46 protein-coding genes and 1 riboswitch are annotated in these 57,371 nt (G+C 63.8%); of the genes, 24 read left to right on the top strand and 22 right to left on the bottom strand.

The genetic code is table 11. From position 1 onward, the window contains the following. Positions 1-153: 153 nt before the first annotated feature. The gene (locus ABWP89_RS13980) at positions 154-774 is read right to left on the bottom strand and encodes a glutathione S-transferase family protein (protein ID WP_353230028.1); all 621 of its coding nucleotides are present in this window, start codon (positions 772-774) and stop codon (positions 154-156) included. 217 nt (positions 775-991) lie between these two features. Here ABWP89_RS13980 and ABWP89_RS13975 point away from each other — a divergent pair, with 217 nt between their 5' ends. After that, complete coding sequence (locus ABWP89_RS13975; RefSeq protein WP_353230027.1) at positions 992-2,716, top strand: flavin-containing monooxygenase; 1,725 nt, start codon at positions 992-994, stop codon at positions 2,714-2,716. Between the two features lie 293 nt (positions 2,717-3,009). Here the strand turns inward: ABWP89_RS13975 and ABWP89_RS13970 are convergent, their stop codons facing one another. After that, entirely contained in the window at positions 3,010-3,909 is a 900-nt protein-coding gene (locus ABWP89_RS13970) for an enoyl-CoA hydratase/isomerase family protein (RefSeq protein WP_353230025.1), read from the bottom strand. A gap of 261 nt (positions 3,910-4,170) precedes the next feature. On the opposite strand from ABWP89_RS13970, the gene ABWP89_RS13965 reads away from it, so the two are divergent. Together ABWP89_RS13965 and ABWP89_RS13960 are read left to right on the top strand one after the other, a co-directional pair. Continuing rightward, positions 4,171-5,283 carry a histone deacetylase-like amidohydrolase gene (locus tag ABWP89_RS13965; protein ID WP_353230024.1) on the top strand — a complete coding sequence of 371 codons (1,113 nt, stop codon included), beginning with the start codon at positions 4,171-4,173 and terminating at the stop codon, positions 5,281-5,283. A 206-nt stretch (positions 5,284-5,489) separates the two neighbouring features. Further along, complete coding sequence (locus tag ABWP89_RS13960) at positions 5,490-6,998, top strand: flavin-containing monooxygenase (RefSeq protein ID WP_353230022.1); 1,509 nt, start codon at positions 5,490-5,492, stop codon at positions 6,996-6,998. 31 nt (positions 6,999-7,029) lie between these two features. Here ABWP89_RS13960 and ABWP89_RS13955 read toward each other — a convergent pair whose 3' ends face one another. Next, positions 7,030-8,172, bottom strand: a complete 1,143-nt coding sequence (locus ABWP89_RS13955; RefSeq protein WP_353230021.1) for a helix-turn-helix domain-containing protein — start codon at positions 8,170-8,172, stop codon at positions 7,030-7,032. A 208-nt stretch (positions 8,173-8,380) separates the two neighbouring features. On the opposite strand from ABWP89_RS13955, the gene ABWP89_RS13950 reads away from it, so the two are divergent. The 3 genes from ABWP89_RS13950 to ABWP89_RS13940 all read left to right on the top strand — a co-directional run bounded on the left by ABWP89_RS13950 (position 8,381) and on the right by ABWP89_RS13940 (position 13,528). Next, on the top strand, positions 8,381-9,307 hold the full coding sequence (locus ABWP89_RS13950) for an alpha/beta hydrolase (protein ID WP_353230020.1): 927 nt from the start codon (positions 8,381-8,383) through the stop codon (positions 9,305-9,307). A 57-nt stretch (positions 9,308-9,364) separates the two neighbouring features. Next, positions 9,365-11,848, top strand: a complete 2,484-nt coding sequence (locus ABWP89_RS13945; RefSeq protein ID WP_353230019.1) for a TonB-dependent receptor — start codon at positions 9,365-9,367, stop codon at positions 11,846-11,848. Between the two features lie 96 nt (positions 11,849-11,944). Continuing rightward, positions 11,945-13,528: a fatty acyl-CoA synthetase gene (locus tag ABWP89_RS13940; protein WP_353230018.1), complete on the top strand. Its 1,584-nt coding sequence runs from the start codon at positions 11,945-11,947 to the stop codon at positions 13,526-13,528. A 57-nt stretch (positions 13,529-13,585) separates the two neighbouring features. Here the strand turns inward: ABWP89_RS13940 and ABWP89_RS13935 are convergent, their stop codons facing one another. Next, entirely contained in the window at positions 13,586-14,326 is a 741-nt protein-coding gene (locus tag ABWP89_RS13935; RefSeq protein ID WP_353230016.1) for an SDR family oxidoreductase, read from the bottom strand. An 11-nt stretch (positions 14,327-14,337) separates the two neighbouring features. Beyond that, complete coding sequence (locus tag ABWP89_RS13930; protein ID WP_353230014.1) at positions 14,338-14,655, bottom strand: EthD family reductase; 318 nt, start codon at positions 14,653-14,655, stop codon at positions 14,338-14,340. Between the two features lie 146 nt (positions 14,656-14,801). Here ABWP89_RS13930 and ABWP89_RS13925 point away from each other — a divergent pair, with 146 nt between their 5' ends. From ABWP89_RS13925 to ABWP89_RS13880, 10 genes are all read left to right on the top strand, one after another. Next, entirely contained in the window at positions 14,802-16,031 is a 1,230-nt protein-coding gene (locus tag ABWP89_RS13925; RefSeq protein ID WP_353230013.1) for a cytochrome P450, read from the top strand. Further along, a complete protein-coding gene (locus ABWP89_RS13920; protein WP_353230011.1) occupies positions 16,028-17,563 on the top strand; it encodes a class I adenylate-forming enzyme family protein in 1,536 nt (511 codons plus the stop codon). Before ABWP89_RS13925 ends, ABWP89_RS13920 begins: the two co-directional genes overlap by 4 nt. Beyond that, the gene (locus ABWP89_RS13915; RefSeq protein ID WP_353230009.1) at positions 17,560-18,810 is read left to right on the top strand and encodes a thiolase family protein; all 1,251 of its coding nucleotides are present in this window, start codon (positions 17,560-17,562) and stop codon (positions 18,808-18,810) included. The genes ABWP89_RS13920 and ABWP89_RS13915 overlap by 4 nt, the downstream gene beginning before the upstream one ends. Before the next feature lie 37 nt (positions 18,811-18,847). Then, positions 18,848-19,465 (top strand): TetR/AcrR family transcriptional regulator, encoded by a 618-nt coding sequence (locus ABWP89_RS13910; protein ID WP_353230008.1) that lies wholly within the window; start codon positions 18,848-18,850, stop codon positions 19,463-19,465. A gap of 234 nt (positions 19,466-19,699) precedes the next feature. Further along, positions 19,700-21,817: a PQQ-dependent dehydrogenase, methanol/ethanol family gene (locus ABWP89_RS13905; RefSeq protein WP_353230007.1), complete on the top strand. Its 2,118-nt coding sequence runs from the start codon at positions 19,700-19,702 to the stop codon at positions 21,815-21,817. Between the two features lie 223 nt (positions 21,818-22,040). Further along, on the top strand, positions 22,041-22,739 hold the full coding sequence (locus ABWP89_RS13900) for a glutathione S-transferase N-terminal domain-containing protein (RefSeq protein ID WP_353230006.1): 699 nt from the start codon (positions 22,041-22,043) through the stop codon (positions 22,737-22,739). Continuing rightward, entirely contained in the window at positions 22,736-23,344 is a 609-nt protein-coding gene (locus tag ABWP89_RS13895) for a 2-hydroxychromene-2-carboxylate isomerase (protein ID WP_353230004.1), read from the top strand. The genes ABWP89_RS13900 and ABWP89_RS13895 overlap by 4 nt, the downstream gene beginning before the upstream one ends. A 403-nt stretch (positions 23,345-23,747) precedes the next feature. Continuing rightward, the gene (locus ABWP89_RS13890; RefSeq protein WP_353230003.1) at positions 23,748-24,497 is read left to right on the top strand and encodes a cytochrome b/b6 domain-containing protein; all 750 of its coding nucleotides are present in this window, start codon (positions 23,748-23,750) and stop codon (positions 24,495-24,497) included. 2 nt (positions 24,498-24,499) lie between these two features. Continuing rightward, complete coding sequence (locus ABWP89_RS13885) at positions 24,500-25,252, top strand: molybdopterin-dependent oxidoreductase (protein WP_353230002.1); 753 nt, start codon at positions 24,500-24,502, stop codon at positions 25,250-25,252. 76 nt (positions 25,253-25,328) lie between these two features. Next, positions 25,329-26,090, top strand: coding sequence for an SDR family oxidoreductase (locus tag ABWP89_RS13880; protein WP_353230000.1), 762 nt, complete (start codon positions 25,329-25,331; stop codon positions 26,088-26,090). Positions 26,091-26,237: 147 nt separating this feature from the next. On the opposite strand, the gene ABWP89_RS13875 is transcribed toward ABWP89_RS13880, so the two are convergent. From ABWP89_RS13875 to ABWP89_RS13830, 10 genes are all read right to left on the bottom strand, one after another. After that, positions 26,238-26,606, bottom strand: a complete 369-nt coding sequence (locus tag ABWP89_RS13875; RefSeq protein WP_353229999.1) for a copper-binding protein — start codon at positions 26,604-26,606, stop codon at positions 26,238-26,240. Further along, the gene (locus tag ABWP89_RS13870; protein ID WP_353229998.1) at positions 26,603-29,752 is read right to left on the bottom strand and encodes an efflux RND transporter permease subunit; all 3,150 of its coding nucleotides are present in this window, start codon (positions 29,750-29,752) and stop codon (positions 26,603-26,605) included. Before ABWP89_RS13870 ends, ABWP89_RS13875 begins: the two co-directional genes overlap by 4 nt. After that, entirely contained in the window at positions 29,749-30,996 is a 1,248-nt protein-coding gene (locus ABWP89_RS13865; protein ID WP_353229997.1) for an efflux RND transporter periplasmic adaptor subunit, read from the bottom strand. Before ABWP89_RS13865 ends, ABWP89_RS13870 begins: the two co-directional genes overlap by 4 nt. Beyond that, a complete protein-coding gene (locus tag ABWP89_RS13860; RefSeq protein WP_353230030.1) occupies positions 30,986-32,227 on the bottom strand; it encodes a TolC family protein in 1,242 nt (413 codons plus the stop codon). Before ABWP89_RS13860 ends, ABWP89_RS13865 begins: the two co-directional genes overlap by 11 nt. 66 nt (positions 32,228-32,293) lie before the next feature. Continuing rightward, a complete protein-coding gene (locus tag ABWP89_RS13855) occupies positions 32,294-32,674 on the bottom strand; it encodes a hypothetical protein (protein ID WP_353229996.1) in 381 nt (126 codons plus the stop codon). A gap of 73 nt (positions 32,675-32,747) precedes the next feature. Then, complete coding sequence (locus ABWP89_RS13850; RefSeq protein WP_353229994.1) at positions 32,748-33,437, bottom strand: hypothetical protein; 690 nt, start codon at positions 33,435-33,437, stop codon at positions 32,748-32,750. A 359-nt stretch (positions 33,438-33,796) separates the two neighbouring features. Then, positions 33,797-34,762: an acyl-CoA dehydrogenase family protein gene (locus tag ABWP89_RS13845; protein ID WP_353229993.1), complete on the bottom strand. Its 966-nt coding sequence runs from the start codon at positions 34,760-34,762 to the stop codon at positions 33,797-33,799. Positions 34,763-34,776: 14 nt separating this feature from the next. Continuing rightward, a complete protein-coding gene (locus ABWP89_RS13840) occupies positions 34,777-35,922 on the bottom strand; it encodes an acyl-CoA dehydrogenase family protein (RefSeq protein WP_353229992.1) in 1,146 nt (381 codons plus the stop codon). A gap of 85 nt (positions 35,923-36,007) precedes the next feature. Continuing rightward, entirely contained in the window at positions 36,008-36,862 is an 855-nt protein-coding gene (locus tag ABWP89_RS13835) for an SDR family NAD(P)-dependent oxidoreductase (protein ID WP_353229991.1), read from the bottom strand. 125 nt (positions 36,863-36,987) lie between these two features. Continuing rightward, the gene (locus tag ABWP89_RS13830) at positions 36,988-38,169 is read right to left on the bottom strand and encodes a winged helix-turn-helix domain-containing protein (protein ID WP_353229989.1); all 1,182 of its coding nucleotides are present in this window, start codon (positions 38,167-38,169) and stop codon (positions 36,988-36,990) included. 240 nt (positions 38,170-38,409) lie between these two features. Next, positions 38,410-38,520: riboswitch (TPP riboswitch) on the top strand. Between the two features lie 40 nt (positions 38,521-38,560). On the opposite strand from ABWP89_RS13830, the gene ABWP89_RS13825 reads away from it, so the two are divergent. The 3 genes from ABWP89_RS13825 to pnuC are packed head-to-tail and all read left to right on the top strand — an operon-like array spanning position 38,561 to position 42,620. Continuing rightward, positions 38,561-40,873, top strand: coding sequence for a TonB-dependent receptor (locus tag ABWP89_RS13825; RefSeq protein ID WP_353229988.1), 2,313 nt, complete (start codon positions 38,561-38,563; stop codon positions 40,871-40,873). Next, positions 40,873-42,051 (top strand): phosphotransferase enzyme family protein, encoded by a 1,179-nt coding sequence (locus ABWP89_RS13820; protein WP_353229987.1) that lies wholly within the window; start codon positions 40,873-40,875, stop codon positions 42,049-42,051. Before ABWP89_RS13825 ends, ABWP89_RS13820 begins: the two co-directional genes overlap by 1 nt. Beyond that, the gene (gene pnuC, locus ABWP89_RS13815; protein ID WP_353230029.1) at positions 42,051-42,620 is read left to right on the top strand and encodes a nicotinamide riboside transporter PnuC; all 570 of its coding nucleotides are present in this window, start codon (positions 42,051-42,053) and stop codon (positions 42,618-42,620) included. Before ABWP89_RS13820 ends, pnuC begins: the two co-directional genes overlap by 1 nt. Before the next feature lie 6 nt (positions 42,621-42,626). On the opposite strand, the gene ABWP89_RS13810 is transcribed toward pnuC, so the two are convergent. The 7 genes from ABWP89_RS13810 to ABWP89_RS13780 form a co-directional block, all read right to left on the bottom strand. After that, positions 42,627-43,871 (bottom strand): MFS transporter, encoded by a 1,245-nt coding sequence (locus ABWP89_RS13810; RefSeq protein ID WP_353229986.1) that lies wholly within the window; start codon positions 43,869-43,871, stop codon positions 42,627-42,629. A gap of 366 nt (positions 43,872-44,237) precedes the next feature. After that, positions 44,238-45,404 (bottom strand): cytochrome-c peroxidase, encoded by a 1,167-nt coding sequence (locus tag ABWP89_RS13805; RefSeq protein WP_353229985.1) that lies wholly within the window; start codon positions 45,402-45,404, stop codon positions 44,238-44,240. Between the two features lie 232 nt (positions 45,405-45,636). Further along, complete coding sequence (locus tag ABWP89_RS13800) at positions 45,637-46,872, bottom strand: MgtC/SapB family protein (RefSeq protein ID WP_353229983.1); 1,236 nt, start codon at positions 46,870-46,872, stop codon at positions 45,637-45,639. Beyond that, positions 46,859-47,392 (bottom strand): helix-turn-helix transcriptional regulator, encoded by a 534-nt coding sequence (locus tag ABWP89_RS13795; protein ID WP_353229982.1) that lies wholly within the window; start codon positions 47,390-47,392, stop codon positions 46,859-46,861. The genes ABWP89_RS13800 and ABWP89_RS13795 overlap by 14 nt, the downstream gene beginning before the upstream one ends. A gap of 10 nt (positions 47,393-47,402) precedes the next feature. Continuing rightward, complete coding sequence (locus tag ABWP89_RS13790; RefSeq protein ID WP_353229981.1) at positions 47,403-48,014, bottom strand: cytochrome b/b6 domain-containing protein; 612 nt, start codon at positions 48,012-48,014, stop codon at positions 47,403-47,405. A gap of 131 nt (positions 48,015-48,145) precedes the next feature. After that, a complete protein-coding gene (locus tag ABWP89_RS13785; RefSeq protein WP_353229980.1) occupies positions 48,146-49,519 on the bottom strand; it encodes a sensor histidine kinase in 1,374 nt (457 codons plus the stop codon). Beyond that, positions 49,516-50,172, bottom strand: coding sequence for a response regulator (locus ABWP89_RS13780; RefSeq protein WP_353229979.1), 657 nt, complete (start codon positions 50,170-50,172; stop codon positions 49,516-49,518). Before ABWP89_RS13780 ends, ABWP89_RS13785 begins: the two co-directional genes overlap by 4 nt. 94 nt (positions 50,173-50,266) lie before the next feature. On the opposite strand from ABWP89_RS13780, the gene ABWP89_RS13775 reads away from it, so the two are divergent. From ABWP89_RS13775 to ABWP89_RS13755, 5 genes are all read left to right on the top strand, one after another. Beyond that, the gene (locus tag ABWP89_RS13775) at positions 50,267-51,388 is read left to right on the top strand and encodes an efflux RND transporter periplasmic adaptor subunit (RefSeq protein WP_353229977.1); all 1,122 of its coding nucleotides are present in this window, start codon (positions 50,267-50,269) and stop codon (positions 51,386-51,388) included. A 3-nt stretch (positions 51,389-51,391) separates the two neighbouring features. Then, on the top strand, positions 51,392-54,508 hold the full coding sequence (locus ABWP89_RS13770; RefSeq protein ID WP_353229976.1) for an efflux RND transporter permease subunit: 3,117 nt from the start codon (positions 51,392-51,394) through the stop codon (positions 54,506-54,508). A gap of 22 nt (positions 54,509-54,530) precedes the next feature. Continuing rightward, a complete protein-coding gene (locus tag ABWP89_RS13765) occupies positions 54,531-55,811 on the top strand; it encodes a TolC family protein (protein WP_353229975.1) in 1,281 nt (426 codons plus the stop codon). Between the two features lie 249 nt (positions 55,812-56,060). Further along, complete coding sequence (locus ABWP89_RS13760) at positions 56,061-56,834, top strand: TIM barrel protein (RefSeq protein WP_353229974.1); 774 nt, start codon at positions 56,061-56,063, stop codon at positions 56,832-56,834. A gap of 72 nt (positions 56,835-56,906) precedes the next feature. Continuing rightward, entirely contained in the window at positions 56,907-57,263 is a 357-nt protein-coding gene (locus ABWP89_RS13755; protein ID WP_353229972.1) for a hypothetical protein, read from the top strand. The last annotated feature ends 108 nt before the right edge of the window (positions 57,264-57,371 follow it).

Below are 57,371 nucleotides of genomic sequence, written 5' to 3'. Positions count from 1 at the left end.
ATTGGTGGTCGGGTGGGGAGGCGGGGCGGGAGGTATGACTGCACGTCAGTGCAGCATCGTATAAGCTCGAAAAAGCCTTAAACCGGCGTATGTCAAACTGGCAGCAGCTCATCCCACCCCCACCAATTACGCCGGTAAGCCTGACAACGCGAGCTATGAAGCGCTGATGGTTGCGCTCGGACGTTGCCGCATTTTGTCGAGCAGGGCGACGACGTTCTTGTTGCTGGTTGCGATAGGCTGGCCAACGCTGGCGCCGAACTCCAGGAAACAAAACAGCAGGATATCTGCCAAAGTCAGCTTGTCGCCGGTGACGAAAGGACGGCCGGCGATCAGCCCGTCGAGCCAGGTCAGCTGCTCCTGCGCCAGCGCCTTCAGATCGTCCGCCGCCTGCGGGATGCATTTCACCCGGCTCTGAAAAAGCGGAAGCCCTTCGCAGAACCGAAAGCCATTGGCCATCGGTTCGACAATGTTGATATCGATGCGGCGCGTCCACATGCGTGTCCTGGCCCGTTCTTCCGGCGTAGTCCCGATGAGCGGTGGATTGGTATGGGTTTCCTCCAGGTACTCGCAGATCGCAGTGATCTCGGTGAGGAAGCTGCCGTCGTCGAGTTCAAGCGCGGGCGTCTGTCCCGCGGGGTTGCGCGACAAGTGTGCTTCCTGGCGGTTCTCGCCGCTCATCAGGTCTACCTGCTCAAGTGGAATTGCGATCCCTTTTTCAGCCATGAACATGCGGACAACCCGTGGATTGGGTCCGATCGAAGTGTAGAGCTTCATCCTGTTTCCTCCGGGCGCTGATAACGTGGCGGCACGAGCGCACAGCTTGCGCTTGCCGCCCCCGGCTTGGCAAGAGCAGTTCTCGCTGAAATTCAGGTCACGGTGCGATGCTTTGCTGGCCCGGCGATTCTTAAGGGCTAGAGCGCGCCGGAAAACGTGTTAGTCTTTCGAAAAGTATTCCAAAAACAGCTCCAAAAACAGCAAGGGGATGATCTCTATGGGCAGCGCTACCACCACCGAGGTGCTGATCGTCGGCGCAGGTTTTTCCGGCATGTACATGCTGCACAAGCTGCGTCAGGCGGGGATTTCGGGGCAGGTTGTCGAGGCGGGCAATGGCGTTGGCGGGACCTGGTTCTGGAACCGTTATCCGGGCGCGCGGGTCGATATTCAAAGCCTTGAATACAGTTTCGGTTTCGACGAGGAGCTGGAACAGGAGTGGCGCTGGTCGGAACGTTATGCGCCGCAACCCGAACTGCTGGCCTATGCCGACCATATCGCCGATCGTTTTGACCTGCGGCGCGACATTCGCCTGAATACGCGGGTTGCGGCAGCGACCTGGGATGAAGCGGCGCAGCGCTGGCACATCGCGACCGACACCGGCGATGGCATTGACTGCCGATACTTCATCCTGGCCACGGGCTGCCTGTCGATCCCGACCGAAGTCAGTTTTCCGGGCATCGATGATTTCGGGGGGGTGATCTATCGCACGTCGCGCTGGCCGCATGAGGGCGTTGATTTCACCGGCCAGCGTGTCGGAATCATCGGCACCGGGTCATCGGCCATCCAGTCGATCCCGGTGATTGCCGCGCAGGCGGCGCAGCTGACGGTATTTCAGCGAACACCCAATTATACCGTGCCGGCGCACAATGGCCCTATCCCGCCCGCCGATCTGGAGGCATGGCAGCGTGATCCCCGCGGTTACCGCGCGGCGTCACGCGACACCCCCACTGGATTCCAGAACGAGGCCCGCCCGGACGTACTGGCAACCGAATCGAGCCCCGAAGACATCAGGGCCGAACTTGATCGTCGCTGGGCCTGGGGTGGCTTTCGCCTGCTTGGCGCCTTTGGCGACACCGCGATCGACCCGGCCGCCAACCGCATCATTCAGGATTTCATCGCCGAAAAGATCCGTGAACAGGTCGCCGACCCCAAAGTCGCCGATCTGTTGACGCCGAAACAGCATTATTTCGGCACCAAGCGCCCGTGTGTCGATACCGGCTATTTCGCGACGTTCAACCGCGACAATGTCGAACTGGTCGATCTGAACGCCGCACCGATCGTAACCTTCAACGCGGGCGGCATTGCCACCACCGCCCGCCAGCATGATTTCGATGCCGTCGTGCTCGCCACGGGATTCGATGCCATGACCGGCGCCATCGACCGCATCGACATCCGTGGTGTCGGCGGCCGGCATATCCACGAATATTGGGCCGAGGGGCCGCGGACCTATCTTGGGCTGATGGTCGCGGGCTTTCCCAACATGTTCACCATTACCGGGCCGGGCAGCCCGTCGGTGCTGACCAACATGATCAATGCCATCGAACAGCATGTGGAATGGATCGCCGACTGCCTGTCGTGGCTGGCCGACCGCCAGATGGCCAGCATCGAGGCCACCCCGGAGGCGGAAGCGGCGTGGTGCCGTCATGTCGCAGAAGCCGTCACCCCGACACTGATGCCCACCGCCAACAGCTGGTACATGGGTGTGAATGTCCCGGGCAAACCGCGGATGTTCATGCCCTATGTCGGTGGGCTGAACACCTATACCGACATCTGCAACCAGGTCGCAGCCAAGGGGTATGAAGGCTTTATCATCCGCGCGGGCGACACGGTCCTGAACGATTCCCGGGAATTCTCCAGCCACCCGCCAATGCCCGACATTCCGGAGAAGCTGCTGCCGATCATCGTCGAACGCCTGACCGCAGCCGGGTTTATGCCGGCTTGACACCGTGCAGTCTATCGCCCGCTCTGCATGGCCTGAATTGTCGATGTTGATGGCGATGCGGGTATAGACCGGCATGCAAACGGCAGCGGTCGGGCCGATTTCGGTCTGGCTGGTTCCGGGTGACGATAATAGGCTCGCTGACGTCCCGGTCAGGTTTCGGCCGAGGCCGGGTCGTTCAGCGACGCTTGCGTGAAGGGGCGCTTTGGCTGAGATCAGGCATTGGTGCTGAGATCAGGCATTGGTGCGGTGTCGAGCCTCGTTGCTGTATGCCCCTTATTCGGGGGCGTGGTGGCTTACCTGCGCTGCGCGACTTCTGCGCTCAGGTCTGCAACCCGAAGCTCGCCGTCCCGCGTCTGCCCGCCAAGATCAAGGAAACACTGCATCTTTTCGCGCGCGGTGTCGCTGAACAGCAGGGTCTGGAACAGTTCGGTTTCGATATTGCAACCTTCGTCCAGGGGCAGGGCGGCGGCTTCAACCGACCTTTTGGCGAGCCGCACAGCTTCGGCCGGAAAACTGGCGATGCGCTGGGCAAGCGACGACACGTGGGCGTCGATCACATTTGCCGGCAGCGCGCGGTTGAGCCAGCCCCATTTTTCCGCGGTTTCGGCGTCAAGATCGATGGCGCCCAAAATGATTTCCAGCGCGCGGGCCCGGCCGACCAGGCGCGGCAGGCGCTGGGTGCCGGTGCCGCCCGGCAGAATGCCGATGGGCACCTCCATCTGGTTGACGATGGTCTTGCCAGCCACGCCAAAACGCATGTCGAAACTCATCGCGAGCTCGGCCCCGCCGCCGCCCACGCGGCCTTCGATCTGGGCGATGGTGACCTTGTCCATGCGTTGAAATCGCGCGCACATGGCATGATATGTATTGAGGTCGCCGGTCGGTGGCGTGGGCGCATCCGCCATGGCGATCAGCAGGCTCACATCGAAATGCGCCAGGAAGAAATCCGGATCAGCGCTTTTCAGCACGAACACCAGCGCAGTCGGATCGGCCTCAAGCTCCGCTGCCAGCGCCGCCAGTTCCCCGAACAGAGCCGCGGTGATCACGTTGATCGGCGGCGCATCAATGACAGCGGTGACCAGCGCGCCGGCCTGACGCACGTGGAGCAAGCTGTAGGTGTCATAGGCCATGGCATGCCCTCCGCTGAAGCCCCCGACTATAACGGCGAACGGGGATGTCGCAACCGCTTCCAAGGGGTGGGACCGTGAAACGGCACCGACCACAACCCGCGATGCAGAGCATTTGTGAACAATGTCATGCGCTTGTGGTCTATGCAGCCGAGGTGCCGCTTCGACGCCGGCCTACATCGCGATCACATGGACTGTGCCCGCCGATTTCATATTTCTTGATCGCCATCCGATGGCTATACCGGTCGGGGGAATTCACCAGACCAAGCGTCTGGCAACCCGTAAAGCGTGGGAGAAGGTCTTCTCCGCACCTGAGGGAGAAACGCAATGACCGACTCCACCCTGTTCCTGACCGACGAGCGCACTTTCTGGCACTGTACCGGCGTCCAGGCGCTGTTCTTTCCGATCGGCGATTGGGTCGAGCCGCCCTCGGGCAGCTACGGGGCTGATACGCCCGCATCAAAGCGCCGCCTGCTCAATCTCGTCCGCGCCGCCGGCCTGGACCAGCATCTTGATCTGCGCAGCGCTGCACCGGCCACGCGCGAAGATCTGCTGCGCATTCACCCAGCCAGCTACATCGACGAATTCAAGCGGTTGAGCGATGCCGGCGGCGGCGAACTTGGCCTTTATGCGCCCTTCAGCAAGGGCGGCTTCGAGATTGCCACCCTGTCCGCCGGGCTTGCCATCGAAGCGCTGGACGCGGTTGTCACCGGCCGTGCGCGCAATTCCTATGCCCTGTGCCGACCGGCCGGGCACCATTGCCTTGCTGATCAGCCCATGGGCTTCTGCCTGCTGGCGAACATTCCGATCGCCATCGACGCCATCAAAGCCCGGCACGGGGTTGGCCGGGTCGCGGTGGTCGATTGGGATGTGCATCATGGCAATGGCACCCAGAGCATTTTCTATGACCGCGGGGATGTGCTGACGATCTCGATCCATCAGGACCGTTGCTTCCCGCCGGGCTATACCGGCCACGAAGATCGTGGTGAGGGCGCAGGCCTGGGCGCGAACCTCAATGTGCCACTGCCCGCCGGCAGTGGCCACGACACCTACCTGCAGGCGCTCGACCGGGTCGTGATCCCGGCGTTGCATCGCTATCAACCTGAACTCATCGTTATTGCGAGCGGCCTCGATGCCAACGCCGCAGACCCACTCGCCCGCCAGATGCTGCATTCCGACAGCTATCGCGCGATGACCGAACGCATGGTCGCGGTTGCAAACGAACTGTGCGGCGGGCGGTTGGCGGTCATCCATGAAGGCGGATATTCGGAAGCCTATGTCCCGTTCTGCGGCCTCGCGCTGCTGGAGGCGCTGAAAGGCGTGCGGACCGAAGTTGTCGATCCGGAACTGGGCTTCTTTGTGCCGCAGCAACCCGATGCGCGCATGCTGGCGTTCCACTTCGAACTGATCGAGGAAATGCGCGTCGGCGCCGGGCTCTAAGCTGGCGCCGGCTGCGGGCACGCCAGAGGGCCGGTGCTCGGGACATCAACCGGCCCGGCCTGGCCGGCCTGGTTCGCGAATGGCGGGCCCGGCCAGTTTGTTGGCGGCTGGCGACGTTGCATCACGCGGCCACTTTGGCGAACCTTGCCGGTGCGCCTCTGCGCGACAATTGTCGGTGCGGGGCACAGGCCGAAGTGGAGCGTGATGTGACCGAAGTTATGGAAAAACCGCAAGCGGATGTGGCCAGCGCAACCCAGGATTTCGATGTCCTGATCATCGGCGCGGGCATTTCCGGGATCGGCAGTGCTTACCATCTCAAGACCCAGAATCCCGGCAAAAGCTTCGCCATTCTCGAAGCCAAAGACGACATCGGGGGAACCTGGCACACGCACAAATACCCCGGCGTCCGGTCCGATTCCGATCTCTATACGTTCGGCTACCGGTTCAAGCCCTGGGTCGGTCCGCCGATTGCCACGGCCGAAGAGATCCGCAAATATCTGCGGGATGTCCTTGCCGAAAACGATCTGGGCAAATCGATCCGCTTTGGCACGCATATTACGCGTTGCGCGTGGTCGAGCAAAGAAAAGCTCTGGACGGTCGAGACGCGCACCAGCCAGGGCACGCCGGGGCCGACCTATCGCGCCAATTTCCTGTGGATGTGCCAGGGCTATTACGACCACGAAAACCCCTATATGCCGGCGTGGCCGGGTGTCGATGATTTCAAGGGCCTGCTGGTTCACGCCCAGAAATGGGATGACAGCATCGACTATGCGGGCAAGCAGGTCGTCGTCATCGGTTCGGGTGCAACCGCGGCAACGGTGATCCCTGCGATGGCGGACAAAGCCGCGCACGTGACAATGCTGCAGCGCTCGCCCACCTATTTCTTCTGCTATCCGAACCGCAGCGACATGGCGGACCGGCTGCGCGAAATCGGCGTGGACGAAGATACCGTGCACCGCTGCGTGCGGCTCGATTATCTCCACAACCTCAAGATGCTGGACCACCGTGCGCGTGCAGAGCCGGATATGGTGTTCGATGAACTGAAGGCCATGATCCGCGAATATGCCGGGCCGGACTTTGAATTCGAACCCGACTTCACCCCGCGCTACCGGCCCTGGCAGCAGCGCCTTGCCTTCATCCCCGATGGTGACATGTTCACGGCGATCCGCGAGGGCAAAGTTTCGGCGGTGACGGATACGATCGACCACTTCACGCCGGGTGGTATCCATCTCGGTTCGGGCAAGGATCTGCAGGCAGACATCGTGGTCGCCGCCACCGGCTTCAACCTGCTGGTGATGGGCGGGATCGCGTTCGAAGTGGACGGCGTGCCGGTGGATTGGTCAAAGAAGGCGACGTATCGCGGCATGATGTTCGAAGGCGTGCCGAACATGGCCTGGGTGTTCGGATATTTCCGCGCGGCCTGGACGCTGCGGGTCGACCTGCTGGGCGATTTTGTCTGCGGTTTGCTGCGCCATATGGACGAAAAGGGTGTGTCCGAGGTGAACATCGTGGTGCCCCCCGCGCTTGCCGGTGAAACGCTGTTGCCGTGGATCGAGAACGACAACTTCAATCCGGGCTACCTGGTGCGCGATATGGACAAGCTGCCGAAACGGTTGGGTGACCAGCCCGAATGGCGCCACACGCAGGACTATTGGCGCGAGGCGGTTGATATCCCGGCGATCGATCTGGACGGCGAAGAGTTCGCCTACAGCTAAGGAAATCGGGCAGAGCCAGGTGCAGCGGATTCTATATCAGACGAGAATCCCTGCCCTGCGCCTGCCGCCGATATTCCAGCGCGCCCATGCCCGACCACCGTTTGAAGGCGCGGGAAAAGCTTGATGGCTCGGCAAAACCGACCACCGAGGCGATCCGTTCGATGGACATGTGTCCGTCGGTCAGCAAGTCCCGCGCCCGGCCATAACGCGCCTCGTCCACCATGGTCGAAAAGCGGGTCCCTTCATCTGCCAGCCTGCGGTGCAGCGTGCGTTCAGATAACGCCAGCATACGGGCGGCTTCGCCGGCGGTGAGAAATTCGCTGCCGCAGCTTCTTAGCCGCGCCGCCAGCCGGCCCTTGATCGTGCTGTCGGCCTGCGCACGCCGCAGCATCGTGTCGCAGCGCGAACTGTAGAGCGTGAGCAGATCGCTGTCGGCCATCGGCAGCGGCAGGCTCGCCGCCCCCGGCAGGAACACCCATTGCGTCTGGTCGGCGTTGAATTCGACCGGGCAGGAAAAATACCGGCGCAGGTTCGACCAGTCGGGCGGTGGCGGCGTGGTCAGGGTGATGCGTTCAAGCGGCAATTCGCCGCCCATCAGATCGGCGATCAATGTGCGGATCGCGCCAAGATCGCGATAGTGCGTAAAATCGTGCATTTGCTCGCTAAGCCTGTCGCAACTGCCGATCAGCGCGCACGCGCCATTCGGGGCCAAAGCGAAGTGGTAGTTGATCAGGGAATACGTCAGCGACTGGAAACGGCACGCAATCTGCAGCGCTTCGCCCAGTGTTCGCGCGGTCATCATCGCCAGGCCAAGTTCGCCATATTTGATCGCGCGGTAACGCAGCCCGACATCAAACCAGATGTTGCGCGCGTTCGCGGTACAATCGGCAAAGGATTTTTGCAGCAGCATCTCTTCCTGCGCCAGCAGGTCGCGCGCCTGTCCGTCAAAACGCACCGGTCGGACATGACTGTTGCGACAGAACTCATCCCAATCGACATTGGCTTCGTTGACCAATGCGTTGCACATGATCCGCGCACTCAGATCCGGCAACATCGCGTAGAGTGCATTGGAGTCCATGACCCATCCCCTCTCCTGATTATTCTTATTATGCCTTGGTAAGACAGCGTAGCGGGCACTGGCCACATCCGTCAATAACTTGGCGCGCAGCGTCATGGCGCGGCCCGGGGACTTCGCCTAAATTGGCTGATAAGTGAATAAAAAAATCTGGGGAGAGTGTTATTTTACAGATGTTTACCGCAGTTCCGGCGCCCCACCGACCGCGCAATTCCACACCAGTCATGTTGCGGCGATTTTTTGCCAATCCTTGTGACCCTGCCTTGCGCAGGCCTGGCGTGTTTCGGCAAAAAGCAGGAGCCCGGTAATGGAACAACCCTTTGTGCTGCCCGAAACCGCCGCAGTGCTTGCCGGCATTGCCGAGCAAGGCGGTCAGCATCTGGCCGATATGCCCGCCGCGGACATGCGCGCAACCTATCTGCAAATGGGCGCTCTGTTCGATCTGCCGCCCGAACCCGGCGTGCGCTGGACCGATCTGACGGGCGGACCATGCCCGCTGCGTGCCTATTTTCCCGCCGCTGCGGTGGCCGGCCCGGTCATCCTTTACATGCACGGCGGCGGCTGGGTGATCGGCGATCTGGAAACCCACCATCCGGCCTGCACGTTGATCGCAGCTGCAACCGGCATGCGCGTGGTTGCGGTGGACTATCGCCTTGCGCCCGAACACCCGTTCCCCGCCGCGCATGACGATTGCCTGGCCGCCGCGAAGTTCGTGCTGGACAGCCCCGCAGGTCTTGAAGCGCCGGTTACCGGGCTGGCCGTTGCAGGCGACAGCGCAGGCGGAAACCTGGCCCTGTATGTGGCCAGCGCCATGGGCCCGGGCGGCGTTCAGGCGCAGCTGCTGATCTATCCCTGGCTCGATTGCACAGCGCCCGACGAGGGTTCTTACCAGGCGTTCGGCGAAGGCTTTATTCTTGATCAAAAGCTGCTTGGCCGCTTTGCTGCGGATTATCTGCCCGGCGCAGGCATGGCAGCGGGCGCCGCGGCGTCGCCCTTGCTCCACCCGATTTCCGCCGATCTGCCCGTCACGGTCATACTCACCGCCGGGCTCGACCCGTTGCGTGATCAGGGCCGGGCGCTGGCCGGCCGCATGGCGCAGCAGGGGAGCGAGGTACATTTCATGGAGGCAAAGGGCCTGATCCACGGGCTGGCGACCATGCGCGCCGCGTTCCCCGCCGCGGACCGCATCCTGCGGCGCGCGATTGCCACATTCGGTGGTGTGATCCGCAGCTGACATCCGATTTTCTGACCGTCACTCAACGATAAAATGACAACACAAAAGGAGAGGGAAATGACCAACATCCGCCGCACCGTTCTGGCTGCATCCACCGCAATAGGTCTTGCCGGCATCGCCCATCCCGCCTTTGCGGCGCCCGCGGCGCCCGCAGCAGCCGAAGCGCCGGCCCAGGCGGCTTCGCCGGTTGATTCACCCGCCGGCGAAATCATCGTGACGGCCAACAAGCGCAATGAAAACATCAGCAAGGTCGGCGCCAGCATTGCCGCATTCAACACAAAGTTGCTTGAACGCCTCAACATCGGCAAGGCCGAAGACCTTGTCAAATACATCCCTGGCATGGCGCTCGCACCGTCTACCCACGGCACCCCGGTCTACACCCTGCGCGGCATCGGCTACAACGCCGATGCGCTCGGTGTCTATCCGGCGGTCAGCGTTTCGATGGACCAGGCCCCGCTGACCTTCCCGGTCCTTGCCGGCCATTCGCTTTATGATCTTGAGCGCGTCGAAGTGCTGAAGGGCCCGCAAGGCACTTTGTTTGGCCAGAACTCGACCGGTGGTGCGATCAACTACATCGCCGCCAAGCCGACCAAGGATCTGCGGGCAGGCATCGACCTCGAATACGGCCGCTTCAACGAAATCCACGTTGGCGGTTTTGTCAGCGGGCCGATCAGCGATACGCTGTCGATGCGGCTGGCGTTCGATGCCAAGCATGAGGATGCCTGGCAGTATAACTTTGTCACCCCTTCGCAGAAGAACGGGAAACAGGATTATGCCGCAGCCCGCCTGATCACCACCTGGCAGGCCACCGAACGGCTGAAGCTGGAATTGAACGTCAACGGGTCGGTCGATCGTTCGCAGCCGCAGGCGCTGCAGATTATCGCCACCAGCCCGTCCAACCCGGCCGCGCCGTCCTTTGCGGAACTGAATACCCCGTTTACGCCGCAGGATCTGCGCGCGGCGAGCTGGACGACGGTTGCCCGTATCCCCGTGGCTTTGACGGGAGGCGCGGCATTCCCGCTCGCTGCTGCGCCGGGCTATACGCCGGGCTTTCAGTCGACCACGGTGCCTGCCATTCCGACTGGCGACCGCACCCTGTTCCAGGCCACCCTGCGCGCTGACCTTGAGGTGACCGACGGCATCGCCATCACTTCGATCACGGGCTTCAGCCGGCTTAAGCAGAACATGTCGTTTGACCTGGATGGCTCTACCTACGAATTGGTCGACAACCCCCGCGACCAGGGGACGATCAGCGATTTCTCCCAAGAACTGCGCATCTCGAATGCTGCAGCGGCCGGCCAGAAGATTCGCTGGACCCTGGGTGGCAACTATAACCACAGCAAGGTCGATGAAATCCAGGACATCACCTATGGTGATAACTCGCTGTCCAACCAGGGTAACGCCTGGATCCACATCAGCACCGTCGACAGCCGGGGCAAGATGGATAACATCGCGGCATTCGGCAACGCCGAATATGATGTGACCGACCAGATCACCCTGAAGGGGGGCGTGCGCTACACCCACTCGACCAACGACGAACGGATGTGCAACACGGACATTGCCGCCGATCAGCGCGTTTCGGTGCTGTTCGGCCTCGGCCTGAACAATGCGGGCGCCTGCTATTCATTCTTCCCTGATTTTTCGAACGGCAAACCCTATCTTGGCCGCCTGTCAGAGAACAATGTCTCGTGGAAAGTGGGCATCGATTACAAGGCAACGCCCGACCTGCTGTTTTACGCCAACGCCTCGCGCGGGTTCAAGGCTGGCAGCTTCCCGGTGATTACCGGTGCCACGGTCGACGTGTTCAAGCCCGCCAAGCAGGAACAAGTCACCTCGTACGAGGGCGGTTTCAAGGCCAAGCTGCTCAACAACGCCGTGCAGTGGACCGGCGCGGTGTTCTATCAGGATTACAAGGACAAGCAGATCCAGGGCACGGTCGCGACCGCCCTGTTCGGTCTGCTTCAGCGCCTTGACAACGTGCCCAAGTCACACATCTTCGGCGTTGAATCTGACCTTGTCCTGCGGCCCACTGCCGGGTTGACCCTGACCGGATCGGCCAGCTACCTCAAGACCAAGGTGGATGAATACACCGCCACCACGGTTTACGGCAATATCGCCGGTCCCAACCACGATCAGCAATACAACTTCGCCGGCAACCGCCTGCCCTTTGCGCCGAGCTGGAGCCTGACCGGCGACATCGATTACCGGATGCCAACCGGCAACGGCGGAAATGCTTTCATCGGCGGTTCGGTGAACTATCGCTCGGCTGTCGACGCGTACATCGGTGGCAGCACGCTGCATATTCCCGGCGCGCCGTACCGCACGACCAGGAACTATCCGTTCCTCATCGATGGGTACGCCCTGGTCGATGCGCGCATCGGTTACGAGTTCCCTGGCGAGCGGGTGACCATTTCGGCCTGGGGCAAGAACGTGTTCAACAAGTTCCACGTGCTGAACGCGATTTCCTACAATGACATCATTACCCAGGCGACCGGTATGCCGAGCGCTTATGGTGTGACGCTGAAGGTTCGCTGGAAGTAATTTTCCCTGTCTCGAAAAAGGAGCAGTGCATACAGCGCTGCTCCTTTTTCGTTCTTTCTGCCCTCGCTGGCGGGGCCTCCAGCTTGAAAGCCCTGCATGACCGTCGATCCTGCTGTGTTGCCGCCCGATGCGGTCGCCGATCCGCTCATTGCCCGGGCCAGGGCGCAATCGCTTTCAGCCATGCTCAACCGCGCGGCGGAGCGGCACGGCGACAAAACCGCGATCATCTGCGGCGATGTGACCTGGAGCTACCGCGCATTCCGCAGCGAAGTGGACCGGCTGGCCGCCGGCCTGCGCCGCCTGGGCCTGATGCCGGGTGACCGGATCGCGATCCTCGCGCGCAACTGCCATGCCTTTATCGCGCTGCGGTTTGCGATCGCCCGGGCAGATGCGGTGCTCGTGCCGATCAATTTCATGCTGAACGCCGATGATGTGCGGTACATTCTGGATCATTCGGGCGCGCGGGCGCTGTTTGTGGATTGTCACACGATCGCCACCGCGCAGAGTGCCCGGAGTGAGCGGGTCGCGCACCTGTTCGGCATCGATGGCGAAAATGCACCACCGCCGCCGGGCATCCCGTCGTGGATGTCGCTGCTGTGCGATGATCTGCTGGAACCGGAGGTGCGTGGCGGCGAAGATCTGTTGCAGATCATTTATACCAGCGGCACGGAATCGCGGCCCAAGGGCGCGATGCTGTCGCACAACAGCGTGCTGTGGGAATATCAAAGCTGTATCATCGATTGCGAATGGACCCGCGACACCACCGCGCTGCATGCCATGCCGCTGTTCCACTGTGCGCAGCTTGATTGCATGATCGGGCCGGCGCTGCATGTCGGCGCGTGCAACGTGATCACCGGGTCGCCGGCTGCCGACAATCTGCTGCGGCTGCTGGTGCAGCACACGATCACCTCGTTCTTCGCGCCGCCGACCGTGTGGATTTCGCTCCTGCGCTCGCCCGCCATGGCCGACTGCGATCTTTCGGCGCTGGAAAAGGGCTATTACGGGGCCTCGATCATGCCGGTCGAGGTGTTGCGTGAAATGCACGCGCGGCTGCCGCAGTTGCGCCTGTGGAACCTTTATGGCCAGACCGAGATTGCCCCGGTCGCCACTATCCTGTTTCCCGAAGAGCATGCCACGCGTCTGGGATCGGCCGGCCGCCCGACGCTGCATGTCGAAACGCGGATTGTCGATGATGCCATGGTTCCGGTCGGCCCGGGCGAAGTGGGCGAAATCGTCCATCGCTCACCGCAACTGCTCAGCGGGTACTGGAACGATCCCGTGCGCACTGCCGAGGCGTTTGCCGGCGGATGGTTCCACAGCGGCGATCTGGGCGTGGCCGATCCCGAAGGCTATATCACCGTGGTCGATCGCAAAAAGGACATGATCAAGACCGGCGGTGAAAACGTCGCGTCGCGTGAGGTGGAGGAAGTGCTCTATCAACACGCCGCCATCAGCGAAGTGGCGGTGATCGGCATGCCCGACGCCAAGTGGATCGAAGCGGTCACCGCCGTGATCGTGCTGCGCGCGGGCCATACGCTCGCCATGTCGGATGTGCTGGACCACTGCGCTGACCACCTGTCGGGGTTCAAGATCCCCAAACAGGTGATCTTCACCGAAAACCTGCCGCGCAACGCCAGTGGCAAGATCCTCAAGCGCGAATTGCGCCAGTCGCTTTTGTAACACCAGGTCGCGCCGCGCGGGAGGTTTGACTGCACGCCCGTGCAGCTCGATACAATATCAGGCGGCCAGGTACCCACCGCCCGTCACGAACACCACCTGGCCCTGGATCATCGCCGCCGACGGGCTGGCCAGATATTCGATCAGGCTGCAATAATCGTCATCGACGACATTGCGCCCGCTGGGGCTGGCCGCCGCGGACTGGCGCATGATTGCGTCGGTCTGCGCGCCATAGACCTGCCGCAGCGCCTCGGTATCGACCGCGCTGGGGGCAACGCAATTGGCGCGCACACCCAGCGGCGCCAGTTCCAGCGCCAGGTAGCGGATCAGGCTTTCCGCCAGCGATTTGCCCGCGCCGACCGCGGCATAGTTTGGCAGCACCGTGCGGCTGCCCCGGCTGGACAGAAAGAACACCGTGCTGCCGGGCCGAAACAGCGGCAGCGCAGCCTGCGCCAGATAGACCACCGCAGTGCCATTGAGATTGATCGCCTCGGTCAGCGCAACGGGATCGATGGCCAACAGCGGTTCGGGGATCACCTTTACCGCGCAGTGGACCAGCTGGTCCAGCTGGTCCGTCTGCGCAGCCACCGCGGCCAGCACCGCGCGGGCGCCATCCGGCGTGCCGACGTCGCCCTGGATCAGATGGCAGCGCGCCCCAGCCGCCTCGATCTCCGCCTTCGCCCTGTCAGCCGCAGTGCGATCGGACCGGAAATTCAGGAACACATCAACATCGGACTTGGCAAAGCGCCGGGCGATTGCAAAGCCGATACCCTTGGTACCGCCGGTGACGAGAATGGCCATGGTCCGCGCGCCTAACCGTCGTTGCCGATGGATGATTCAAGCGTCACGCCGAAGCGTTCGATCATTTGGCCGGCGTCGGCCCGCAATGCGGTCCATTCCGGCGTTTGCGCATCGCGCTCCATGGCGGCCTGGTCCGCCCAGGCCATGATCGCAAAGCGGTGGACAGCGGCCGGGGCGCCCTCCAGCCCATCGCTGACGAGAATGGTGTCGAGGCTGGCAAGGTTCGGCAATGCGCGCGCGAGCGGTGCATGCACGTTGGCATACGCGGCTTCGAACGCGTCGCGGTCTTCGGGCTTTGGCGGCGACCATATGGCGACAAGCTTCAACATCCGGCTCTCTCCCCTGGCGCTTGTGCGTGCTGATCACGGGCTGGTCCCGCTGGCCTTGCGCCTTGGCATCATGCTACCAAACAAGCGATTGCTATGGCAAGGGCGCGATGATAGCAAAATGGCCCGTTCGGAGCATTTTCATCACCATGCCCACTGCCAGTCTGGTCTTTAATCCGCGCGATCCGGACGTTATCCAGCGCCCGCTGGAAACCTTGCTGCGGCTGCAGGCCGAAGATCCGGTGCATTGGTCGCCCTTGCTCAAGGGCTGGGTGCTCACCCGCCACGATGATGTCAAAGCGGTGCAGATGAACAGCGGCATTTCGTCGGACCGGCTGACCCCGTTTTTCGAAAGCCAGCAGGGCGACGAGCGGAACCGTTTGAGCGACCTGATTCGCTATCTCAACACCTGGGTGGTGTTCAAGGATCCGCCCGATCACGCCCGGCTGCGCGGGTTGTTGAACAAAGTCGTGACCCCTGCCGTCATGCGCGGGCTGGAGGATGGCATTGCCGAACTGGCGGACGGCTTGCTCGATCGCATTGCGGCGCGCGGTGATGGCCGGTTTGAATGCATCAGCGAATTTGCCAACCCGCTGCCCGCCAGTGTGATCATGGATCTGCTGGGCGTGCCGCGCGAAGACATGGATTTGCTGCGCGACTGGTCCATGCAATTGCAGCCGTTCCTGGGCAACGCCACCGATACCGGCGACAAATACGAGACCGGGCGCGCCGGTGTCGTGGCGATGGCCGACTATTTCCGCGATGCGGCGAAGCACCGTCTGGCGCAACCGCGCGGCGATGTCATCTCGCACTTCGTCATGCTGCAGGAAACCGGGCAGATCACCGAGGATGAACTGATCGGTTCCTGCATCCTGTTTCTGTTTGCCGGGCACGAAACCACCACCAACCTGATCGGCAACGGCATCCGCGCGCTGCTGGCAAACCCGGACCAGAATGCCCGGCTGGCGGCAGATCCGTCGCTGATCGCCAGCGCGGTTGAGGAAATGCTGCGCTTTGAAGGCCCCACGGGTGCGGTTGTGCGCGTGGTGAAGGAGGCATTTGAACTGCGCGGCAAAGTGCTGAACCAGGGCGAGCGGGTCTATGCCATGGTCAATGCCGCCAACCACGATCCAGAGGTGTTCGAATCCGCAGCACGCTTCGATATCGGCCGCACGCCGAACCGCCATCTGACATTTAACCACGGCATTCATTTCTGCCTGGGTGCACCGCTGGCCCGGGCCGAAGCGCGCATCGCCATCACCCGCCTGTTCGCGCGCTTTCCCAATGTCGCCATGGCAACCGACACGGTGGACTATATGGACACGCTGACCATGCGCGGAGTGCGCGAAATGCCGATGATGACGGGTGCGGCGCCATGATCGCACCACCCGCCTTTGGCCTCAGCAGCATCTGGGCCACCCATGCCCGCTTCGCACCGGACCGGACCGCGGCGATATGCGGTGATCAGCGGCTGAGCTGGGGTGAATTTGACCGCGCCACCAGCTGCGTCGCCAATGCCCTGATCACGATGGGCGTGCGGCATGATGATCCGGTCGCGCTGGTGATGACCAACTCGCTCGCAATGCTAGAGGTCATGTTTGGCATCGTCAGGGCCGGCGCCTGCATGGTGCCGATCAGCGGCTTGCTCACCCCGGCGCAAATCGCCACCATGATGGCCGACAGCGGCGCGCGGACCGTGTTTGTTTCACCCGCAAACCGTGCGCTGGTTGAAGCGGCGGCGCTGCCCGCGGGCACCCGGCGGATTGCCATCGGGTTTGCCGGCGAAGGTTGGGAGGCGGGCGATACGCTGTTTTCCGCCGCGCCCGAAACCGATCCCGGCGTGCGCAACCGCCCGGAAGACCGCTTCAACATCATCTACAGTTCCGGCACCACGGGTATGCCCAAGGGCATCGTGCAAAGCCATGGCGCGCGCGCGCATTTCGCCTGGTCCAACGCGCTGGAGCTCGGCATGTCGGGCGAGAGCGTGGCACTGGTCACCACCGCGCTCTATTCCAACGGCACGATGTTCATGGTGCTTCCGCCGCTGCTGCTGGGCGCCACCGTGGTGATCATGGAACAGTTCAGCGCAGGCAGTGCATTGGCGCTGATCGAACAGCACCGGGTCACGCACGCGTTCATGGTGCCGACCCAGTGCATCGTCACGCTCGACGATCCGGCGCTTGGGCGGCATGACCTGTCCAGCCTGAAATGCCTGCTTTCCGCCGGATCGTCGCTGCGGCCCGACACGCGCGCGGCGGTCATCGCGCGGATCACCCCGCATGTTTACGAGCTGTATGGCTTTAGCGAAGGCTTTGCGACCATGCGCAAGCCGGGCGATGCGCAACCGCGGCCTGGCGCAGTCGGCCGCCCGGTAATCGGTTTTGACCTTCGCATCGTCGGCGGCGACGACCGGGAATGCGCGCGCGGCGAAGTCGGCGAGATTGTTGGCACCGGCCTTGGCGCGATGGCGGGTTATCACAACCGGCCCGATCTTGACGCCGCCATCGTCTGGCGCAGCCCGTCGGGTGAGGCGTTTTTGCGCAGCGGCGATCTGGGCTATGTGGACGAGCAGGGTTTCTTGCACATCGTTGACCGCAAGAAAGACATGATCTTGTCCGGCGGCTTCAACATTTTTCCGGCCGATCTCGAAACCGTGATCGGCGAACATCCCGATGTTCAGGATGTGACCGTTATCGGCATTCCGCATTCCAAATGGGGGGAAACGCCGCTTGCGCTGGTCATTCCGCGCGGCACGCCCGATCCGGCGGTGCTGCTGGAATGGGCCAATGCCCGGCTGGCGCGCACGCAGCGGTTGGCGGCGCTGGAGCTCAGAACCGAATTCCCGCGCAATGCGCTGGGCAAAGTCCTGAAACGCGAACTGCGCGCGGCATGGTGGGATGACGCCAAATGACAGATGCCTATATCGTCGGCAGCTATTCCAGCAGCTTCGGAAAATTCCCGGATCGATCGCATAAAGACCTGACGCGCGAAGTCTATCTGGGCGTGCTGGCCGATGCCGGGCTGGCGCGTGGCGATGACATCGGCATGGCGTGGTTCGGCAATTGCGGCATGTGGACCGATGGCCAGGGCAGCATCCGCGGGCAGGTCTGCCTGACCCCGCTTGTGCGCGAGGGCCTGTTTCCGGAACGGGTGCCGGTCATCAATGTCGAAGGCGGCTGCGCCACGGCATCGATCGCGCTGCACGGTGCGTGGAAAGACGTGCTGAGCGGCCAGACCGACCTCAGCATTGCCTTTGGCGTCGAAAAGACCTTCAACCCCGGCGCACCCGATCGCACCACGGCGTTGTTTGATGGCGGCATCGACCAGTATGACCGCGATGAGTGGCTGTCATACTATGCTGCGGCCGGTGACGCTGCGGGCAAGCCGTTCGCACCCGGCCCGGGCCGGACGATTTTCATGGATACGTACGCCATGCAGGCGGCGTGGCACATGCGCACCCATGGCACCACCGATCGGCAGATTGCGATCGCCTGTGCCAAAAACCACACTGCCTCGGTGCACAATCCCAAGGCGCAGTATCGCTTTGCCCTGACTGCCGATGACGTGCTCGCCGACAGGCCGGTCAGCTGGCCACTTACCCGCGCCATGTGCGCGCCGATCGGCGATGGCGCGGCGGCGGCGCTGGTCTGTTCGGGCGCATGGCTGGCGCGCCAGCCGGCTGCTGTTCGCGCGCGCGCCGTGCGCATCGCCGCCAGCACGATGACCGCGGGCAAGTATCGCCGGCTGGATGAGCCGGGGCTTTCGCAACTGGCGGCCCAGCGCGCCTACCGGGCCGCCGGGCTGACCGCCGCCGACATCGATCTGGCCGAAGTGCACGACGCCACCTCGTTCTGTGAACTCTACCAGTCGGAAATGCTGGGCTTTTGCGGGATCGGTGAGGGCGGTCGGCTGGCCGAAAGCGGCGCGACGGCGCAGGGCGGATCGATCCCGATCAATCTGTCGGGCGGCCTGGTCAGCAAGGGGCATCCGGTGGGCGCGACCGGCCTGTCGATGATCGACGAACTCATGCTGCAGCTGCGCGGCGAGGCCGGGCCGCGCCAGGTGAGCGGCGCGCGTACCGCATTGGCGGAAAATGGCGGCGGGGTCATGGGCTTTGATGAGGCGGCATGCTCGGTCATCATTTTGCAGCGCGATTGAGCCGGCTTTGTCAGATGGGCCAGCAGGAGCGCCGCACGTGATCGATTCAGGGGCCGAAGTACTGGCAAAGGCCCAGCCAAAGACCGAGGCGCGCGGCGGCGACAGCAGGCGTGAGGCACTGCTGGATGCGGCGGCAGCCATGTTCGCCGCCAAAGGTTATGACGGCACTACCATCCGCAACATCGCCGGCGCGGTCGGGATGTTGCCGGGATCGATCTACTACCACTTCAAATCAAAGGAAGAATTGCTTCTGGCGGTGTACCGCAAGGGTGTGTCGCGGTTCGAAGCCGCGATAGCCGGGGCGCTGGACAAAACGACCGGAGAGCCGTGGCAGGCGATCGAGGCGGCGTGTTCGGCACACCTTTCGATCCTGCTTGATGGCGGCGATTATGCGCGCATCGTCAACCCGGAGTTCGTGCGTTCGTTTCCGCCACTGATGCTGCCCGTGCTGAACGCCGAGCGTGACCGTTACGAGCGCCACTTTGAAAAGCTGATTGCTGCGCTGCCGCTCGATCCGAAAACCGATCGCTGGCTGTTCAAGGTTGCGCTGTTCGGCAGCCTGAACTGGTCCCAGACCTGGTACCGCAAAGGCCGCTACACCCCCGGTGACATAGCTGCAGCATTTGTCGCCATGCTGCGGGCGAAAGGCGATTGAAACAGCCGTTGCACGGCAGGTCTGCCAGGCAGCGGATCGGCAGGGTCAAGCCCCGGAAATCGGTTGAATTTGTGCGCCCGATTCCGCACTATCCAGCTGGCAAGACGGACGGGAAGGACCTGCCCAAAAATGCCGGGATCACGCCCGGCGTATGGTGCACCAGGGCACGGTGAATTGGACTGCGGGTTTCAAGGTACCGGGGATCACACCCGGCCAAGGAGAGGGTTGAAGACTATGCGCGTATCATTCTTGCGTAAGCTGGTTGCCGCATCGACGCTGGCGCTTGCCGTCGGTGCAGTGGCCGAATCCGGCGCGATGGCCGGGGTGACAGAGGCCATGCTCCGCAACGTCCCCGCCGACGAATGGCTAAGCTATGGCCGTGACTATGCCGAACAGCGCTTCTCCCCCCTGAAACAGGTGAACGAATACAACGTCGATCAGCTGGGCCTTGCCTGGTATGCCGACATTGACAGCGCACGCGGACAGGAAGCGACCCCGCTGGTGCACGACGGCGTGCTCTATGTCACCACCGCCTGGTCGATGGTAAAGGCCTATGACGCCAGGACGGGCAAGCCGCTGTGGGCGTTCGATCCAAAGGTGCCGCGCGCCACGCTGTACCGCGCCTGCTGCGATGCGGTGAATCGCGGTGTGGCGCTGTATGGCGACAAGGTGTTTGTGGCGGCGCTCGATGGCCGGCTGATCGCGCTGGATCAGAAGACCGGTGCGGTCCTGTGGTCGAAAGTCGTGGTGCCCAACCAGACCGACTATACCATTACCGGTGCGCCGCGCATCGTGAAGGGTCGCGTGCTGATCGGCGCGGGCGGTTCGGAATACAAGGCCCGCGGCTATATTTCAGCCTATGACCCCGAAACCGGCAGCGAAGTCTGGCGCTTCAACACCGTGCCCGGCAATCCGGCCGGCGGCTTTGCCAAAGAAGGCGTCAACAAGGCCGCGCACGAAGCGGCGGCCAAGACCTGGGGCAACAAGTGGTGGGAACTGGGCGGTGGCGGCACGGTCTGGGATTCGATCACCTATGATCCGGAAACCAACCTGGTGCTGTTCGGCACCGGCAATGCAGAGCCGTGGAACCCGGCGGCCAACGGGCGCGCGGGCGACAGCCTGTACACCTCATCAATCGTGGCGGTGAATGCGGATACCGGCCAATATGCCTGGCATTTCCAGGAAACGCCGGAAGACCGCTGGGATTTCGATTCGGATCAGCAGATCACCATTGCCGATGTCACCATCGGCGGCGAAAAGCGGCATGTCGCGATGCATGCGCCCAAGAACGGGCATGTCTATGTGCTCGACGTCAAGACCGGCAAATTCCTTTCGGCAACGCCGTGGGTCCCGGTGAACTGGGCAACCGGGGTCGATCCGGAAACGGGCCGCCCGATCATCAACCCGGATGCGCGCTACGAAAAGACCGGCAAGACGTTCGTCAGCCTGCCCGGCGCGGTCGGCGCACACAGCTGGCAGCCGCAGAGCTACAGCCCCAAGACCGGCTATCTCTATATTCCGACCAATCTGGCCGGTTGGCCTTATGCTGCGGCAAAGGATTGGAAACCGACATCCATTGGCTGGACGATCGGGATGGATGGCTATGTCGTGGCGATGCCGGCCGATCTGAAGGTTCAGGCCGGGGCCAAGGCGGCGACCACCGGCCAGCTGGTGGCGTGGGACGTGGCCAACAAAAAGGCGGCGTGGAAGGTCGATCTGGTCGGACCTTCGAACGGGGGGCTGCTCTCGACGGCGGGCAATCTGGTGTTCCAGGGCACTTCCGGCGGCGATTTTGTCGCCTATACCGCCGACAAGGGCCAAAAGCTGTGGTCGTTCCCCGCGCAAAGCGGGATCATTGCCGCGCCGATGACCTATGCCATCGGCGGTGAGCAATATGTCGCGATCCTGGTCGGCTGGGGCGGGGTGTGGGACGTCGCCACCGGCGTGCTGGCGAAGAAGGGCGGTGCCGCGCGCAACATCAGCCGCCTGATGGTGTTCAAGCTTGGCGCATCGGGCCAGCTGCCCGAACTGCCGCCGATGAACAAGATGGTGCTTGACCCGCCGCCGTTCACCGGCACCCCGGCGCAGGCCACCAGGGGCGGGCAGCTCTATGCCCGTTACTGCGCGATGTGCCATGGCGATGCCGCAATCGCGGGCAACCTCAACCCCGACTTGCGCCATTCGGGTACGATCGGTTCGGCTGCGGCGGTGAAGGCGATCGTGCTGGGCGGCCAACTGCACGAACTGGGCATGGTATCGTTCAAGGCGGTGCTGCAAGCGCCTGATGCAGAGGCGATCCGGATGTACCTGATCAAGCGTGCCAACGAGGACAAGGCGCTGGAAGCGCACTGAGGCAACGCGTGTCCCCCGTCAGCACCGGTGGGGCAGATATGCGGCCGCGAATTGAGGAGGGTCGGGGCTTCGTCGTGGTGACGAAGCAACGCAGATGATGCCCTGACCCTCCTTCAAAATGATCAGCCCCCGGATTTCCGGACGCCGGACTTGCGCGCCGGCTGCAACAAAGGGCGCTTCCGGAAATCTGCCAGTTTCTGGCCTGGGATAAGGACAAAGCCCGATGATCGAATTGTTGACCGCGCCAACGCCGAATGGCTGGAAGATCTCGATCATGCTGGAGGAATGCGGCCTGCCTTACCGCGTCCGGTGGGTCGAGCTTGGCAAGGGCGATCAGTTTGCACCGGATTTTCTGGCGATCAGCCCCAACAACCGCATTCCGGCCATCGTCGACCACGATCCTGCCGATGGCGGTGAACCCGTTCCTGTGTTTGAATCGGGCGCGATCCTGCTCTACCTGGCGGAAAAGACCGGGCGGTTCCTGCCCGCCGATCTGCGCAGCCGCAAGCAAGTGATGGAGTGGCTGTTCTGGCAGGTCGGCGGGCTGGGGCCGATGCTTGGCCAGCATGGCCATTTCAAGCTCTATGCGCCGGATCGGATCGCCTATGCCACCACGCGTTACCGCGAAGAGGCGCTGCGGCTCTATGGCGTGCTTGATCGGCAACTGGCCAAAACGCCGTTCCTGGCGGGTGCGGCCTATTCGATCGCGGACATGGCCTGCTGGCCGTGGGTGCGGACCTGGAAAGCGCAGGACATTCCGCTGGGCGATTTCCCTGCGTCACGCGCATGGTATGACCTGCTGAAGCAGCGCCCCGCGCTGCGCCGGGGCGTGGAGCTCGGCAACGAACGCGTCAACCAACGACCGCAGGACAGCGCCGAGACGCGCCGCATCCTGTTCGGCATCAAGGAGGAGAACGCGTGAGCCGCAGCGCCGAATTCTTTTTCGATCTCTCCTCGCCGTGGACGCGCATCGCCTTTGCGAATTTCCGCAAGGCGGTGGAAGGGGCGGACATCGCCATCACGTGGCGGCCCTTCCTGGTCGGTGGCGTATTCAACGCGGTGAATGACAGCGTCTACGAAAGCCGCAAGAACCCGGACAACCCCAAGTTCCGCCTGAGTTTCGCATGGCTGAAGGAATGGGCAAAGCTCGCCGGCCTGGCGATGAACTTTCCCTCGGTCCATCATCCGGTGAAGTCGGTCAATGCCATGCGCTTCTGCTGCGCGCTGGAGGGGGATCAGGCTGCGCTGGTCCGCTTTGCCGAGGCGGCGTTCGAGGCCTACTTTGGCGATGCGCGCAACATCGACGATCCCGATGTGCTGGAACAGATCGCTGCGGCCTGCGGGCTCGACGGTGCGGCGCTGCGCACTGCGGCATCGAGCGAGGATTGCAAGCAACGCCTGCGCCAGAACACCCAGGAAGCGATCGACCGGGGGTCGTTCGGATCTCCGACCATCTTCGTCGACCGCACGTTCATGTATTTCGGCAATGATCAGCTGCCGCTGGTTCTGCAGCGCCTGGCTTTATGACCGACGCCACCGTCAGGTCTTGTCAGACCAAAACTGTTCGCCGGGCAAGACGTTCAAATTCGTCGCGTGGGAGTTTGTGGCGGGTCAAGCGCAACACGAATTTGCATGTCATCCTTACGCAGCGCCGGGATGTGATGACCCGCTGACGTGACCCCCAACCTTCATCCAGTTGCGATTAGAGTACCAGCATCGTTGTTGCGCGTGAGCGCGGGTGAAGCAAGCGGCTGCGTCGCGTGGTGCCGAAAATGCGACACGAAAAAGTCTGCTGGCCCTGTTTCGGTATTCAAATTCGTCCCCACGGGTGTCCCCGACGGCTATCCTGGTTCGGTTGCCCGGCGCGCCGGCTTGACAAGCCGCTGGCGCCGGATGAACCTGCTGTCAATGCATCAGGGCAGGGGGTGGCATGGTTGATCAGCACAGTTCGGTGGGGCACCATGCGCGGTGGGTCCGCGCCACCCATTGGGTGCTGGCGCTGGCGGTGCTGGTGCTCGCGATTTCGGGCGTGACGATTTTCATGGCCCATCCCCGGCTCTATTGGGGGCAGGCGGGCAATGACATGACCGCCGCCTGGCTGGAATTGCCGATCGGGCCCAATTATCGCCACGGTGGCTGGGCCGTGCCGGTGCATTTTACCACGGCCGGGCAGGATGTGATCAGCGCGTCGCGGACCGCGATCATCTTCAACCAGAACGGCTGGGCGCGCAGCCTGCATTTCATCGGGGCCTGGTTGCTGGTTGCCAGCGGTTTGGCCTATGCGCTGTTCGCAAGCGTGACCGGGCATGGCTGGCGCAATCTTTTGCCAGGGCGCGAAGGGCTGATGCCGGCGGCGCTGTTGGCAGACATTCGCGCTCATCTGGCGCACCGGCCGGTCCGCCCCGGTCCGCCCTACAACGTGCTGCAGCGCTGGGCCTATACGCTGGTGCTGATGGCGGTTCCGGTCATGGTGTTCAGCGGGCTGGCGATGTCGCCCTATGTCACCGCCGGATACCCCTGGGTGATCGATCTGTTTGGCGGGCACCAGACTGCACGTTCGGTGCATTTCCTGGCGTTTTCGCTGATCGCCCTGTTTGTCGTGGTGCATGCCGTGATGGTGCTGCGCACCGGCGCGCTGCGGCAGGTACAGGCGATGACCATCGGTTTGAAGAGGAACTGACAATGGATATGAGCCGGCGCACCGTTCTGGCCGGGATGGCTGCGGGCAGTGGCCTGCTGCTTGGCGGCTGTTCCGAAAATCCGCCGACCTATGGCAATGTCCTGCGCATGGGGGACTGGTTCACCTATAACGCGCAACGCCTGCTGATCCCGCGCGGGGTGCTGGCGCGCGAATATGACCGGGGCGACATCACCTCGACCATCGGGGTGGGTACGGTCAATCCCGGCAACGATCACGAACCCGGGTTCAATCCCGGCGGCGGGCCGCTGTGGGCGCAATTGGCCGCCAATGATTTCAAGGACTGGTCGATTGAAGTGGCGGGCGCGGTGGCCCGCCCGGGCCGTTATTCGCTCGATGCGCTGATGCGGTTCAAAGCGCGCACCCAGATCACCCGCCACACGTGCGAGGAAGGGTGGTCCGCGATCAGCGAATGGACCGGGGTCCCGCTGCGCGCGGTGCTGGAACATGCAGGGATCAAGCCCTCGGCCCGCTTCGTCAAGTTCGAGACATTCGACGCCTATCAGGACAGCATCGACATGTTCGATGTGCTGCATCCGCAAACGATCCTGGCCTATGGCATGAATGGCGCCCACCTGCCGCATGGTCACGGCGCCCCGCTGCGCGTGCGCGTGGAAACCCAGCTTGGCTACAAAAGCGTGAAATTCCTCCGCCGCATCGTGGTGACCGAACATTTCGACGACGGCGGCAAAAATGGCAACATCGCCGCCGGTTACAGCTGGTTCGCGGGGATCTGACCCTCACGGCTGTCGCCCGGTCAGCAGGCGACGGACCCGTGCCCCAAATCGATACCCTGGCAGAGGATACAAGCGCATGAGTCTGTTCGACATGACCGGCAAGGTCGCGGTGATCACGGGATCATCGCGCGGGATTGGTGAGGCCATAGCCCACGAAATGGCGGATCACGGCGCCAGGGTCGTCATCACCGGCCGCAATCTGGCCCCGTGCGAAAGCGTCGCTGCGGCGATCAATGCCCGGCATCCAGGCGCGGCCATCGCGGTATCATCATCGCTATCGTCAAAGGAATCGCTGCAGGCGATGATCGACGCGGGCCGGGCGGCGTTTGGCACAATCGACGTGCTGGTGTGCAATGCCGCATCGAACCCGCATTATGGCCCGATGGCCACGATTACCGACGAACAGTTCCGCAAAACGCTCGACAACAATATCGTCGCACAACATTGGCTGATCCAGATGGTCGCGCCCGACATGATCGCGCGCAAAGCCGGATCGATCATCATCATTTCGTCGATCGGCGGCCTGCGCGGCACCCCGATCATCGGCGCCTATGGCATTACCAAGGCAGCCGATATTGCGATGTGCAGAAATCTCGCCCGCGAATTGGGTCCTGCGAATGTGCGGATCAACTGCATTGCCCCCGGCCTGGTCAAAACCGATTTCGCCCGCGGGCTATGGGAAAATCCGGAGAATTTGAAGCATTCGACGTCGAACGCCTGCCTCGGCCGCATCGGCGAACCGCACGAGATTGCGGGTGCCGCTGTGTACCTCGCGTCTGATGCATCGAGTTTCATGACTGGTCAGACCATGGTTATCGACGGCGGGGTCGTCGTCTGACCACGGCAGTATCGCTCGCCTCGATTGCCCGGAGCGAGGATAACGCCCCTGCCGGGTCTATGCGATGGGCGGCGGCACGTTCGTATCGGGCTGAAAGCACCCGCCTGCGGTGAACGCGCAGGCGGGTGCTTTGGTCGCCGGCCGGTCTTATTGCTTGCTGATCTCGGTGATCTCGGCGGACGTGCCGGTCACCGTGAACTTGAACGCCACTGTGTCGCCGACCGCGATGCCGTTCAGCAGCTTTGCCGTCGCGCCGAATGCCATTTTCATGGCGGGCCACTGCAATTCTGCCACTGGGCCGTGATCGAGCGTGATCTTGCCGGCCGCCGTATCGATGGCGGTGACAACGCCGGTGGCGTGCCCGGTCCTTGGTTGCGCTGGCATCGACATGCCGGGCATCGGCGTGTCAGGCAAAGTCTGGGGGCTGGCGCTCTGCGGCGTTTCGGCAGGCTTGCTGCAAGCAGCCAGCGATGCGGCAAGCAGGGTTACAACGATGGTTGCGGTGGTTCTGGTCATTCTGGTTCTCCATGCGGGTGTTGAGGGGCAGGGCGGTGCCTGGGTCTGCGCATCAAAAGATACGCGGCCGGCATGATCAGCATCGAAAGCAGCGGAGCGGTGATCATCCCGCCGACCATCGGCGCTGCGATCCGGCTCATCACTTCGGACCCGGTGCCGGTGCCGATAAGGATCGGGATCAGGCCGGCAAGGATGACCGCGACGGTCATCGCCTTTGGCCTGACGCGCAGCAGCGCGCCTTCGCGCACCGCATCGGCCACCTGGGTCTCATCCGGATCGGGGGGGCGATCGGCCAGCGCGTGTTTCAGATAGATCAGCATTACCACGCCGAATTCGGCGGATACCCCGGCCAGCGCGATAAATCCCACGCCGGTGGCAACCGATTGGTTGTAGCCCAGCAGGTAGAGCAGCCAGACACCGCCCGTCAGTGCGAACGGCAGGGTCGCCATGATCAGCGCGGCTTCATCCCAGCGGCGAAAGGTTGCGTAAAGCAGCGCAAAGATGATCAGCAGCGTTGCCGGGATCACGATTTTCAGCCGTTCGGTCGCGCGCTGCAGGAACTCGAACTGCCCGGTATAGGCAATGCTGATGCCCGGGGGCAGTTGCACGTTTTCGGCCACGGCGCGTTGCAGGTCGCGCACGATGTCGGTCAGCGGACGACCTCTTCCATCCACATAGACCCAGGTCGCCGGGCGGCCATTTTCGCTGCGAAGCATCGGCGGACCACTGGTGATGCGGACATCGGCGACCGTGCCCAGCGTGATCTGCTGGCGTGATGGTGTCAGAACCGGCAGGTTCGCGATCTTGTCGGTGCCGTCGCGCAATTCGCGCGGATAGCGCACGCTGATCGGATAGCGCGCCAGTCCTTCAACGGTCTGACCCACAGCCTCACCGCCGATGGCACCCGATACGACCGACTGGACGTCGGCCACATTCAGACCATAGCGCGCGGCAGCGGCCCGGTTGATCTGGATATCGATATAGCGCCCGCCAGAAAGGCGTTCGGCCAGTGCCGAACTGATCCCCGGCACGGTCTTGGCCACGGCCTCGATCTGGCGTGCCGTGCGATCGATTTCGTCCAGGTTTGCGCCCGACACCTTGATGCCGATCGGGCTCTTTATGCCGGTTGCCAGCATGTCGATGCGGTTGCGAATCGGTGGAATCCAGAAATTGGCCAGGCCGGGCACTTTCACCGTCCTGTCCAGTTCATCGACCAGCTTGTCCTGCGTCATCCCGGCGCGCCATTCGCTGCGGGGTTTGAAGCGGATCGTCGTTTCGAACATTTCGAGCGGGGCAGGATCGGTGGCGGTATCGGCGCGCCCGGCCTTGCCAAACACGCTTTCAACCTCGGGAATGGTTTTGATCAGGCGGTCGGTTTGCTGCAGCAGCAGCGCAGCCTTGGCCGACGAGATGCCGGGCAGGGCCGACGGCATATACAGCAGATCGCCTTCGTTCATTTGCGGCATGAACTCGCCGCCGGTCTGGCTGATCGGCCAGATACCCGATGCAAAAACAAGACCCGCGACCAGCAATGCCTGTTTGGGCTTTGCCATGACCCAATCGAGCGCGAGCCGGTAGGCGCGCGTCAGCCAGCGGTTGACGGGATTGCTTTGTTCGGCCGGTATCCGCCCGCGGATCAGCCAGCCCATCAGGACGGGCACCAGCGTGATCGACAACAGCGCCGCACCGGCCATCGCATAAGTCTTGGTAAACGCGAGCGGGGCAAACAGCCGTCCTTCCTGGCCCTGCAATGAAAAGATCGGAATGAACGAGAACGTGATGATCAGCAGGCTGAGGAACAGCGCCGGGCCGACTTCGGCGGCGGCGCCGGTAATCACGTCCCACCGTTCCGGCCCCTTGAGCACACCGTCCGGATGATCGTGCGCCCAGCGTTCGAGGTGCTTGTGCGCGTTTTCGATCATCACCACCGCGGCATCGACCATCGCGCCGATGGCGATGGCAATCCCGCCCAGCGACAGGATGTTCGCGTTCAGGCCCTGCACGCGCATGACGATGAAGGCGAGCAGAATGCCCAGCGGCAGCGTCAGAACCGCGACCAGCGCCGAACGGACATGCCACAGGAACAGCGCACAGACGAGCGCGACGATGGCAAATTCCTCGAACAGCTTGCCGGTCAGGTTTTCCACCGCCCGGTCGATCAGTCCCGACCGGTCGTACGTCGGGACAATCTCGACACCGGGCGGCAGGCTCGCCCTCAGCTCGGCCAGCTTGGCGCGCACGCCGGCGATGACCTCGCGCGCGTTCTTGCCCTGGCGCATGACGATGACGCCGCCCGCCACTTCGCCCTGGCCGTTAAGTTCGGCTATCCCGCGCCGCATGTCGGGGCCGATCTGTACAGTTGCGACATCGCCCAGGGTGACCGGGATCCCGCCCGCGCTCTTGAGCGGTACGGCCCGAAAATCCTCCAGTGTCTTCAAATAGCCTGCCGCGCGGACCACATATTCGGCCTCTGCCATCTCGATGACGCCGCCGCCGGCTTCCTGGTTGGCGCGCCGCAGAGCATCGCCAACGTCACTGGCCGTCACGCCGTAGGACGCCAGTTTCTGAGGATCGACAACGACCTGATATTGCTTGACCATCCCGCCAATGCTGGCGACCTCGGCAACGCCGGGCACAGCCTTCAGCTCATAGCGCAGGAACCAGTCCTGAATGCTGCGCAGCTGCGCAAGGTCATGCCGCCCGGTCTTGTCGACCAGCGCATATTCATAGATCCACCCGACGCCCGTGGCATCAGGCCCGAGCGAGGCGGTGGCACCAGCGGGCAAACGACCCTGTACCTGGCTGAGATATTCCAGCACGCGGCTGCGCGCCCAATACAGATCGGTGCCATCCTCGAACAACACATAGACGAAACTGTCGCCGACGAACGAGTAGCCGCGCACCACCCGTGCACCCGGGACCGAGAGCATGGTGGTGGTGAGCGGATAGGTCACCTGGTTCTCGACGATCTGCGGGGCCTGGCCCGGGTAGGTCGTCCGGATAATCACCTGCACGTCGGACAGATCGGGCAGCGCATCGACCGGTGTGGTCTGCACCGCACCAATCCCGATGACCATCAGCACCAGGGCGGCGGCGACCACCAGTGCGCGCGCCCTTACCGAGGCCCGGATGATGGCCCGGATCATTGGGACGCGCCAAGCGGGCGGATGGCGATGCCGGTAAGGCTGGCTTCTGAATCGATCAGGAACTGGCCGGACAAAACGACCTGTTCGCCCTCGCTCAGCCCCTGCAGGATTTCGGTCTGTCCGCCGCTTGCGCGTCCCGTGCGGATTTCGGCGGGATGATAGCGTCCATCCCGGGATGCCAGCATCACGATGGCGCGCGTGCCGGTGCGGATTACGGCTTCGCTGGGGATAAGCAGCGCGGATTTCGCGTCACCGCCAAGGCTGACGCTGGCAAACATGCCGGGCCGCAATCGGCCGCCGCGATTGGCGAGTTCGATCCGCACGGTCAGAGTTCGGCTGTCGGCCGCTGTTGTTGGCAAAATGGCGATGACCCGGCCTGCGAAAGTCTCGGCTGGAAACGCGGTCAGCGTGGCGGTCGCATTCTGCCCCACACGGACCAGCCCGGCCTGGGCTTCTGGCACGGCGGCATTCAACCAGACCGTGCCAAGGCCCGTCACCTGGGCCAGCGTCTGCCCGGTGGCGAGCGTTACCCCGGCGCGCGCATCGAGCGTTTGGATAACCCCGCCAATCGGGCTGGTCACTGTGATTGTTCCCCCCGTTCGCCCGGTGCGCTCGACGCCCGCAATCACGTTTTCCGACATCCCCAGCAATCGCAGGCGCTGGCGCGCGGCAGCGGTGAGCGCGGGATTGGCCAGGCGTTTGACCGACAGGAACTCGGTCTGCGCGCCGCCCCATTCGGGCAGCTGAATATCGGCAATCGGCGCTCCGGCCTGGATCACGTCACCTGGCGCCCGGCCATATGTCCGCTGCACAAACCCGCCCGAACGCGCCTGAATATTGGCCACATCGCGCTGGTTGAAATCGATGCTGCCGGTAACGACAATGCTCGCCGCCAATGCTCCGATCTTTGCCGGCGCTGTGCGAATGCCCAGGTTCTGCCGGGCCGACGGATCGATCGTCACGCCCGGCGCTGCTCCGCCAGCGCCACCGCCATCGGCATATTTGGGTAGCAGCTGCATATCCATGAACGGCGATTTGCCGGGCTTGTCGAACTTCTGGTCCGGGAACATCGGATCGTAGTAGTAAAGCGCCTTGCTGGCGGGCCCCGCAGGACTGGCGGCACCGGTTGCCGGCTGCACGGTCCCGTGCCCGGCTCCGAGCCAATAGCCGCCGCCCCCCGCCAGCAGAACGGCGATCAGGGCTGCCGCGCGCAAGCGCGCCGCTGGTGTTGCGTCAAAGCCCATCGGTTGTGCCTGCATAAGTGATGTTGATCCGGATGGCGTCGCGCGCGACTTCTGCTTCACGGTTCAGCAGGTCGACTTCGGCCTCGGCCACGGAGAGCGTTGCCAGCAGCGCGGCCCCGAGATCGGTCTTGCCCGCTGCATAGCTTTCGCGGTCGAGCATCGCGCGCTGTCTGGCGAGCGGCGCCAGCGTCTTGCGGGCGTTTTCGAGGCGTTGATGGTGCATGGCGTGATCGGCCAAATCGGCCTCCAGCGCGGCGGCCCATTCGCGTTCCGCTGCCTCACGGTCGAACCGCGTTCGATCGGCCTCGCTCAGTGCAGCCGCGATTTTCGGGTTCTGACGGCGCTTCGCGAACAGCGGAAGGTCAATGGTGACGCCGACTGTGACAAGATCGCCATAGTTCGGCTCACGGCGGCCATAGGATGCGTTGACGGTCCAGTCCGGGTGTTTGTCGGCGCGCGCCAGTTGCGCCTGGGCATCGGCCGAAAGTGTGGCGGCGTCGCGGGCACGCAGCATGGGGACAGCCGCCAGTGATGACCGCAGCCCCGCTTCATCGATGACAGGCAGCGGCGGTTCGCCTGCCGTCAGCACGTCCTTGTCGCCGGTAAACCGGATCAGTTTGGTCTTTGCCCGGGCAAGGTCGGCAACCAGCCCCGCACGGCGATCGGCCACCTGGGCGCGCAGTTGCGCGGGTTCAAGTGCCTGACTGGGGCGTGCGCTGCCCGAAGCAAGGCGCGCGCTGACCGTCGTTTGCAGATCGTCAAGCCCGGCATCCAGTGACTGCAACAGGGCCAGGCGTTTCTGGCCGTAATAGAGGTCGATCCACGCCAGCGCTGTTTCCAGGCGAACGGCGCGCAACTCGATAAGCTTGTCTGCCTCTGCGATGGTGACGCCCGCGGCCGCCATCGCCGCGCGCGCATGCCGCTTTGCCGGATTGGTGAATTGCTGGCTCACGCCGATGCTCGTCATGGTGAAATTGTCGCGGTTGAGGCGGCCGGCGTCTGGCCCGGTGACGGGAAAGTCCTTGAGCTCCAGACCAATGGTCGGGTCGGGGAGCTGGTCTGCCGCGATTGCGGAGGACCGCGCCGCCGCAATCCCGGCATCGCGCCCCAGCACGCTGGGCGCCTCTGCCGCGAGTCTCAGCGCGGTGTCAAACGTCAGCGGCTCGGCCAGCACGGCCGTCGTCCCGAACGGGACGGTGACCGCGCATGCGGCCAACCAGAACACTTTCATCGCAAAATCCCTTGACTGAATTTGGCAACAAGCAGCCGCCGGCTTCACCGGCGCTGCATGTGGAATTCAGGCAGGAAATGAAGGCGGGTCTGGGTCCGGAGCGATCTTCCGCCCGTGCAAAACCCGCATCGCGGGCCAGCTTGCCGCCAGCAAAGGTGGCTGGATTGAGGCACCGAGTGGCGGCCCCGCGTCAGTTGCGATAGCGACGGAACAGTTCGCCATCGCGATACAGCACAGCGCGGTGGCCTTGCCTGGCATTTTGCCATTGCCAGCATGTCGCATCTCGGCACAGCCGGGCATATCGGTCATGCCTGCCACGCCGTGTATCGCGGCCATCCCGGCTTGCGCCATTTCCCGGCAGGGTGCTGTTTCGCGCGCAATCCCCTGGCTGGCCAATCCCAGCAGGACCCCCAGCACAAGCAGATGACGGGCGAACAATGTCAGCATGACCCAAGGTTGGAGCCTGGCATCGCAAAAGTCAATTCGGACGCGAAAGCAGCCGTCGCCTTATGACGCTGTTTCAAAGCTCGACCACAGAGAGGATATGGCTAGCCCGATCCGGGAAGATGTAATCGAATTCGAAAATCATGGACTCGCCCAGTTGTCCGCTGCGCACAAGATCGGTTTCGACAAACACCTGAACGCCGGCGGTGCCATAGGCATAGCGGGTGGCACTGCCGAACACGGGTGAGCGATCGAGCCGCGCATCGATTTCGGCATCGCCGCGCCGGGCGCGGTTGATGCCGATTTTCAGCCGCCCCGTGAAAACAGGATCATTCGCTTCGAGGTCGCGCAGCACCAGCACGAGCGCTTCGATTTCGTCGAGCGAGGGGACGAGCAGGCCAAGGTGAAAACTGGCTTCGAAATCCTGCGCCATCATGGTCCGATAGTCTTTGACCGCTTCATCCTCCTGATCGGTACCGACGTGCAACGCGCGGTGGATTGCCGCGATCAGGCGCGCCTGCGGTTCGGGCAGGCACGACAGATAAATGATGCCATCGCCGCGCGCGAAATGGTTGCGGTTGGCGACAAAGCGATAAAAGTTGCCATTGCGCAGCGGCAGCACTTGCGTTTCGACAAGGCCCATCACCTGCAACAGCCGTGCTGCCAGCGGCCCATCCTCTGGTGTGGCATAGTGCAATGCCAGGTGGCCCAGCGACAGGCTGGTGTCAGAGACCGGGCTGGTGCGATCGGGGGCTGACGTCGCCATTGTGATAAACCCTCTCATCCAGGCATTGGGCACTGTATCGGGCACTTCGCGCGCGGCGATCTATGCTCAACGGAATAGCAGCGCGCCGTTGTGGCAGCAAGACCTGGTAAGTGCCCGATCACAAGCAATGCGTAAACACACAATGCTCATTTGACGCATACCATAAATTCAGTCGCCGCCTATCTGCCTGATGCGTAACGTGAATGCGAAAAAAGTGGGCCGGCCATTGGCCGCGCAGACCATGACCGGGTCTTTCGCCAACTGGGCAAACAGCCCGTCTGCCGCAGCCCGACAGACCAGGCACCGGACGCGGCGCACGACCGGGCAGGGTGCTGCGATCAATCCAGCGCACGTGCCCGTCAGGCAAAGATCGCGGCGCGCACCCAATCGACTGTAGACGCACCATGATCCAGCCGCGCGGTGCCGAGCACGCCGGCCCAATACCCTTCGGACCCATCAGCCAGCCGCCATTCGTGCAGCCGCCGGGTGAGCAGTTGCAGATCATATGCTTCGCTGATCCCGATCGCGCCGTGCACGGCGTGCGCGCTGGCGGCGATCCGGGTGGCGGCGGCAGAGGTGGTGATCTTGGCAGTGGCGGCCAGCGCGACCGGCACTTGCGGCCAGCGTGATGCGCCCAGTTGTGCGGCGATGCGGCAGGCGACCATATCCTCTGCCATCACCGCCAGCATCTGCTGCAGCGCTTGCTGACGCCCGATCGGTTTGCCGAATTGCACGCGGTCGTTGGCATAGGCGCATGCCATGTCGGTCAGCCGCGCGACCGCACCGGCGATCAGCAGCGCGCGCAGCACCGCAGCGATCGGCCGCAATCCACCCACCGGTCGCGCCAGCACTGGCCCCTGCGGCGTGCCCGACAGCAACGCCGCCAGTGACCCGTGCACGCCGGTCGGCTGCGGCATGAGCGCGGCAATCGGGCTCAACACCAGTGCCTCACCCATGTCCACCAGCGCATGATCGGCCAGCAGCGCCGCCGGCACCGGCTGTGCCAGCGAGCTCACCAGCACGATCGGCCCATCGGGCGCAGCGATCCCGGCACCGGCCAGCAACGCGCGCGCGACCATGGTTTCCGCCACCGGCACGGGCAGTGCGTGCGCGCCCAGCGCCGCGACCAGCGGCACAAGGTCAGCCAGGGCAAGCCCGGCCCCACCGGCATCCTCTGCCACCAGCGCATCCAGATAGCCCGAATCCGCAAACGCCTGCCAAATGGGCCGGGTCGATCCGCCCGCCTCCAGCGCGCGCACAGCATCGGCGCCGGCCACATCATCCAGCATGCGCACGAACGGGTCGAGCAGGTCCATGTCCGCCATCGTCATTTCCCCGCTCACCGCAAACCCATGCCGCGCGCGATAATCCCGCGCAGGATTTCGCGCGTACCGCCACGCAGCGAAAAGCTGGGCGCGACATGCGTGACATACATCAGCGTGGCGTAAAGTTCGGCACTGACCGGTTCATCGGGGTGCGTGGCCAGATCATCACCGATCACCAGTGGCAGTTCCTGTTCGAAACCGGTGCCGCGATCCTTGACAATGCTGGCCTCCACCACCGGGCTTTCGCCGGCTGCCAGCCGCGCGGTGCAGGCAATCGACATCGCGCGCAGCGTGGCCAATTCGGCGGTCAGCCGTCCCACCAGCGCGGCACTGTCCGTGCGTCCGGCCGCCTGCAGATGCCGTACCCAGGCATCGAGCAGCACCACGCTGGAATAAATGCGTTCCGGCCCCGACCGTTCAAACGCCAGTTCGGCGGCGACTTGTTGCCAGCCTTCGCCCTCCTGGCCGACCAGCGCATCGGCACCCAGCGCGACATTGTCAAAGAACACTTCGGCAAAATGTGCATCGCCGGTCAGATCGACGATCGGCCGGATGGTGACGCCGGGCGCCTTCAGATCGATGATCACCTGCGACAGCCCGGCCTGCCGGTCCGTCGGCGCGCCCGATGTGCGCACCAGCGCGATCATATAGTCGGAATGCAGCGAATTGGTGGTCCAGATCTTCTGGCCATTGACCACCCAACCAGCATCGGTGCGATCGGCGCGGGTGCGCACGCTGGCCAGGTCTGACCCCGATCCCGGCTCGCTCATGCCGATGCAGAACAGCAGTTCACCCCGGCAGATGCGCGGGATATACATCTGTCGCTGCGCCTCTGTGCCATAGCGCAGGATCAGCGGCGCGGATTGCCGGTCGGCAATCCAGTGCGCGGCCACCGGCGCGCCGGCGCACAGCAGTTCTTCCACCACCACGAACCGCGCAAACGGCCCGCGTTCATGGCCGCCATAGGCGCGTGGCAGCGTCAGGCCGAGCAGCCCGGCCGCACCCAGCGCGCGGCTGAACCCGGCATCGAACCCCTGCCACGACCGCGCCCGCTGGTCGAGCGGCCGGGCGGCCACATGGCGCGCGACCAGATCGCGCACCACGGCGCGCAAGTCTTCATCGGCCGGCGGCAATTGCGCCAATGTCAGCGTGTCAAACACGATCCCGTCCTCATCCCGTCATCGCCGCAGACCCTTGGCCGCGTCCCGCCCCACACGCAATCCTGCATTTTGGTGTTGCAGCCGATCAGTCAACCGCGATCTGACGCGCCAGATCGGGCATCATCGGCGGGGTCTGTTCGGCCAGGAATTTCACTCGCCCGCCAATGATCTGCGCGCTCATGTCGGGATGGCTGTGCACCCAGAACCGGTTTTCGGCCATCTGTTGCAGAAACAGCCGGCAGCCGTGATCCAGGTCCATGCCATGATCGCGCATCATCGCAAACATCGCCTGGCGATGGCCCTGCGATTGGCCGGGTTCGCCTTCGCCGCCTTCGGGGTTGAAGATATTGGTGCGGATCAGCCCCGGCACGATCGCGGAGACATGGATCGGCAGCGCTTTCAGCTCCATTTCCAGGTACAGGCATTCGCTGAATGCCTGTACCGCATGTTTGGTGACGGTATAGGCGGTCTGCGCCGGCATCTGGCCAAACGCCCCGACCGACGACAGGTTGCCAATCCACGCTTCCTGTCCGCTGGCAATCATGCGCGGCACAAACGCCCGCACGCCATGGATCACGCCATGCAGATTGATGTTCAGCGTGGCTTCCCAGCGCGCCGCAGGCACTTCCCAGGTGTAGCCGACGGTTTCGATCCCGGCATTGTTGATCAGCAGGCGAACCGCGCCGTGGCGGTCAAACACCGTTTCGGCCAGGCGGTCGAGTTCTTCGGGGCGGGACACATCGACCGTGATCGCCTCTGCCGTGCCGCCCGCGGCAACAATCGCATCGACCGTTGCCTGCGCCGTGGCCGCGTTCACATCGGTCACCACCACCGTCATGCCCAGCGCGCCCGCCCGCCGGGCGAGGCCAGCGCCTATGCCCGATCCGGCCCCGGTCACGACGGCCACACCGCCCCCGAACACGTCGACATCATGTGCCATTCGTCTGGTCTTTCGTTATGGGGCAAACACTGCCTTCAGCAATGTGGCGGCATCACCGGGCCCAAGTCAATCCAGGGAACGGCCGCGTTGCCCGGGTGCGCAGCGTTGATGGCAGACAAACGCATTCACGGCGCCACGATGCTGCTGACTTGCTGCACGCCATGGTCGAGCCCCAACCATTGCGCCATGGTGGCCAGTTCCGCGTGCAAGGCATCGCGGGCATGGCCGGGGGCATCGGGTTCGAAATGGGCCGATCGTACCAGCAGGCGGGCATTTTGCCGGTCGGCCTTCAGATCGACACGCCCGACCAGCCGTTCGCCCAGCAGGAACGGCAGGACATAATAGCCGTGCACGCGTTTGTGGGCCGGCACATAGATCTCTATGCGATAGCGAAAGCCGTGCAGGCGTTCCGTGCGATCGCGCTGCCAGATCAGCGGATCGAACGGCGCCAGCAGGGCCTGTGCGCTGATCCGGCGCGGGGTCTGTGCATCGCGGTGCAGCCAGGCATGGCCCCAGCCATGCACATGCACAGGCATCAGCACGCCATCTTCGGCCAGGCTTTCGATGGCCGATTTTGCTGCCTGCAGCGGCTGACGAAAATAGTCGCGCAATTCGGCCGAGGTGGCGATGCCATGCGCGCGGGCCGCGCGTTCGATCAGGGCGCGATGCGCCTCATCATCGCGGGGCGTCACGGCGTTCAGCACGGCCGATGGGATCACGCGTTCGGGCAAATCATAGACCCGTTCAAAGCTGCCGCGACGGGTGGCCGTGGTAATGTGACCGGCCCAGAACAGCCATTCCAGCGCACGTTTGGTATCGCTCCATTCCCACCATCCCGACTGGCGGGTGTGTGATGCAAATTCCGATGCGGCCAGTGGACCGTCTGTTTTGATCCGATCGAGCAGGGCCATCGCCTCTGCCCGCCGCTCGGTCGCATAGACCTGCAGCCCGGTCCAGCCGGCCTGGCCAAGATCGGCCTGCGCCATCCGCCAGCGCAGCAGCGGATACATATCGAACGGCAGCAGCGATGCTTCATGCGCCCAGTATTCGAACAGCTTGCGCTGGCGCTTTGTCCCCCACGCCAGGCGGTCAAGATCGGCACGGTCATAGCTGCCCAGGCGCGAAAATGCCGGCAGGTAGTGCGCGCGTGAAAGAACGTTGACGCTGTCGATCTGGTGCAGATGCAGCCGGGCGAGGTTGCGCAACAGCGGCGACGTCCCCGCAGACGCCGGGCGTTTCGCCCCGAAACCCTGCGCATGAAGCGCAGTCCGTCGCGCGGCGGACAATTCCAGCTGCTGAATGGTCATCGCTTGACGGCATGGAAATACCCGTCGCCCGGGTCAAGCGGCATAACTCTGGCCAGGACGATCCCGGCCCGGTTCGCGCAGACGTTCGATGCCGTGCAACACCTGCGCGTGGCAGCGGTTTGACCATCAATCAAAATTTTATCCATATGGAATAATTGGATAAATGGGTTTAATGGCGGGGCAATCCCGCCCCATGCACGCAATACCACTTCCCATTCTGCCCTTAACCGACTACCCGACGGTCGCACCCCGGGGGGCCGCTGACGCGCGGCTGAGAGGTGGTCAGCAGACCACGACCCGCTGAACCTGATCCGGTTGATACCGGCGTAGGGAGGGCTGGCGGCTGGTCTTCAACAGGCTGGTTCGTTGTCCCTCCAGTGGAGTGGACGCGATGATGAATGCCCGTTGTTACCCCCGAATTGGTTGTTACCCCCGTATCGCCGGCGCCGCGCTGGCGTTTCCGCTGTTGTGGTGCGTTGCGCCGGCCATGGCCGCCGATGGCGCCGATCCCGCCGCGATCCGCGTGGTCGGCCATCCCGATCCCGAAGGGTTGTTGCCCGATCAGACCGCGCCAAAGGCGGTCAGTGCCATTTCGGCCGATTTCATCACCAAGCAGGCGCCGACGCTGAACGCGTTTCAGCTGATCAATCTGCTGCCTGGTGCCAATGTCGCATCCAGCGATCCCTATGGCCTGTCGGTCAGTTCCAGCCTGACCCTGCGCGGGCTGGGGCAGGACGAGATCGGCGTGCTGATGGAAGGCGCGCCGCAGAACGACATCGGCTATTACTATGCCTATCCCTCGCAATTCGCCGACGCTGAAAATGTGCGGCAGGTCACGCTGTCGCAAGGGGCGGTCGATATCGATTCCCCGGTTGTCGGCACCGCCGGCGGGCTGCTGTCGCTGACGCTGGATGATCCCAGGGCGCGCAGGGGCGGCCTGATCGATCTGTCGCTGGGTTCGTACAACGAAGCGCGCGCCTTCGTGCGGTTTGATACCGGCCGGATCGGCAAGACCGGGCTGAAAGCGTTTGTGTCGTATTCGTACAACCGCGCCGACAATTGGCGCGGGTCCGGTTTCGACACGCGCCACCATATCGATGCCAAACTGCTGAACGAATGGGGCGACGGCAACCGCGCCAGCCTGGCCGTGTCGTTCAACGCCGCCAACACGTCGAGCTATCCCAGCCCGACGCTGGCCGATTGGCTGGCCAATGGGCGCGGCTTCAATTTCGACAGCCATTACAGCGATGGCAACACCAATTATTGGCGGCTGTATCGCAGCCCGTTCCGAAACCTGTATTTTTCCGCGCCGGTGCATTTGCAGCTGAACGACCGGCTGACGTTCGACAGCACCGCCTATCTCCAGTTCGGGTATGGCAATTCGCCCTATGGCACGCAGCTGACCACCACCGGCAACACGCTCGGCACCGAATTGCTGGACCAGCCGATCGCGCTGCCCGGCGCGCAGGACGGGCTGGCAACCGTGCTGGGCAATTTTACCGGGCAACAGTTTCGCGGTGGGGATGTGGCGCGGCTGACGCTGCAGGCGGGCGCACATCGCCTGACCGCCGGGCTGTGGTTTGATGTGGGTACCGATCACGTGATCCAGTCCTACACATCGATCCACGCCGACGGCACGCCGATCGATCCGTGGGGCCATCAAAGCAAGGCCATCCGCACCGCCGACGGGCGTCTGCTCGCCTATGAAAACGAACGTACGATCACCGCCACGCGTGGCTTTTTCGTGGCCGACAGCATCGCCGTCACGCCGCGGCTGGGCCTGGATGTGGGGTTCAAGGGCGTCGCCGTGCTGCACAACGGGCAGAACTATCTGCCCGGGCCACAGGCGGGCGTCCGCCATGACAGCTTTGCCGCGCTGCCCCGCGCGGCGCTGCATTACCGGGTGGACGACCGCCAGCAACTGTTCGCCAATGTCACCACCAATTTCCGGTCACCCGACGAATATACCTTGTACAACACCTATTACGGCGGTGCGCTGACCGGGGTAGGGGCACCCACGCTGCGCAACGAATATGCGGTGTCGCAGGAACTGGGCTACCGCTACATCGGCCCGGTGCTGTCGCTGTCGCTGACCGCGTTTCACTATCATTTCCGCAACCGTCAGCTGGCGACGGTGATCAATGCCGGCGGCGCGCTGATCAATTCGACGCTCAACGCCGGCAGCCAGACCTCGTACGGGCTGGATGGCGAAATCGACTATCGCCCCGCCAAAGGCCTCAGCGTCTATCTGTCGGGCGAAGTTCTGCACACCCGGATCGACAGCGATCTGCCGGTCAATGGCGATTTTCTGCCGACCACGGGCAACCATGCGGTGTCCAGCCCCACGGCGCAGTTCGGTGTGGGCGGCACGTATGATGATGGCCGCCTGTTCGGTTCTGGCGCGCTCAAATATGTCGGCCGGCAGTTTTCGACGTTCATGAACGACGAAAGCATTCCGGGCTATGCCACGCTCGATCTGTCGATCGGGGTGCATCTGGCGGGGCTGGTCGATGCACAGCGCACCGATCTGCGGCTGAACGCGATCAACGTGACCAATCCGCATGTGCTGGCCGGTGTCGAGGCCGTCAGCACCAATGCGCAGGATACCGTTGGCCGCAACGGTACGCTGATTTCCGGATCGGCACCGGCCTATTACATCGGCAGCGGACGCGCCTTTGTGGTGACGATCGCGCGGGCCTTTTGATGACAGCCCCGATCGCCCCGACTGCCCTGTCACAGTCCGCGCATCTGGTGCATGGCATGGGCACGGCGCTGGAGGCGCCGGTCTGGCCCGCCATTACCGTTGACGAGGCGTCGGCCGTGCTCGACCGGTTTCCCGCTGCGGGGCGCATGGCCGGTTCGCGATCCGGGTTGCACTGGCATTCGCCACGCCCGTTTTCTGCTGCGGCGCAAGTGCAGACGGACGCGGGCCGGTTTTTCCTGAAGCGGCATCACCGGCGCGTGCGCACGCCGGGGGCACTGGCGCCAGAACACCGGTTCATGGCGCATTTGCAGAATGCAGGGCTGGCGGTGAGCGCAATCGTGCCGGCACGCGATGGCACCGGCGCCGTCGCACAGGGTGACTGGACTTACGAACTGTTTCGCCAGACACCGGGCCTTGACCTCTATCGCGACCGGCAATCGTGGACGCCGTTCCTTGACCATGGCCATGCCGGTGCTGCCGGTGCGGCGCTGGCGCAGCTGCATCGGGCCGCGCAGGATTTCGCCGCGGGCCCGCGCGGGCCTGATCCGCTGGTCGCCAGCTTTACCATCCTGCCGTCGCACGATCCGCTGACAGCGGCCGCCGCCTATATTGCCGCGCGCCCGGCACTGGCCGCGTTTCTGGCGGACAAGCCGTGGCGGCAGGACCTTGGCCGCCTGTTTGCCATGCTGGGGCAGGGCCTGACCGAACGGCTGGCGGGCCAGCCGCCGCTGTGGACGCACAACGACTGGCACCCGTCCAATCAGCTGTGGTCGGCTGACGGCATGGTCGATTGCATGTTCGATTTCGGGCTGGCGACCCGCACTTGCGCGCTCCACGATATTGCCACGGCGATCGAGCGGACCGCCATACCCTGGCTGCATTTGCGCGATGGAACGATCGATACACCGGCCGATGTGGATGGCGCGCTGGCGCTGCTGGCCGGGTATCGCACGGTGCTGCCGCTGGGCGCCGCCGATGTTGAAACCATCGTGCGCCTGCTGCCGCTGGTACATATCGAATTTGCGCTGTCCGAAGTGGACTATTTCGCCGGCATCCTGGCCGACCCGGCGCAGGCCGGTCTGGCCTGGCACGGCTATGCCATTGATCATGCCGAATGGTTTTTGTCACACGCCGGCCAGGATTTCCTGCAGCAGTTGCGCAAGCGGGCCGGCGCGTGATGTCGATGCTGGAACTGATCGCTGTCACCACCAGCTTTCTGGCCATCTGGCTGACCGCGCGGCGGGCGATGTTGTGCTGGCCGATCAACCTGGTGGCCTGTGCGCTCTATTTCAAACTGTTCCTCGATGTGCGGCTCTATGCCGACATGGCGCTGCAGGCGCTGTTTGCGCTTGGCATCGCCTATGGCTGGGTGGTCTGGGCGCGCGGAAAGCGGGACAGCGGAGACGTCGTGGTGGTGCCATTGTCGCGCGGGCAGGCGTGCGCAGGGCTGCTGGCCGGCGCGGTGGCGGCGCTGGCGATCGGCTGGTTTACCAGCCACTATACCAATGCGGCCCTGCCATGGATCGATGCCACGCTCAGCAGTTTCAGCCTGGTTGCCCAATATTGGACCGCGCGGCGCCATGCCGCAAACTGGCTGCTGTGGATCACGGTGGACATCGCCTATGTCGGCATGTTCATGGTCAAGGCGCTGTGGCTGACCACCGGGCTTTATGCAGCGATGATCGTGCTGGCGGTGCTGGGTTATCGTCGCTGGCGGCAGGCGCCGCAGATGCAGCGTTCCATATGAATCGCGTCACGCTTTGGCCCAGTCGACCGGTTCGATGCGCGGTAAAATGAACACCCATCCGATAAACCCCAGCACGTTGATCAGGCCCGCTACCAGAAACGCGTTGAAATACGATCCGTCGCTGGCGTCGATCAGCACGCCGGCAAAGAACAGGCCGATGATCCCGGGAAAATTGCCCATCATGTTCTGTATGCCGACCCAGCGCGCCACCGCAGCCGGCCCGCCCATGATCTGCGGAATCATGAAATATTGCGCCGATGAAAGTCCCAGAAAAATCTCGTAGGCAAACAGGCAGGCAATGCAGCCCGTGATCGGCAGGACCGGCATCAGCAGCATGGAGACCAGTCCGACGACCTGCGCGCACGCCAGCGGAACCTTGCAGACGATGGTGGCGGACCGGCCCGATGCCATCAACCGGCCGATGGCCCAGCCACCCAGCAAGGCCGTCAGCGCATTCACCAGATAGGCCGCGGATGCCATCTCTGCCATGGTAACCTTGTCAAATCCCCGCGCTTTTTCAAGGTAGAGTGGCAAATAGCCGAGGATGAAATACCAGTTCCAGTTGCCGGCAAAGTGCCCGATCGACGCCCCCCACAGGGCGCGCTGGCGCAGGATTTGGGAAAGCGGCACGGGCTGGATCGTCGCCCCATCACCGGTAGTGACCGGTTCGGGGCGCAGGCGCACCCGGCTCCAGGGCAACAGCCACAGCAGCGACAGGGCGCCAAACGCGACAAACACCGGTCGCCAGCCCCATTGGACCATCAGCATGCCACCCAGCAGCGTGCCCACCGCCGGCCCGACCATATAGCCAAACCCGATGATGCCGTTGGCCAGGCTGACCTTGTCGCGCGGCACATTGACCGCGATCAGCTTTGACGCCGTGGTAAAGGCAACACATTCGCCCAGACCAAGCAAAAAACGCAAGGCGACCAGCTGGGGAAAGCTGGTGGCAAAGCCGGTCAGCAGCGTCGAAATCGACCAGATCAGCGCGCCCAGGCCCAGCACCCGTTTGCAACCCCAGCGGTCTGCCAGCATCCCCATCGGCAGCTGCAACAGGGTATAGCTGAAATAGAACGCCGCCAGCAGCGTGCCATAGGCCGTTGCGGACAGGTTCAGATCGGCGCTGATCTGTTTTGCACCGGTCGCCAGATTTCCGCGATCGATATAATTGATGAACAGTGATGCGCTGACCAGGCCGACCAGAACCATTGGTCTGGTATAGCCGGACGATGTCGCGGTATCGGATTTCATCCTGCGCCTTTCCGGTAACGCAACAAACCAATCGGGCACCGGCGTCTGGTGCCAGCATCGCCCCCGCGTTCGGGATGGCAATGCGTCGCTCATGGTCGCAAGCCTTTCGTCGGCGCGCAATACCGGTTGCGGCATTCTTTTTGCGAAAGTGCGGATCAGTCCGATCGTTCAGCACGCGCAGCCCGCCGGCGATCGCGCCAGACGGCGTTGTGCAAACGCGGTCTGATTATCCCGGGCATTGCATCGCCGGTGCTGGCCAGCATCGGTGTGCGCGGCGAAAACGGTGACGCCGGCCCCGCAAACAGTGACCGGCATTGATGCTTTGCCAACCATCACGCGCGACGGGCTGCATGCCGCTGTTTGCGGCTATTTGTCGGGCAGTGGTGATCCGGCGTCGCTGACCGGCAATTGCGGTTCCACGATCCTGGGCTGATCGCCCGTCAGTGATTTGAGGAAGGCCACGATCTGCGCCGTCTCGGCCGTGGTCAGCGATTGGCCAAGCTGTGCCCTGGCCATGACGTTGACAGCCTTTGCCAGGTCCTGTTCTGATCCGGTGTGGAAATAGGGTGCGGTCAGGGCAATGTTGCGCAGGCTCGGCACCTTGAAAACATAGTCGTCGGCCGGCCTGCCGGTCACGGCGCTGCGTCCCTTGTCGCCGACCGGGCGATATTGGGCATCGGGCACCGCGACTGCCCCGAATTTGGCATACATGGCGCCGCCGATATTGACCCCGGCATGGCAGGCAGAGCAGCCTTTGTCCATGAACAGCGTCAGGCCGGCCCTTTGGTCAGCGCCCAGCGCAGCCGCATCGCCGCGCAAAAAGCGGTCGAATGGCGCATTGGGCGTGAACAGCGTCGCTTCGAACACGGCCAGCGCGGTTTGCGCGTTGGCCAGCGAAACCGGATTGGCATCGCCGGCGAAGGCGCGCGCAAATTCGGTGCGATATTGCGGCAACGCTGCCAACTGTTCGGCAACATGCTGTTTGGGCGATGCCATTTCCACCGGATTGACCATTGGCCCGCCTGCCTGTTCTGCAAGGTCCTTTGCCCGGCCGTCCCAGAATTGCGCGAAATTGAACGCGGCATTGAACACCGTGGGCGAATTGCGCCCGCCCCGCGTGCCGTGAAAGCCCGCCGAGGTTGGCGAATTGTCGGCTCCGCCAAGACCCATATTGTGGCATGACGCACAACTGATCGAATGGGTCGCCGAAATCCGCGGATCGAAATAGAGCATTGCACCCAACGCGACCTTTTCCGCCGTCGCCGGATTGCCGGGCAGGTCCGGCGCTGTGGTGGGGATTGGCTGAAACAGCCCGCGCGCGCGCAGGATCAGCGGGTCGGTTGTTGCCGGTATCGCGGAACTGGCAACCAGCGGAACAGGGTTCGGGGCGGCGGCGGTTTGTGGCGCCTTGTTGCAACCGGCGACCAGCAGGCTGACGCTCGCTGCCAGCAGGATCGACCGGCAGCCCGCCGCCAGGCGCGGCCTGCGTTGAGAACGGACGTGCCCGCCGGAATGGTCAGATGCTGCGTGCATGGTGCTCTCCTCGATCCAAAAACGGCCGAACCGGCGCTGCGACAGACCGCAGCGAAACAGACGGGCCGCATGGGGACCGCGCCTTTCAGGCCCGCAATTGCGCCTGCCGATCAGATAGCCCGGGGCCGGGGGCAAACCGCAGGGGCGGAATATACCCAGCCCACGCCATCATGGGTTGGATACACGGCGCGGGGGACCGCTTGCGCTGGTACACCGGTTGACAATTGCCACATCAGATCACCAAGGCGATCGCCCATGCTGCGCTGATCATCAGCAATTGGGCAGGGACAACGCGGGCCGCAAACGGGCGTGTGCCCGCCAATGCGGAAAACAGCATCTTTGCCGCAGCGCTGGTCGAGCTGGCGGTCAGGATCGGCACGACCGCGTGTTGCGGCGTCATCGTTCCATCGGCCACCTGCGCTGCGACCGAGATCACGGCGGCATGCACATCGAGCACACCCGAGATCGCCGCCGCGGTAAGCAGGCCGGTTTCGCCGAACCATGATCGCAGCGCCGCCGATGCCACCAGCATCACCGCCAGGACGCCCGCAAACAGCAGTGCCATGACCAGGTTGAACGAGCGACTGAACCGGGGCGGTTCGGCAGGTGTTTCCCGCCAGGCCTGCGCAGCGAACCATCCTCCTGCGGCCAGCGCCACCAGCGCAGCCCCGCTTACCGGGCCGATGGTGGCCACGAATGTGCGATGATCCGTCACCCCGATCACCATCGCCATCTGCACATAGGTAGCAACGGTGGACAAAATCGCCGCGGCCGTGCCGGCGGCCAGCGATCCTGGATTGCTGCGTACCCATGCGCCCATGGCCCCGATCGTGGCAGAGCTGGAGACAAAGCCCGACGCCAGCCCCAGCAATGGCACGCCAAGCCGCGCGCCAAGCATGCGGGAACCAACCTGACCTGCGGCGTTGATGGCCAGGATCACCACCACCACCAGCCAGATGGCATGGGGATTGAGCGCGCCGAATGGCCCCATCTGCCGATCGGGCAGCAGCGGCAGCACGACCAGCGTGGCCCCGGCCAGCAGCAGCACGTCGGCCAATTCACCCGCCGACACAGTTTCGTCGACAAAGCGGTGCAGGGGTGCACGCGCGGCCAGAACAATTGTCACCAGCACGGCCAGGGCAGCGGCGACGAGCGGCACGCTGGCGGACAGGGCACCCAGCAAAGTGGTCGTAACCAGGGCAATTTCGGTGGTTATCCCGGTATCCGGCGAAGCATTGCGCCTCCAGCTGCTGATCAGCGCCAGCGCGGTGATGCTGATCATCGCGACACCCGGCATCCACAGTTGCGGCATCATCGCAGAGCCAGCCCCCAGCAATGACGCGATGGTAAAGCTGCGCACACCCACCGCTGCAGGGCGCTCGGCCTTGCGCCGTTCGCGCTCTGCGCCAATCAGCAGGCCGATCCCAAGCGCGATCAGCAGGCGTTGGATAAGCTCAATCTGCGGCATGCGACGGTTCCCGCACCTGGTCGCCGAGCCCGGCGCCATCGACCAGATCATCCATGAACCCGGCAATCAGCCCGGTCTGCGATGTCGTGCCCGCCTTGGCATAGATATGGGTCAGTTGCGCCCGCACCGTGCCATGTGCAGAACCGCGCAATTGCGCGATCTCTGCCACGCTAAAACCCTTGATGGCAAACAGCGCGACATCGGCCTCTGCGCCCGTCAGCGCCCATTCGGCAAAGCGCTGGCGGATCAGGGCGCTCATGGCTCCTTTCGCCGCGGCAATCAGCGTGTCATCCGCCCGCGCGCGCATGATCATCGCGCGGACCTGGCTGGCCCCGATCACCACGCCGGCGACCAGCGCGAGCGTGGCTGCCAGTTCCACAATGAGATGCGCGCCAAGGCCGGTTGACGCGATGTCAGAGGCGACATCGACCGCAAAGAACGTGGCCGCCAACACCTGAAACACCAGCACCAGCGCCAGGATCAGGGTCTTGCGTTCAAGTGTTCTGCGGCGGTCGATCATCGGTCGCAGCTTATCGGCGGCCCGGTATCATGGCCAGAACGATCTGGCGCCCGCTACGCCGCGTTTCGAAGATGACACCGGCCAGGTGCAGTGCGATCAGCACATACAGGAGGTCGGCCGCGGTTTCATGAACATCCTTGAGCGGGCTGTCCTGTGCAGAGCCTCCTGCATCTTCATCCTCATCCGCATCAGACGCAATCGCGACCATCGCGCGTGCTGAAGCTTTGTGATGCTCGGCCGCATGGGGCGGCAATCCGGCCATCGTGATACCGGTCGCAATGATCACGCCCAGCGTGCCCCAGATCGCATAGACCATCAGTGCGCCCAGCGGATTGTGCGACGGCTCCATGTGGTTTTTGCCCGCGCGGATATCGCGGATATGGGCGATGGCTTTGGCGGGGCTCGGCGGAAATGCCGAAAAGCGCGCTTCGGCGGGGCCGACCAGCCCCCACAGCAAGCGCAGGGCCAGTATGGCGCACAGGGCATAACCCACCCAGATATGCGGCCATGATCCGCCCTCGGTCAGCGCGCCATTGACCAGCACGGCGGCGGCGATGGTCCAATGGGTCAACTTGACGACTGGGTCCCAGTTGCGGCGGGATGTGATTGAAATGGCTGTCATGGACCTGCTCCAAAAAATGTGGCCTGGGGCAGCCTTGACGCGAACAAACGTCGCACTCCATTGGATCGGCGCTTATGATGGCACGGCTAAGCGCATGCTTATCGATGCGCATGGCCGATAACGACCGGCTTTCAATACGGGGTCGCGTGAATACCGAGTCTGGCGGTGATCCCTCCGGCCGGATTGGCCTCAAGCCGCAGATCGATCGCATAGACTTCGGCAATGTCGCTGGCGATGGCCAGACCCAGGCCAGAGCCCGGCTTGGCGTTGTCAAATCTGGTGCCGATGGCAAACGCATCGACCATCTGCGCAGGCGTCATACCCGGGCCATCATCGGACAGGCTGATCGCCAGCCTGCCTGCGTTTGCCTCCAGGCTGATCGCGACGCGGGCATTCGCCCATTTCCCCGCGTTATCGAGCAGGATCGACAGCAGTTCCGACAGATCGACCGGATCGACCGCGACCTTCATGTCCATTCCGACGGGGTGTTCCAGAACAAACAGCTTGTCGGGGTGCAATTTGCGCATCGCGCCCAGCAGCGGCGCAAAAATGTCGGGCAGCAGGCTGGTTCGACCGGACGTCTTGGCCATGGCGGCAGACCGCGCGCGTGCCAGATGGTATTCGATCTGCTGCACCATGATGTCGCACTGGCGCAGCAGGCTGGTCCCGTGCCCCTTGCTGTGGGGATCATCATGCAGGCGCTCTGCTTCGTCGGTGATGATCGCCAACGGGGTACGCAGACTGTGCGCCAGATTGCCGGCCTGCACCCGGGCGCGATCGATGATCGCCTGATTTTCGACGATATAGATGTTGAGATCGTCGACCAGGGGGCTGATTTCGGCTGGAAATTGCCCCTGCAACGGTTCCCGGCGCCCGCTGCGCAATTCTGCCACGGCTATGCCCAATCGATTGAGCGGTCTGAGGGCAAAGGCGATCACCGCCACGCCGGTGCCGATCAGCGCGAGCGCCAAAGCCGCCAGCCACAGCGTCAGCTCGCGCGTAAAGCCGGCGATGGCGTCATCGAGATAGCGTTTGTCGGTGGCGATAACGTAGTGGATGACGCGCCCGTCGGGCACCAGGCGGGTAAAGCCATAGGTGATCGCCGGTCCGGTGGGGCCGCTCTCGATTGTGTGAACGACCTGGGGCGAATGGGCGACATCATCGTCGAGCATGCCGTGGCGCATCGATGCGGATCGCAGGGTTTGCCCGGCATCGACGGTGACCTGCCAGTAAAACCCCGACATCGGTTCCAGATAGCGCGGATCGGACAAGGGGCGCGACAACGCGATCTGGCCGTCCCGGGTCACATCCACCAGGCCGGCCAGTTCGCGCACATGGCCGTAAAGTTCATCGTGGTATTGCTGTTCGATATGCCGCGTGAACACGCTCGTCGCGGAATACCAGATCCCGCCGATGCCCAGAGCCACCCACAGCAGGATGGCAACCAGAAAGCGCGCACGCAGACTGGCGGAGGACAGCTTTTCCGGGAAACGCCACGTCGTCATGCGATCAGCCTGTAGCCAAAGCCCCGCAGTGTTTCGATCCGGTCGCGGCCGACCTTGCGGCGCAGGCGGCTGACCAGCGTTTCGACCGCGTTGGACTGCCGTTCCGCGTCAAGGTCATAGATGTGGTCAATGATCACGTCCTGCGCCAGGGCCTGGCCAGACTGTCGCATGAACAAGTGCAGCAGACGAAATTCCATGCGCGACAGCGGCAGCGCGACGCCATCAAGCTCCGCCTGCTTGCCGACCGGATCGATCCGCAGGGAACCGCGTTCCAGCCACGTGCCGGTGTTACCCTGTTGCCGCCGCGATACAGCGTGGAGCCGTGCCAGCAGTTCTTCAAACCGCACCGGTTTCACCACAAAGTCATCGGCCCCGGCATTCAGGCCCTCAACTTTGTCTTGCCAGCTGCCCCGGGCCGTCAGGATAATGATGGGAATGACGATGCGCCGTGCGCGCCAAAGCCGCAGCAGATCCAGCCCCGAACCATCGGGCAGGTTGAGATCGAGCACCACCGCACCAAATTTTTCGAGATCGGGCCAATGTTCGCCGTCCGCATGCGTTGCGGCCACATCGACGGCAAAGCCCGCCTTGCGCAGGCGCTCTGCCAGGCGTGCGGCCAGTTCGACATCGTCTTCTACCAACAACAATCGCACGGGTTTCGTTCCATCGGCCCATGATCGGGCAACACGGGTCATACACTGCCAAACTGACAAGTTCCTGTCAGCTTGAGACTGTAAGGGCGCCTTTATGCAAAAGCCCGTTTCGCCCTTTCGCCCAGGCCGTGCCTGTCTTGTCTTGCCGCTGTGCGCGGGGCTGGCCGTGCTGTCGGCATGTAACAAGTCAGCGCCGGCAGCAGCACCGGCCACTGCGGCGGCGAAAGATGGCTCCATCGCGCTGAACGCGCAACAGATTGATCGCCTGGGGGTAAAGCTGGCGTCGGCGCAACCGGCAGCGGCGCTGCCGATCGGCACGGTTCCCGGTGTGGTTTCGCTGCCACCCGATGCGCGGGTGGCAGTAACCACGCCCTATGCGGGCACAGTGGTCAAGGTTCTGGTCATTCAGGGTCAGGTCGTGCGGCAAGGCGAGGTGCTGGCGATCGTGCGGGCGGCGGAATCGGTGCAGTTTGGCGCCGCGCTGGCCCGTTCCCAGGCAGAGTTGCCGGTGGTGGCGGCCAATGCGGCGCGGCTGGAACAACTGTCTCGCGAAGGCATCATCGCACCCGCCCGCGCCGACGAGGCCCGCGCCGCGCTCGCCTCGGCCCGGGCGACCGTTGCTGAAAACCGGCGCTTGCTGGCGCTGGGCGGGGCGGCACGTGATGGCACGATAACCTTGCGCGCGCCGATATCGGGCCGCGTGGCGAGTGTTGCGGTCGATACCGGCGGCGCGGTGGGCAATGGCATCGCGCCGTTCATTGTCGAAAATTCCGCCAATCTGCGGCTTGATCTGCAAGTTCCGGAGCGGCTGGCCGGGCAGGTTCGCCCGGGCATGGACATCACCGTGACCCAGGACGGCCGCATGGCGCGCGGCACCGTCCTGTCAATTTCCGGATCGCTTGACCCCTTGACGCGTTCACTGGCCGCCAAGGCCAGCCTTCCGTCCGACAGCAGCTTCGTGCCGGGCAAGGGGGTGATGGTGACCATTGCCGGGCCAGCCGCTGTGGGCGGCGTGTCGCTGCCGGCATCGGCGGTCACCCATGTCGGCGATCACGATGAGGTGTTTGTGCGCACGGCCACCGGTTTTCGCGCGACCAGGGTGACCGTGGCGGGGCAGATCGGCGATCTGGTCTTTTTGTCTGCGGGCGTGCGGCCGGGCAGCCAGATTGCCACCAGCAGTGTCGCCGAACTGAAATCGTTGAGCCAGGGGCAATAAGCGATGTTGCGCAAACTGGTCGAACGCGCGCTGGCCTGGCGCATGGCCATCCTTGGCTTTGCGCTGGCGCTGGCCGGCGCAGGCGCATGGGCGTTCATCACCCTGCCGATCGATGCCTTTCCCGACATTTCGTCGACGCAGGTCAAGATCATCCTGAAGGCGCCCGGCATGACCCCCGAAGAGGTGGAAAGCCGGGTTATCGCGCCGGTCGAACAGGAAATGCTGGGTATCCCGCATCAATCCGTGCTGCGATCGGTGGCCAAATACGCGATAGCCGACGTCACCATCAATTTTGATGATGGCACCGATGTCTATTGGGCGCGCAACCAGGTCAACGAGCGCCTGACGGGCGTGATGGGTGCGCTTCCCGCCACGGTCAGCGGCGGCATGGCGCCAATCGCTACGCCGTTGTCCGACATGTACATGTTCACCATCGAAGGGCCGCAGTCCTTGGCCGAAAAACGGCGGGTGCTCGATTGGGTAATCCGTCCGGCACTGCGCACGGTTCCGGGCGTGGCCGATGTCAACGCGCTGGGCGGCATGGTGGAAACGTTTGAAGTCGCGCCCGATGCCAATGCGCTGGCCGCGACAGGCTTGAGCGTGTCCGATCTTGCCAGCGCCATCAACGCGGGCAACCGCAACGATGGCGCCGGTCGCCTGGCCACCGGCGAAGAAGCGCTGATCGTGCGTGCCACCGGGGCGATCCGCAATCTCGATGATCTGGCCGCGGTGGTGGTCAAATCCGGCAGCAGCGGCGTGGTGCGCGTCAGCGATGTTGCCGCAGTGCGGACGGGCGCGCTCACCCGCTATGGCGCGGTCACCCGCAACGGCAAGGGTGAGGCGGTCGAAGGGCTGGTGATGGCGCTGCGCGGGGCGGATGCGTCGAAAGTTGTCGATGGCGTCAAGGCCCGGCTGACGGAAATCGCCCCCAGCCTGCCCACGGGTATGAAGCTTGATGTGTTTTATGATCGATCCGATCTGATCGGACGCGCGGTCGGCACGGTGGAAGAAGCGCTGCTTGAGGCGACGTTGCTGGTTGTCGTCCTGCTGCTGCTGTTTCTGGGCGATGTGCGGGCGTCGGTCATCGTCGCGCTGGCGCTGCCGATGGCGTCGCTGATGACCTTTATCGCCATGAAATCCATCGGCCTGACTGCCAACCTGATGAGCCTTGGCGGGCTGGCCATTGCCGTCGGCATGCTGGTCGATGGCGCGGTCGTGGTGGTCGAAAACGTGGTCGAACGGTTGTCCGACCCGCGCCATGCCGGCACCAGCAAATTGCACAATGTGTTTGTGGCCGCGGCAGAAGTCGCGACGCCGGTGGCCAGCGGCATGGCGATCATCGCGCTGGTGTTCCTGCCCTTGCTGACGTTGCAGGGGCTGGAGGGCAAGCTGTTTGCTCCGGTCGCGCTGACGATCATTCTGGCGCTGGTGTCCGCGCTGGTCATGGCGCTGACGCTGATCCCGGTGCTGTCCTTCTTTGGACTCAAGGTTGGCGGCGCACAGCAGGGCGCCCATCACGAACCCTGGCTGATGCGCCAGTTGGGCCCGCGCTATGCCCGGCTGCTGGCGGGTGCGTTTGCGCGCAAACGGCTGGTGTTTGGCGTGGCGGCGGTGTCGCTGGTGCTGACCGGGGTGGCCTATTCCGTCACGGGCAAGACGTTCCTGCCCACCATGGATGAGGGCAGCGTGATCGTGCAGTTGACCAAGGCGCCCTCGATCAGCCTGGCGCACAGCCTGGAGGACGATACCAGGGTTCAGCAGGCGATCCTGGCCAAAGTGCCCGAAGTGACCGACGTGATTGCGCGCACCGGGTCCGACGAACTGGGGCTCGATCCGATGGGCCTGAATGAAACCGACAGCTTTCTCAAATTGAAGCCGCGATCCGAATGGCGCGTGGGCGACAAGGAATGGGTCATCGCCCAGATCCGCAAGGTGCTGGCCGATTTGCCCGGCATCCAGACCAGCTATACCCAGCCGATCGAAATGCGCATTTCCGAAATGCTCAGCGGCGCGCGGGGTGATCTGGCCATCCGCATCTTTGGCCCCGACAATGCCGAACTGGCGCGCATCGCCGGGCAGATCCAGGCCCGGATCAAGGCCATTCCCGGCACCAGCGAAGCGCTGACCGTGGCCAATGACAAAGTGGACTATCTGCAACTTGATATCGACCGCATTGCCGCCGGCCGTGCCGGGATGCCGATCGACCAGTTGCAGGATGCCATGCGCGCCCAGGTCGAAGGGGTGCGCGCCGGTGTGGTGGCCGATGGGCTGCGCCGGGTGCCGATCCTGATCCGTGGTCCGGGCGCGACAGATGGCCAGACTCCGCAGGCCTTTGCCGATCAGACCTATCGCAGCCCCAGCGGCCAGCTGGTGCGCGCCAGCGATGTTGCCAGGGTTGAACGCATCGCCGGGCCGGTGAAGCTGGAACATGAAAACGGTTCGCGCTTTGCCATGGTGCAGGCGTTTGTCACCGGGCGCGATCTGGTCGGCTATGTCGATCAGGCCAAGGCGGAGGTGGGCGCGAATGTAAAGCTGCCGCAGGGCTATCGTCTGGTGTGGGGCGGCCAGTTCGAAAACCAGCAGCGTGCCTCGGCCCGGTTGCTGCTGGTGTTGCCGATCGCGCTCGCCGTGATCTTTGTGGTGCTTTACGCCACTTTGGCAAGCGTACGGGCTTCGACACTCATTCTTGTCAATATTCCCTTTGCCATGGTCGGCGGGATGATCTCGCTGGCAATGTCGGGAGAATATCTTTCGGTGCCGGCCTCGGTCGGCTTTATCGCGCTGCTGGGTATTGCGGTGCTCAACGGGCTGGTGATGGTCAGCTATTTTCGCCAGTTGCGCGAACGGGGCATGCCGCTGGCAGAGGCGGTACGGATCGGTGCGCAGCGGCGCTTGCGCCCGGTGCTGATGACCGCGTCGATCGCCGCCTTTGGCCTGGTGCCCTTGCTGTTTGCCACCGGGCCCGGATCGGAAATTCAACGACCGCTTGCGATCGTGGTGATCGGGGGACTGATCACATCGACGTTGCTGACGCTGATCCTGCTGCCGATCCTTTATGAAAAATTTGGCGAAAATGCCGCCGAGCGTGCTGCCGGCGACCGGGAGATAACCCATGCGTAAATCGTGGCTTGTCAGGGCGCTGATGTTCGCCCTTGTCCTGTCGCTCACGCGGCAACCCGGGACCAGCCATGCGGCGGCGCCTGACTCGGCAGAGCCGGGGCTGCCCGCCAGGCCGGACGTACTGCAAGCGCTCGATGATCACCCCAATGTCGGGGCTGCCAACGCGCGCACCGACGCGGCGCGGGCAGAGGCTGACGCGCTGGCACAGGGCCCGCACGAATATACGCTGACCAGCAGCTATCTCAGCCGCACGGTCCACGATGGCACCGGCGCGGGCAATGGCCGCTTTGACGAGTTCGAGGCGCAAGTGACGCGCCCCATCCGCCTGCCCGGCAAAGCCGCGCTGGATCGTCAGATCGGCAGCCAGGGCGTGACATATGCACGCAACATGGCCGAAGATGCCCGGCATCAGACCGCGTTGCGCCTGGCGCAGGGCTGGTGGGACTGGCTGGCCGCAGCGCAGGAAGCGGCGGTCGATCGTCAGGCGGTTGCCAATTATCAGGCCTTGCTGACCAGCACCGGACGCCGGGTGGCGTTGCGCGATGCCTCTGCGCTTGAAGCCGCCGGGGTGGCCGCAGCCTATGATACCGCACGCGCGCTGGCCGAACGTTCCGCCGGGCGCGCGGCGGTGGCCCGCGCCCGGCTGGCGGCGCAGTTCCCCCGTTTGCCGTTGCCTGCGACCGTGCCGGATGTGCCGGCGCCGCGGCTTCCCGATGGTGGTCTGGCGATGTTGCACGACAAGATTCTGGGCCGTAGCCATGAACTGGCCGCAGCCGAGGCGCTGGCGTTGCAGGCCGATGCGCAGGCCGAACGCGCGCGCAAGGAACGCCGCGCCGATCCGTCATTCGGGTTCAGGGTGTTTTCGGAAAAAGGCGGCATGGAAAAAGGTGCAGGGCTGCTGTTTTCCATCCCGTTCGGCGGCGGTTATCGTTATGCCCTGGCCAGCCGGGCGGGCGCGCAAGCCAGCGCGGTGCAGGCCGATTTGCAGGCCGTGCGCCGCAACATGCAGGAAACCGCCGACGCCGACCTGGTCGATGCGCAATCCACGCTGGCCGCCTGGCAACAGGCACGCGATGCCGGCGATGCGCAGTCCGGCGTCTTGCAAAAGACCCGGCGCGGGCAGCAACTGGGTGAAATCAATCTGGCCGAGGTGCTGCTGGCCGAGCGCATGGTGCATGACGCCGCGCGCGCAGAGGTGCTGGCCCGCGCCGATGCGATGCGTGCGCTCACCCGTATCCGGATCGATGCCCACGAGTTGTGGATCGGCGATGACGACGACGCGCCGGGTGCCGCGCCGGAATGACGGCAGGCTGCGGTGGCATGATCTGGCTGCCGCCGGGAAACGGCGAATACCACCGACAGCGCGCAAAGACGCAAAAGCGCGAAGCGTGATCGACTGGCGCACCCGCCGCATGCCGCCCGGCTCCCGACTGACTGCTTGATTTTCTGCTGCAGGTGGGTAAGGGACCGGCTGACAAAGTAGCGGGGATCAATCCCGCCAGGCAAACGGGCGCGCAAGCGCGGCGGGGCCGTAGAATGGGAAAAAGATCCTATGTCTGCGGCGTACCCACTGGCTTCCTGTATCGAATGGCAATTCTCCGAAGCCGGAGAGCTTGACGCGCGATTGCGCGCGGCAAAGGCGACGGGCTTTGACCTCGCTGAATTCCATCTCTGGCGTGACAAGCCGATTGCGGCGCTGGCCCAGGCGCTGACCGAAACGGGCATGCGGTTGAGCAGCCTGTGCGTCGACCCGCGCCGGTCGATCGTCGATCCCGCCCAGCGCGACGAAATGGTCACCGCCGTGCGCGAAACGATCGCGGCCACGGCCTGTCTGGGCAAACCGGCGCTGATTGTCGCCTCTGGCTTTCGCGTAGAGGGGATGGGTGAGGACGAGCACTTTGCCAATGCGGTCACCGCCCTGCGCGCAGCTGCCGACGCAGCCGAGCAAGCCGGCGTCATGCTGTTGCTCGAACCGCTCAACACGAAACTGTTCGCCACGATGTACCTGGTCAGCACCAGGCTGGGCCTTGATCTGGTCGAGGCGGTCAACAGCCCCAACCTGCGCCTGTTGTACGACGTGTGGCACAGCGCCTGTATGGGTGAGGACATCACCGAGGTTCTCGCCGGTCGCGTGCATCTGGTCGCGCATGTGCAGGTCGCCGACATGGCCGACCGCAACGAACCGGGCACGGGCAGCGTCGATTGGTCCCATGTCATGCAGACCCTGCGGGACCTGGGTTATGCCGGCGCGATTGGGCTGGAATACTTTCCGACCCTGCCGATGGACCAGTCCCTTGCGCTCAGCCGGCAGACCCTGGCCTGCTGACCAGTTGGTCCCGAACCATCCACGACGTGCCGCCCTGGCAAGGCGCGGCAGCCCACGAAATGGACACGCATCATGCATGCCGACGCGATCGCGATAAGCCTGGACCTGATCAATCGCCACCATCAGCAACCGAACCGCAACTGGTTTGAAAGCCGGTATTTCTGGGAAGAACTCTACCCGCTGCTGGCCACGTCCGGCTTTCGCGCGATCGAAATTCCCTATGAGCCGGTCTGGCAGTTCGGCGGGCGCAGCGGCGTGCCGATGAACCGCTATTGCGTGAACACCAAATACGGCGACGCCGCCCGGTATCGTGCGCGACTTGCCGCCGGCGGCATCGACCGCGTCACCGGCGTGACCTTTAATCCCAACCTGTTCATGCGCAACAGCAATCTGGATTTCTATTTCGGCGCGTCCGGCCACTTCGCCTGAGAGGCGCTGGCGCACGCAGCCGACCATTTCGACGAAGCCGTCCGTTCGGGGTGTGATACCAACTCGCGCAAAGCGCGACTCATACCGCCCGCCCCGCCTCCCCACCCG

It is taken from the genome of Novosphingobium sp. (assembly GCF_040398825.1).
In the GTDB taxonomy this organism is placed as follows: domain Bacteria; phylum Pseudomonadota; class Alphaproteobacteria; order Sphingomonadales; family Sphingomonadaceae; genus Novosphingobium.
This window is presented reverse-complemented; position numbering and strand designations above follow the sequence as displayed.

Excerpts from the sequence above, each read along its gene's own strand:
- ABWP89_RS13930 (WP_353230014.1), bottom strand. The coding sequence starts at position 14,655 with ATGTTGAAGCTTGTCGCCATATGGTCGCCGCCAAAGCCCGAAGACCGC.
- ABWP89_RS13760 (WP_353229974.1), top strand. The coding sequence starts at position 56,061 with ATGTCTGCGGCGTACCCACTGGCTTCCTGTATCGAATGGCAATTCTCC.
- ABWP89_RS13845 (WP_353229993.1), bottom strand. The coding sequence starts at position 34,762 with ATGGCGGACATGGACCTGCTCGACCCGTTCGTGCGCATGCTGGATGAT.
- ABWP89_RS13925 (WP_353230013.1), top strand. The coding sequence starts at position 14,802 with ATGCCCACTGCCAGTCTGGTCTTTAATCCGCGCGATCCGGACGTTATC.
- ABWP89_RS13880 (WP_353230000.1), top strand. The coding sequence starts at position 25,329 with ATGAGTCTGTTCGACATGACCGGCAAGGTCGCGGTGATCACGGGATCA.
- ABWP89_RS13890 (WP_353230003.1), top strand. The coding sequence starts at position 23,748 with ATGGTTGATCAGCACAGTTCGGTGGGGCACCATGCGCGGTGGGTCCGC.
- ABWP89_RS13805 (WP_353229985.1), bottom strand. The coding sequence starts at position 45,404 with ATGCACGCAGCATCTGACCATTCCGGCGGGCACGTCCGTTCTCAACGC.
- ABWP89_RS13820 (WP_353229987.1), top strand. The coding sequence starts at position 40,873 with ATGACAGCCCCGATCGCCCCGACTGCCCTGTCACAGTCCGCGCATCTG.
- ABWP89_RS13835 (WP_353229991.1), bottom strand. The coding sequence starts at position 36,862 with ATGGCACATGATGTCGACGTGTTCGGGGGCGGTGTGGCCGTCGTGACC.
- ABWP89_RS13940 (WP_353230018.1), top strand. The coding sequence starts at position 11,945 with ATGACCGTCGATCCTGCTGTGTTGCCGCCCGATGCGGTCGCCGATCCG.
- ABWP89_RS13800 (WP_353229983.1), bottom strand. The coding sequence starts at position 46,872 with ATGCCGCAGATTGAGCTTATCCAACGCCTGCTGATCGCGCTTGGGATC.
- ABWP89_RS13945 (WP_353230019.1), top strand. The coding sequence starts at position 9,365 with ATGACCAACATCCGCCGCACCGTTCTGGCTGCATCCACCGCAATAGGT.
- ABWP89_RS13790 (WP_353229981.1), bottom strand. The coding sequence starts at position 48,014 with ATGACAGCCATTTCAATCACATCCCGCCGCAACTGGGACCCAGTCGTC.
- ABWP89_RS13865 (WP_353229997.1), bottom strand. The coding sequence starts at position 30,996 with ATGGGCTTTGACGCAACACCAGCGGCGCGCTTGCGCGCGGCAGCCCTG.
- ABWP89_RS13775 (WP_353229977.1), top strand. The coding sequence starts at position 50,267 with ATGCAAAAGCCCGTTTCGCCCTTTCGCCCAGGCCGTGCCTGTCTTGTC.
- ABWP89_RS13795 (WP_353229982.1), bottom strand. The coding sequence starts at position 47,392 with ATGATCGACCGCCGCAGAACACTTGAACGCAAGACCCTGATCCTGGCG.
- ABWP89_RS13955 (WP_353230021.1), bottom strand. The coding sequence starts at position 8,172 with ATGACGCTGCGCGCCAAGTTATTGACGGATGTGGCCAGTGCCCGCTAC.
- ABWP89_RS13765 (WP_353229975.1), top strand. The coding sequence starts at position 54,531 with ATGTTCGCCCTTGTCCTGTCGCTCACGCGGCAACCCGGGACCAGCCAT.
- ABWP89_RS13860 (WP_353230030.1), bottom strand. The coding sequence starts at position 32,227 with ATGAAAGTGTTCTGGTTGGCCGCATGCGCGGTCACCGTCCCGTTCGGG.
- ABWP89_RS13785 (WP_353229980.1), bottom strand. The coding sequence starts at position 49,519 with ATGACGACGTGGCGTTTCCCGGAAAAGCTGTCCTCCGCCAGTCTGCGT.
- ABWP89_RS13950 (WP_353230020.1), top strand. The coding sequence starts at position 8,381 with ATGGAACAACCCTTTGTGCTGCCCGAAACCGCCGCAGTGCTTGCCGGC.
- ABWP89_RS13755 (WP_353229972.1), top strand. The coding sequence starts at position 56,907 with ATGCATGCCGACGCGATCGCGATAAGCCTGGACCTGATCAATCGCCAC.
- ABWP89_RS13900 (WP_353230006.1), top strand. The coding sequence starts at position 22,041 with ATGATCGAATTGTTGACCGCGCCAACGCCGAATGGCTGGAAGATCTCG.
- ABWP89_RS13870 (WP_353229998.1), bottom strand. The coding sequence starts at position 29,752 with ATGATCCGGGCCATCATCCGGGCCTCGGTAAGGGCGCGCGCACTGGTG.
- ABWP89_RS13825 (WP_353229988.1), top strand. The coding sequence starts at position 38,561 with ATGATGAATGCCCGTTGTTACCCCCGAATTGGTTGTTACCCCCGTATC.
- ABWP89_RS13875 (WP_353229999.1), bottom strand. The coding sequence starts at position 26,606 with ATGACCAGAACCACCGCAACCATCGTTGTAACCCTGCTTGCCGCATCG.
- ABWP89_RS13830 (WP_353229989.1), bottom strand. The coding sequence starts at position 38,169 with ATGACCATTCAGCAGCTGGAATTGTCCGCCGCGCGACGGACTGCGCTT.
- ABWP89_RS13850 (WP_353229994.1), bottom strand. The coding sequence starts at position 33,437 with ATGGCGACGTCAGCCCCCGATCGCACCAGCCCGGTCTCTGACACCAGC.
- pnuC (WP_353230029.1), top strand. The coding sequence starts at position 42,051 with ATGTCGATGCTGGAACTGATCGCTGTCACCACCAGCTTTCTGGCCATC.
- ABWP89_RS13920 (WP_353230011.1), top strand. The coding sequence starts at position 16,028 with ATGATCGCACCACCCGCCTTTGGCCTCAGCAGCATCTGGGCCACCCAT.
- ABWP89_RS13935 (WP_353230016.1), bottom strand. The coding sequence starts at position 14,326 with ATGGCCATTCTCGTCACCGGCGGTACCAAGGGTATCGGCTTTGCAATC.
- ABWP89_RS13965 (WP_353230024.1), top strand. The coding sequence starts at position 4,171 with ATGACCGACTCCACCCTGTTCCTGACCGACGAGCGCACTTTCTGGCAC.
- ABWP89_RS13975 (WP_353230027.1), top strand. The coding sequence starts at position 992 with ATGGGCAGCGCTACCACCACCGAGGTGCTGATCGTCGGCGCAGGTTTT.
- ABWP89_RS13915 (WP_353230009.1), top strand. The coding sequence starts at position 17,560 with ATGACAGATGCCTATATCGTCGGCAGCTATTCCAGCAGCTTCGGAAAA.
- ABWP89_RS13855 (WP_353229996.1), bottom strand. The coding sequence starts at position 32,674 with ATGCTGACATTGTTCGCCCGTCATCTGCTTGTGCTGGGGGTCCTGCTG.
- ABWP89_RS13885 (WP_353230002.1), top strand. The coding sequence starts at position 24,500 with ATGGATATGAGCCGGCGCACCGTTCTGGCCGGGATGGCTGCGGGCAGT.
- ABWP89_RS13810 (WP_353229986.1), bottom strand. The coding sequence starts at position 43,871 with ATGAAATCCGATACCGCGACATCGTCCGGCTATACCAGACCAATGGTT.
- ABWP89_RS13770 (WP_353229976.1), top strand. The coding sequence starts at position 51,392 with ATGTTGCGCAAACTGGTCGAACGCGCGCTGGCCTGGCGCATGGCCATC.
- ABWP89_RS13905 (WP_353230007.1), top strand. The coding sequence starts at position 19,700 with ATGCGCGTATCATTCTTGCGTAAGCTGGTTGCCGCATCGACGCTGGCG.
- ABWP89_RS13980 (WP_353230028.1), bottom strand. The coding sequence starts at position 774 with ATGAAGCTCTACACTTCGATCGGACCCAATCCACGGGTTGTCCGCATG.